The organism is Hydrocarboniphaga sp., assembly GCF_028291725.1.
Classification (GTDB): Bacteria; Pseudomonadota; Gammaproteobacteria; order Nevskiales; family Nevskiaceae; genus Hydrocarboniphaga.
On the sequence record NZ_JAQGNT010000049.1, the window covers coordinates 1 to 49,722 of the forward strand.

A 49,722-nucleotide genomic window follows, 5' to 3' on the forward strand; every position below is an offset into this window, starting at 1 on the left:
GCGGTCCTTGACCGCTATTGCGGCTGCATTGGCACATTCGCGGACAAGGACCGCTCCTACAGGTACGGAATCATCCCCGGCGATATCGTCAGACCAGTGCTTCGAGCAGTGCTTGCGAGTTGGACACCGCACCGAACACGCCGCCCTGCATCTTGATCATGTGAAGTGCGGCGAGATGGTTGTTGTGATCCGTCGCGCCGCAGCAGTCTTCCAGCAGCACGCATTCGAAGCCGCGGTCGTTGGCTTCGCGCATCGTGGTATGCACGCAGACGTCGGTGGTGATGCCCGACAGCAGGATGTTGTCGATGCCGCGCACGCGCAGGATCAGCTCCAGATCGGTGGCGCAGAACGAGCCCTTGCCGGGCTTGTCGATGATCGGCTCGCCCGGCAGCGGATACAGCTCTTCGATGATGTCCCAGCCCGGCTCGCCGCGTACCAGGATGCGGCCGCAGGGGCCGGGGTCGCCGATGCCGGCGCCCATCTGCCGCGAGCGCCAGCGCTTGTTCGCCGGCAGATCCGACAGATCCGGTCTATGGCCTTCGCGCGTGTGGATGATGTGGAAGCCGAGTTCGCGGAATCGCGTCAGCACGCGCTTGATCGGCGCGATCGGCGCGCGCGTCAGCGACAGCTCGTAGCCCATGGTGTCGACGTAGCCGCCGATGCCGCAGAAGTCGGTCTGCATGTCGATGATGATCAGCGCCGTGTTCTGCGGCCGCAGATCGCCGTTGTAGGGCCAGCGGTAGGGTTCGGCCTGGACGTAGAGTTCGGTCATCAGCTGCTCCTGATTAGTGGAAAGTCGTCATTCCCGCGAAGGCGGGAATCCAGGGCCGCAGTGACCGCTGCCTGGATTCCCGCCTTCGCGGGAATGACGAAGTACCGGGCTGTGGTTGAGCGTATTACAGCGCCGCTTCGGCGCCGGGCAGCGCGTCCTGCGGTCGCGCTTTCACCGGCTCTTCGGCCGACACGCTGTAGCGCGCGCAGCCGAACAGCAGCGCGGCGACACCCAGATAGCTCAGCGCGACCAGCGGCGTCTTGGCGATGCCGATCGCCTCGCTGTGCATGAAGCCGAAGAAAGTCAGCACCGCTCCGGCAGCCGCAAAGCCCGCGGCCTTGGCGAACGTACGATCAATGATGCAGGCCGCGATCGCGGCGAGTATCAGGCTGCCGAGAATCGCGCCGCTGCCGAGCAGTTCCAGCCCGTGGTACAGCACGCCGGCGCCGGCGAGCTTGTCCAGGCCTACGGTTGCCGCATTGGTGCCGGCCGCGCCGAGCGCGTTGTCGATCATCAGCTTGCCCCAACCGGCGACCTGCGGAATCAGCGCCAGGATCACCGCTGGCGCGTGATTCTTCGGTGTCTCCTGGAACGCCTGCGCGCCGATCAGCATGCCGATGTAGAGCAGGATCGGCGAGATCGCGACCACCGGAATCAGCGCCATCATCACGGCCAGAATGCCGAACCACGACAGGATCAGCACCATCACGCCGGTCGCGGCGGAATAGCCGATGCGGCCGCCGATCGCCTTCCAGCCCGGATGGCCGATGTACACCGCATTGATGAAGGGATTGCCGAGGCAGCAGCCGATCAGGCTGACCACGCCGTCGGCGGTCAGTACGCGCGTCGTCGGGTAGTGGTCGCCGCCGGCCTCCGCGCTCTCGACGTTGTCCATCGCCTCGACCAGGTCGTAGATGCCGAACGGGATCGCGGTGACCAGGATCACGCCCAGGTACTGGAAGCCGCCGAACACGTGGCCGAACTCCGGCACCGGGAAGCTGAAGCCGAAGCTGGCGAAGGAACTGCCGAGTTTCTCGACACTCATGCCGCCGAAGTGAAAGCCGAACGCGAGCCCGCCCCAGGCGATCAGCGAGCCCACCGCGATTGCGACCAGGCCCGCGGGAATGCCCTTGAAATAGCGCACGCCACCGAACCAGCTCGACAGCAGGATCGCGAAGCAGACGATGCCGATCACCGGGTCCATGTACATGTCCAGCGCAGGGCGCAGCGAGATGAACGCGATCGACACGCCGGCGAGCGCGCCGAGCAGCGCGGCGCGCGGCGTGATCTTCTTGATGAAGGGCGCGACGAAGCCGCCGACCATCAGCACGAAGCTCTGCACGAACACCCAGGTCAGGCCCGCTTCCCAGCCCTTGATCGGATCGCCGGTCGCGCCGGCGATCGGCATCATGATCACGAACACGACGACGAACATATGCGGCACGCTGATGCCCGAAGGCAGTGCGCAGACATCGCTGCGGCCGCTCTTCACCGCGAGCTTATAGGCCAGGTAGGCGTAATAGATCGTCGACAGGAACAGCATCAGGCCGGTCGCGGGCAGGATGCGCCCGAAGATCAGATCGTCGGGCAGCTTCAGCACGTAGCGCATCAGCGCCGTCAGCGTCAGCAGGTTGACCAGGATGTTGGTGCCAAAGCCGAAGAAGGCATTCCAGTCGCCTGGAACCCAGATTTTGGGTTTGCTGCTTATTGCGGTGCTCATGCGTATTCCCCCTTGTGTCCCACGTTCCCCGAAACTGATGGACCCTCTCCCGCAACCGCCCTGCTCCTTCCCCCGCTTGCGGGGGAAGGTTGGGATGGGGGCGCGACGACAGCGCCGCGACTTCCGCCCCCACCCCGGCCCTCCCCCGCAAGCGGGGGAGGGAGAGATTCGACCCGATTTATCCCAGCGCCGCGATTACGCGCGCCGAATCTGAAACCCAGCCGAAAATGCCGCCCTGCGCGACGATCATGCGCAGCGCCATTTGGTGAAATTCGGGGAAGTACGAGGCCGCGCAATCCGCCGGCACGACGCATTCGAAACCGCGGTCGTTGGCCTCGCGCACGGTGGTATGCACGCAGACCTCGGTGGTCACGCCGCAGACGATCAGCGTACGAATGCCGCGGTTTTTCAGTATCAATTCCAGATCGGTCTGACAGAACGAGCCTTTGCCGGGCTTGTCGATCACCGGCTCGCCGGGCAGCGGATAAAGCTCGGGGATGATGTCGTGGCCGGCTTCGCCGCGAATCAGGATGCGGCCCATCGGGCCGAGGTCGCCGATACGCGTCTTGCCGTGGCCGCGTTCGAGTTTGGCCGGCGGAGCGTCGCTGAGATCGGCGCGATGACCTTCGCGCGTATGCAGGATGAAAAGCCCGGTCTTGCGTGCGGCGGCGAGCAGTGCCTGCAAAGGCTCGATCGCGACGCGCAGCAGCGACACGTCGTTGCCGAGCATCGCGCCGAAGCCGCCGGGCTCCATGAAATCGCGCTGCATGTCGATGATCAGCAAGGCCGTACTCGCAGGCGAAACCGCGAGCGCATACGGCTCTGCGGCGATCGTGCAAAAGCTTGCCGCGGTGCTTGTCATGCGAGTCCCCTAATCCCTGATCTGTTCAAGCAGCATCCATGCCCGGATGCGACGTTGCATGCAAGAAAAGCAGTGTCCATTTGACGTAGGTCGGCAATCCCTTGCCGACGTGAAGCCCGCGTTGCGCATCGGGTTTTCATGTCGGCAAGGGATTGCCGACCTGCGTCGAGGCCCGATACGCACGCCAACCACCGAACTCAGTGATATCGGCAGCGCCGACCACGCCGGATTCCTCGCAAATGAAGCCGGTTTCAAAGCGTCCGTCGGCGAGCTCGATCTTGCCCAGGCCCAGCGGCGCGGCGATGCCGGCCAGAAACGAGCCGACTTCGCTGCTCGGCAGTTCCCAGACCTCGACTTCGATCGCATGGCCGCTGGCGCTGCGCGCCATCGCTGGCCGCGCCGGTGGCCCGCCTGGCAGCGCGTAGAGCCGATATCGCGCGGCGCTGCGCGTGGCTTCGATCAGGCGCGCGCCACGCGTCAGCAACTGGTGATTCAAGGCAAGACCTTGCAGATGCGCACCGCAGACGACGAGGCGCATGCGATCACCCGGACGCAGCGTGTCGCTGCTCGGCAATTGCAGTTGCATGGCCCGCGCAATGCTCAGCAAATATTGGTCGGTATACGCGCGGCCGAACAGCGTGATGCCCCAGGGCAGGCCGTTGCGCAGGCTGCCGGCCGGCACCGCGACGGCCGCGTAATCCAGCAGGTTCATGAAGTTGGTATAGGTGCCGAGTTCGCTGTTGCGCAGCACCGGTTCGGCGCGGATCTGCTCGCGGGTGTAGGCGCGCGGGATCGTCGGCGTCAGCACCAGATCGAGCGCGTCCAGGCTCTGATCGCAGATCCGCTTCAGCTCCTGCAGGCGTTCGGCTGCGAGGATTCGATCCACTGCAGTGGCATGCGCGCCGGGCGTCACCACGTCGCGAATCACCGGCAGTACCGCGTCGGGCTGGCGCGCTATCAGTTCGCCGAAAGCGGCATAGCGTTCCGCCGCGCCGGGCGCTGCGTACAGCAAGCTTGCGGCCTCCATGAACGGACGGAGATCGATCTCGACCGCTACGCCGCCGATCCCTTCCAATGTCGCGCGTGCGCAATCGAACAGCGCCGGTCCTTCGTCGCAGCCGAACCAGAGCAGATCGTGCGCGCGCGGCACGCCGAAGCGGAACGACGCCGGCGCCGCTGCGAGTGCCGCCGCATTCCAGGCCGGATTGCGCCGGCTGTACGGCTGTTGTCGGTCGAACTGCGCGAGCAACGCCAGCACTTGGGCGACATCGCCGCTGCTGCGGCTGAACAGGCTGATGCAATCCAGCGAACGGCAGCAGGGCACGACGCCGGAAGTCGACACGATGCCGCGCGTTGGCTTGACGCCGACCAGGCCGTTGAGTGCCGCCGGCACGCGGCCCGAACCGGCGGTGTCGGTGCCGAGCGAAAAGCTCGCCAGGTTCAGTGCAACCGCCAGCGACGAGCCCGAGCTGGAGCCGCCGCTGGGATATTCCGGCAGCACCGAGTTGCGGCATTCACCGTAAGGCGAGCGCAGGCCGTTGAGGCCGGTGGCGAACTGGTCCAGATTGGTTTTGCCGGTGGGCACTGCACCGAGATCGATCAAGCGCTGCACTGCAGTTGCCGAAGCTTGCGGCGTGTAGGCATAGGCCGGGCAGGCTGCGGTGGTGGGCACGCCGGCGAGATCGATGTTGTCCTTGATCGCGAACGGGATGCCGAACAGCGGCAGCGACGCCGGGTCGCGCTCGTCGAGCGCCGCCAGGTAGGGCTCAAGCTGCGCCTCGTCGAGCAGCGTGATGTACAGATGAAACTCGGGATTGGCCGCGAGCGCGCGCTGGCGCAAATGCGCGAGCAGGTCGCGCGGCCGGCAATCGCCCGCCTGATAAGCGGCGCGCAAGGATGCGAGCGACAGATCGTCCGGTACTCTCACGACGGCTTCCCGTTGGCTGGCGCCAGACATCTGGCGCGCAATGTTGTATGCAACAAGCAGGCCCATGCTTGCATACAATGGCGCCTCTCCCTGGACCCGATGAATGAACAGCAGCGTGATTCTCAAAGGCGGCTCCGCCCACGAGGTCTATTCCCAGCTCAAGGCACTGATCCTCGGCTTCGAGATCTACCCGGGCTCGCGGGTCACCGAAAGCGAGCTGGCCGAGCGCTTCGGCGTCAGCCGCACGCCGGTGCGTGAGGCGCTGCAGCGGCTGCAGCTCGAGGGCTATCTGACGGTGCGGCCCAAGCAGGGCTGCTTCATCCGCGAGATCGACATCGAGGAGATCGACGAGCACTACCAGGTGCGCATCGCACTGGAAATGTGCGCGCTGGAAGTGGCCTGCACGCACATGCCGGACAAGGCAATCAGGGAACTCGCGCGCAAGTGGGACCCGGCACGCCAGCCGAAAACCCGGGTCGACGTCGAGGCGATGGCCGAACTCGACGAGAGTTTTCATATCGCACTGGCCGAAGGCGGCGGCAACCTGGTGCTGGCCGACTACCTGGCGCGGATCAATCATGCGATCCACATCATCCGCCGGCTCGATTTCACCGATAACCAGCGCGTCGATCTGACTTACAAGGAGCACTACGCGATCTGCCAACATTTGCTGAAGCGCGACATCGTCAGCGCGCAGCAGGCGCTGACCCAGCACATCCGCCGCAGCCAGCTGGCGGCGAAGACGATCACGCTGGAGCAGCTGTCGCGGGCACGGTCGAAGTCGCGACGTGTGGCGCGGAGCGTTTAGTCTGTCATTCCCGCGAAAGCGGGAATCCAGGCTCTGCAAGTGAGCGCCGCGCCGTCTCTGGATTCCCGCCTACGCGGGAATGACAGTTGGGATGGTGCGTTTAAACCGTCAGATGATGCTTGACCATCTCGTCGCTCAACTCGCCGATCACGCCGCCGGCAACTGCGCGGCCCTTGTCCAGAATCCGGAAGTCGCTGGCGACGCGGCGTGCGAACGGCAGCTTCTGCTCGACGATCAGCACCGTCAGCCCGGTCTCGGCATTCAAGCGCAGGATCAGGTCGCCGATCTCGTGGACGATGTTCGGCTGGATGCCTTCGCAGGGCTCGTCGAGAATCAGCAGCTTGGGCTGCAGCAATAGAGCGCGGCCGATCGCGAGCTGCTGCTGCTGGCCGCCGGACAGATCGCCGCCACGCCGACGCAGCATCTGCTTCAGCACCGGGAACTGCGTGTAGACACGCTCCAGCGCATCGGCCGGCCGCTCGCGCTTGGCGATCAGGCCCATGCGCAGGTTTTCTTCGACCGACAGCTGGCTGAAGATTTCGCGGCCCTGCGGCACGAAGCCGATGCCGAGGCTGGCGCGCACGTCGGCCGAAACCTTGCGCAAATCTTTGGCGTCGTCGGAGTCACCATCAAATAGGATCTCGCCGGAGCTGGCGGGAACCAGGCCCATCACGCAGCGCAGCAAGGTGGTCTTGCCCATGCCGTTGCGGCCCATCAGGCAGGTGCGCGAGCCGCTCGGGATCTCCATGTCGATATCCCACAGCGTGTGGCTGCCGCCGTAGAACTGGTTGAGGCCCTTGATCGAGAGCATCAGCAGCGCTCCGCAGAGAAACGTAGGTTGGGGTGAGCACAGCGAACCCCAACCTTCCTCGGAGCGATGTTGGGGTTCGCAGGCTCACCCCAACCTACAAAACCGACGAAAGACTTGGTTGAGAGCATCGCCTAATCGCCCAGATAAACTTCGATGACTTTCGGATCGTTCTGCACCTGGTCCATCGTACCTTCCGCGAGCACCGAGCCCTGATGCAGCACCGTTACGGTGCGCGCGATCGAGCGCACGAACTCCATGTCGTGCTCGACGACGACCACCGAATGCTCGCCGGACAGCGACACCAGCAGCTCCGCGGTGCGCTCGGTTTCCTGCGGCGTCATGCCGGCCACCGGCTCATCCACCAGCAGCAGCTCCGGCGACTGCATCAGCAGCATGCCGATCTCCAGCCACTGCTTCTGGCCGTGGCTCAGGCCGCCGGCCAGCGTGTCGCGTTTCTCCGTCAGTCCGATCGTTTTCAGCACGCTGTCGATCTTGTCGATCTGCGCGCTGTTGAGCTTGGCGAACAATACCTTCCACACCGATTTGTCGCCGGCCATTGCCAGCTCCAGGTTCTCGAACGCAGTGTGATTCGGGAATACCGTGGGCTTCTGGAACTTGCGGCCGATGCCGGCGATCGCGATCTCCGGCTCACTCATCGACAACAGGTCGACGGTCTGGCCGAACCATGCGCTGCCGGTGTCGGGACGGGTCTTGCCGGTGATCACGTCCATCATCGTGGTCTTGCCGGCACCGTTGGGGCCGATGATGCAGCGCAGTTCGCCGGCCTCGATGTACAGATTCAGATCGTTCAGCGCCTTGAAGCCGTCGAAGCTGACGCTGATGCCTTCCAGGTACAGAATGATGTTGTGCGACAGGTCGAGCTTGGGCGCGGCCGAGCGGCGGCGCTGGCCGAGCAGGCGGGCGCCGATCATGCGGGGCCCCCGCAAAGTAGCGGTTTACTTTGTGGGGTGTTCATGAGGCTTTCCTCTTGCTGCCCAATTTCGACAGCAGGCCGACGATGCCCTGCGGCAGGAACAAGGTCACGCCGACGAACAGCGCGCCGAGTGCGTACAGCCAGACTTCCGGCAGCGCGGCAGTGAAATAGGTCTTGGCATAGTTGACGATGAACGCACCGAGCGCCGCGCCGTACAAGGTGCCGCGCCCGCCAACCGCGACCCAGACCACGACCTCGATCGAATTGATCGGCGCGAATTCGCCCGGATTGATGATGCCGACCTGCGGCACGTACAGCGCGCCGGCAATGCCCGACAGGATCGCCGAGAACGTCCACAGCCACAGCTTCACGTTCTCGACCTTGTAGCCGATAAATCGCGTGCGGCTCTCGGCGTCCCTCACCGCCTCGATCACGCGGCCCAGTCTGGACGCGATGATGAAACGGCATAGCGCGTAGCTGATCGCCAGGATCAGCGCGGTGACCAGGAACAGGCCGATGCGGGTTTTCTGCGACTGCAGATCGAAGCCGAGCAGCTCCTTGAAATCGGTCAGGCCGTTGTTGCCGCCGAAGCCCATCTCGTTGCGGAAGAAGGCCAGCAGCAGTGCATAAGTCAGCGCCTGCGTGATGATCGACAGATACACGCCGGTGACGCGAGAACGGAAGGCGAACCAGCCGAACAGATAGGCGAGCAGGCCGGGCGCAAGCACCACCATCAGCATCGCCACGCCGAAGTGATCCATGCCGTGCCAGAACCAGGGCAGCTCCTTCCAGTTCAAAAACACCATGAAGTCCGGCAGGATCGGATCGGCGTACACGCCGCGCGTGCCGATCTGGCGCATCAGGTACATGCCCATCGCGTAGCCGCCGAGCGCGAAGAACGCGGTATGGCCCAGGCTCAGGATGCCGCAGTAGCCCCAGATCAGGTCCACCGCGATCGCCATCAGCGCGTAGGTCATGTACTTGCCGATCAGCGTGACGGTGTAGCCGGGAACGTGCAGTGCGGAGGTCTCCGCGGTGCCCAGATTCAGCAGCGGAACGAAGATCGCGAGCAGCAGCAGTGCGCCGAAGAACAGCTGCGAGCCGCGGTCGCTCAGCAATAAGCGCCGGATCATGAGGGAATCCGTAGGGCGGGTCGTGACCCGCCGCTTTGGTTGTTGACCGGGCAGAAGCGGCGGGTCATGACCCGCCCTACGGGGAGGTTCTGGCTCATCGCTAGCCCTCCGCCGCTCGGCCTTTCTGCGGGAACAGCCCGCGCGGCCGCTTCTGGATGAACATGATCAGGAACACCAGTACCAGAATCTTCGCCATCACCGCGCCGGCATAGGGTTCGAGCAGTTTGTTGACGACACCTAGCGACATGCCGCTGATCAAGGTGCCCCACAGGCTGCCAACGCCACCGAACACCACGACCATGAACGAATCGATGATGTAGGCTTGGCCGAGATTCGGGCCGACATTGGTCAGCTGCGACAGCGCGACGCCGGCGACACCGGCGATGCCGGAGCCAAGGCCGAAAGTTGCGGCGTCGACCCATTCGGTGCGCACGCCCATCGCCCGCGCCATCGCGCGGTTCTGCGACACCGCGCGCACTTTCAGGCCCAGCGAGGTGCGCTTCAACAGTGTCAACAAAGCCGCAAATACGATGAACATGAAGATCACGATGTACAGGCGGTTGTAAGTCAGCGACAGCGCGTCGTTGATCGTCAGCGAGCCGCTCATGAATTCCGGCGTCGCCACGGATCGGTTCAACGGCGAGAAGATGCTGCGCACCAGCTGCTGCAGGATCAGCGACAGGCCGAAAGTCGCGAGCAAAGTCTCCAGCGGGCGGCCGTACAGGAAGCGCACGATGCCGCGCTCGATCGCCACGCCCATCAGTCCGGAGACGCAGAACGCGGCCGGGATCGACAGCATCGTCGCCAAGGCAATGTGCTGCGGCATCAGCTGCTGCATCACGTAGGCGGTGTACGCGCCGAGCATGATCAGCTCGCCGTGCGCCATGTTGATCACGCCCATCACGCCGAAGGTGATCGCCAGGCCGATCGCAGCGAGCACCAGCACCGAGCCCAGCGACAGGCCGAAGAACAAGGTCTCGATACCGCCATAGATCTGGCGCTTGCCTTCGATGTTGCGCACCGCCATCTGCGCTGCCGAGCGCACGCGCGCGTCGGGCTCGACGTCGCTGCCGTCGTCGTTCTTCGAAGTCAGCGGCAGCAGTGCGTTGTAGGCATCGGCGGAGATGTCGCCGGACAGATGTTTGACGGCCGCCAGGCGCGTGTCGGCGTCGCTGCTGGCCAGGTCCGCAAGTGCCAGGCCGATGTCGATCGCGCTGCGTACCCTGGCGTCGGTCTCGGTTTCGCGGTGCGCACGCAGCGCGGCGGTCGACTCGTCGTCGACGCTGCGCATCATTTCGCGCACCGCGGCCAGCCGCACGGCGGCGTCCTTGTCGCTCAGGCTGAGCTGCGCGATCGCCGCTTTGAGCGTCTTGCGCAGCGAGTTGTTGGTGCCGACTTTCTTCACGTCGTCGGCGGACAGGTTTGAGGCTTCACCGCTGACCGCATCGGCCAGAGCCTGGGGCTCGCCTTCGGTCTTCGATATCAGCACGTGGCCATCGGTGCTGGAAAACAAGCGGTTTTCTAGCAGCGCGCGCAACAAGGGTGCAGCCGCGGGATCACCGCTGGCCGCGATCTGCTGCACCAGGTCGGCTTTCTCGGAATAGCTTGCCTCGGGTAGCGCGGCGACCCAGGCGGCAAAGCCCTGAGCTGCAGCCGGCGCTGTTTGAGCCGTCTCGGCGGTCGGTGCAGCGGTAGCCGCGTCTTCCGCATGCAGCGGAGCGACGATGCCGAGCAGCAGCACCAGCGCGAGAGATTGGAGTGGCCAGGTTGAGCGAGAGAGTTTCACGAGTTGGTCAATGCAACTTGGGCGCCAAAAATCGCCCCGGACCGCTTTTGCAGTCCGGGGCAGGGGTCTTACCACGGGAGAGGTTCCAGACCGTTGATGTGGCGGACCGGAGAGAACCCCGTTCCTCCCGAGTAACCCACGTAGTGGGTGTATCGAGGGACGCATCGTCGCTCAAGTCCCTCGATATGCGCCTTTGGCGCTACTCGGGACGAACGGAGTGACGTTGTGTCGGGGTGTCCAGTCCGCAACATCGATCCGCTTACTTCGCCACTTCTTCGGCGGAGCAGGTCTTGGTCGCAGTGTTGTAGTGCCCGCACTTCAGCGTCACCCAGTCGGCTTCCATGTCCTTGCTGCCCGGCAGGTAGTCGGACCAGGCGTCACCCGGAACGGTGCCCTTGGTCTTCCATACCACGTCGAACTGCGCGTCATCGCGGACTTCACCGATGTACACCGGCTTGGTGATGTAGTGGTTCGGCAGAACCTTGGCGGTGCCGCCGGTCAGGTTCGGCGTTTCCAGGCCCGGCAGCGTTTCGATGACCTTGGTGACATCAACCGTCTTGGCTTTCTCGACCGCTTTCACCCACAGATTGAAGCCGATCACGGTGGCTTCCATCGGATCGTTGAAGGTGCGCTTGTCGTTCTTGATGAACTTGTGCCAGGTCTCGATCGCCTTCTTGTTCTCGGGCGTGTCGACGCTCATGAAGTAGTTCCAGGCGGCAAGATGGCCGACCAGCGGCTTGGTGTCGAGGCCGGCGAGCTCTTCTTCACCGACCGAGAACGCGACCACCGGGATGTCTTCGGCCGAGATCTTCTGGTTGCCGAGTTCCTTGTAGAACGGAACATTGGCGTCGCCGTTGATCGTCGACACGACGGCGGTCTTCTTGCCGGCGCTGCCGAACTTCTTGATGTCCGACACGATCGACTGCCAGTCGCTATGACCGAACGGCGTGTAGTTGATCATGATGTCTTCGGACTTGACGCCCTTGGCCTTCAGATAGGCCTCGAGAATCTTGTTGGTGGTGCGCGGATAGACGTAGTCGGTACCGGCCAACACCCAGCGCTTCACCTTCAGATCCTTCATCAGGTAGTCCACGGCCGGGATCGCCTGCGTGTTCGGCGCGGCACCGGTGTAGAAGACGTTTTTGCTCGACTCTTCACCCTCGAACTGCACCGGGTAGAACAGCAGGCCGTTGTCCTTCTCGAACACCGGCAGCACGCTCTTGCGCGACACCGAGGTCCAGCAGCCGAAGGTCACCGAGACCTTGTCTTTCTCCAGCAGCTCGGCGGCTTTTTCCGCGAACAGCGGCCAGTTCGAGGCCGGGTCGACGACCACCGCTTCGAGCTTCTTGCCGAGCAGGCCGCCCTTCTTGTTCTGCTCGTCGATCATCATCAGGACAGTGTCCTTCAGCGTGGTCTCGGAGATCGCCATCGTGCCGGACAGCGAGTGCAGCACGCCGACCTTGATGGTGTCGGCGGCGTGGGCGCTGAAGCTGGCCGCGGCGATCGCCGCGGCCATCAGGATTTTCTTCATTTGCATCGGATCACCTTCAAAATTGATAAATGCAGGATCAGATCTGGACTTGCAGACCGACGCCGGCGTAGGTCGCGTCGACGGCGGCCGGGGAGTTGTCCCAGCTCTGGTCGATGTAGAACAGATAGCCGCGGACCTTGAACTCCTTGACGATGTAGCCGATGTCGCCTTCGAAGGTCTTCAGCTTGGGATCGGAGCCGGACACGTCGGTGACCGACTCGGCGTACTTGCCGAGCAGCTGGATCTTGCCGATGCCGACCGGCTGCGGGAACAGATAGCTGACCAGGCCGTAGGCCCCGGTGGTTTTTTCGGCAAACACTGAGGTCAGGCCCTCGTACTTCGCGTACTCGCTTTCGATCGTGAACACACCGGCGCCGCCGAGATTCTTTTCCAGCAGGAAGTCGACCGTGAACGAGGTATCGCCGCCCGCGGTCTGGCCGGCGACGCCGATCGCCAGCAGGTCCTTGGCGCCGTAGTAGGTGCTGTTGAGCCAGTAGCCGGACTCCTTGTCCCAGAAGTCGTACTGCAGGCGGCCGGCGGCGATGACCTTGTTGGCGTCGGCATTGGTGTTAGGGCTTGCGGTGGATGAAGTACCGGGCACGTCGAACAGGCCGGCAGAAACTTTCAGGCCGCCGAAATCACCCCAGTAGGCGACACCGTTGTCGCGGCCGACCGCGGTATTGGCGTAGCCGTCGAGCACGTTTTCTCTGTATACGCCCCAATGGTTCGCGTAGTAAGGCCCATACAGGTTGGCGCGGTCGGACGGCGGCAGGAAGCGGCCGGCCCAGATGTTGAACTGCGGCGAATATTCGAAGCGTGCGATCGCGTCCATCACGATCACCGAATCGCTGCTGCTGTTGTATTCGGTATTGAACGTGAACTTGACCGTGTCGGTCGCCGCGCCGCTCAGGTACAGGCGGACACTGTCCACCGTGAAGTCGTCGCTGTCCTTGACCGACGAGCCCGAATAGCTGCTGTCGGTGAAGCTGGTGCGCACACCGGCGCCGATCGAAACCGGCGGCAGCGTCAGTTCCGCGGCCATCGCCGGCGCCGTCGTCAGCAGCAATGCCGCTGCGAGCCCTTTACGTTTCCATGCAGCCATGTGTGTCTTGTTTTTGCGAGCCATGTGTTTCCCCGTTCCGATAAGACCTCTCACGAAGCCGCGGCGTGGCCCGAGCATTTCGGTGCCATCGCTTGAGTGCGGCTTCGCCCCGTGTTGCCGCCCTGCGTGCAAGGCACGCGGATAGAGACGGCATCCGCAGGCTACGAAGGGCCGGGCCCGGCCGGTATGGGGCGTTTGACGTAGACGGGCGGCGCCACGAGGATGCGATCATGCGATTCACGCGTCGTAACGCCGTTCTTGCTTCGTCATTCCCGCGAAGGCGGGAATCCAGGAGCGGTAAGCGCCGCACTGGGTCCCCGCCTTCGCGGGGACGACGTTTCCTAATGCGTTTTTGTTGTGTCGGAGACTTCACTCCCGATGTCAGCGCGATGTTCCAGCCTTCAGGCCTGAGCCTTCAGCGGCCCGCGCATCAGCGCGTGGACGGTGCTGCGCGCATCGCCTACCGGCGTGACGCGCAGGGCGCGACACGGCTCGCCGACCTGTATCAGCGCGCGCCCTGCCGCGTGCTGTTTCCGGACGTGGAGGCGGGCGAGCCGGCGCAGGCGGTGATGCTGACCACCAGTGGCGGGCTCACCGGTGGCGACCGGCTGGCGCTGCAGATCGAAGCGGGCGAGGGCACGCGGCTGACGGTGACCACGCAGGCCGCGGAGAAGCTGTATCGCGCGCTGCCCGGCGACGAGGCGACGCGCATCGACATCCGCGTCAGTGTCGGCGACGGCGCATGGGCCGAGTGGCTGGCGCAGGAGACGATCCTGTTCGATCGCTCCAAGCTGCGGCGCTGTTTTGTCGCCGATGTCGCGCCGACCGGGCGGCTGCTGGCCGTCGAGAGCCTGGTGTTCGGCCGCACCGCGATGGGCGAGGCTGTTGCGAGCGGCTCGCTGCATGACGCCTGGCGCATCCGCCGCGGCGGCCGGCTGGTCTGGGCCGACGCGCTGCAGCTGCAGGGCGAGGTCGGTGAGCAGCGCGCGCGGCCGTTCGGCTTCGGCACGGCGCGTGCCTGCGCAAGCCTGGTGTATGTCGGAGAAGATGCGGCCGCGCTGCTGCCACCGCTGCGCGAGCGCCTGCAGGGCTGTGCGGATCGGGTCGCGGCTACGGCTTTCGATGGCCTGCTGATTGTGCGCGTGCTGGCCGAGGATGCGGCCGACATGCGGATGGCGGTGCGTATTGCGGCCGGTGCACTGCGAGCGCTGGCGGCGGGGCTGCCGGAGCGGTTGCCGAATGATTGGGATTGCTGATGGGCGAACAAAAGCGGCGGGTCACGACCCGCCCTACACAAAGCGGAGTAGGGCGGGTCGTGACCCGCCGTCTTGAAGACCGCAGGAGGCTGGTTGAGTGAACCTGACACCGCGAGAAAAAGACAAGCTGCTGATCGCGATGGCCGCGATCGTGGCGCGCCGACGCCTCGAGCGCGGCGTCAAGCTGAATTATCCGGAGGCGATTGCACTGATCACCGACACCGTCGTTGAAGGCGCGCGCGATGGCCGCAGCGTCGCCGACCTGATGCAGGCCGGCGCACTGGTGCTGACGCGCGACCAGGTGATGGAGGGCATCGCCGAAATGATCCACGACATCCAGGTCGAAGCGACCTTCCCCGACGGCACCAAGCTGGTGACCGTCCACCAGCCGATACGCTGAAGGAGATCGCGCCATGATCCCAGGCGAAATCATCACGCAGGACGGCGATATCACGCTCAACGCCGACCGCGCGACGCTGAGCTTGACCGTCGCCAACACCGGCGACCGGCCGGTGCAGGTCGGCAGCCACTATCACTTTGCCGAAGTGAACCCGGGGCTGGCGTTCGATCGCGCGGCAGCGCGCGGCTTCCGCCTCGACATCCCGGCCGGCACCGCGATCCGCTTCGAGCCCGGCCAGAGTCGCGAGGTGCGGCTGGTGGCCTATGCCGGGGCGCGCGCCGTCATCGGCTTCCGCGGTGACGTGATGGGGGCGCTGTGATGAAGCACTGCGCCGCCCCCCGTTCCTCCCGAGTAGCGGCGCAGCCGCGTATCGAGGGACGCATCGATGGGTCCCTCGATTCGCCCGCGGTGCGGGCTACTCGGGAGGAACGGAATTTTGTTCCGCCATCACTGCCGGGCATTCGACATGGCTAACACCCTCACCCGCCGCGCCTACGCCGGCATGTACGGCCCCACCACCGGCGACCGCGTGCGTCTGGCCGATACCGAACTCTTCATCCGTGTCGAACACGATTACACGATCTACGGCGAGGAAGTGAAGTTCGGCGGCGGCAAAGTGATCCGCGACGGCATGGGCCAGGGCCAGGCGACGCGTGCGCAGGGCAGCGTCGACACCGTGATCACCAACGTGCTGATTCTCGATCACTGGGGCATCGTCAAGGCCGACGTCGGCCTGCGCGACGGCCGCATCCACGCGATCGGCAAGGCCGGCAATCCGGACGTGCAGCCGGGCGTCACGATCGTCGTCGGCCCCGGCACCGAGGTGATCGCCGGCGAAGGCAAGATTCTGACCGCGGGCGCGATCGACAGTCACATCCATTTCATCTGTCCGCAGCAGGTCGACGAGGCGCTGTACGCCGGCGTGACGACGATGCTCGGCGGCGGCACCGGCCCCGCGCACGGCACGCTCGCGACCACCTGCACGCCCGGCCCCTGGCATATCGCGCGCATGCTGCAGGCCTGCGAGAGCCTGCCGATGAACATCGGCCTGTTCGGCAAGGGCAACGCCAGCCAGCCCGGCGCGCTGGAAGAAATGGTGCTCGCTGGCGCGTGTGGACTGAAGCTGCACGAAGACTGGGGCACGACGCCGGCCGCGATCGATTGCTGTCTTTCGGTCTGCGATGAACTCGATGTGCAGGCGACGCTGCATACCGATACTTTGAATGAAAGCGGCTTCGTCGAAAGCACCATCGACGCTTTCAAGGGCCGCACGATTCACGCCTTTCACACCGAAGGCGCCGGCGGTGGCCATGCGCCGGACATCATCCGCGTCGCCGGCCTGCCGAACGTGCTGCCGTCGAGTACCAACCCGACGCGGCCGTATACGCGCAACACGCTCGACGAGCATCTGGACATGCTGATGGTTTGCCATCACCTGGACCCGCGCATCGCCGAGGACGTGGCCTTTGCCGAGAGCCGCATCCGCAAGGAGACCATCGCCGCGGAAGACATCCTGCACGACCTCGGCGCGTTCTCGATGATGAGCAGCGACAGCCAGGCGATGGGCCGCATTGGCGAGACCGTCATTCGCTGCTGGCAGACCGCCAACAAGATGAAGCTGCAGCGTGGTGCGCTCGGCTCCGATGATTCCTTGGCCGACAATTTTCGTGCGCGGCGGTATATCGCCAAGTACACGATCAATCCGGCGATTGCGCATGGCATTTCGGATTTTGTCGGCTCGATCGAGGTTGGGAAGTTGGCCGATCTGGTGTTGTGGTCGCCGGCGTTTTTCGGCGTCAAGCCCGATCTGGTGCTGAAAAGCGGCATGATCGCGGCGGCGCCGATGGGTGATCCGAATGCGAGCATTCCGACGCCGCAGCCGGTGCATTACCGGCCGATGTTCGGTGCTTTGGGACGTGCGGGGATCGAGAGTTCAATGCTGTTCGTTTCTCAGGCTTTTAAAGATTCCGATGGCGCGAAACGTTTGGGCCTGACGCGGCCTTTGGCGGCGGTGCGCAATACGCGCGGTGGTATTGGCAAACGCTCGATGGTGCTGAATGATGCGATGCCTTTGATCGAGGTGGACTCCGAGACTTACGAAGTGCGTGCGGATGGTGAGCTTTTGACTTGCGAGCCGGCGCTGGTGTTGCCGATGGCTCAGCGGTATTTTTTGTTTTGAACGTGCATGTGCTCTGCAAGTGTGACGCCGATCGCCGCGCCGACGCACGGATAGCGATCGGAGGAATCACCGCCCCTGTAGGAGCGGGTCGTACCCGCGACTGGAACCCCACCGGCACAGTCGCGGGTACGACCCGCTCCTACAGGGGCGGTTACTGCGCCTCAGGCGCTGCGCGAGCAGCCGCAACAGGAGCCCCCCATGCAAGCCGCGAATGAAGTCCTGCCCGCCGGCACCTGGCCAGAAGCGAGCGCCACCGACCACATCACCCTCGACTACAACGAGCGCCACCGCCGCCGCTACCGCTACGTAGCGCAAAAAGGCACCGAATTCCTGCTCGACCTCGCACGCGCCACCGTCCTCAACCACGGCGACGGACTAAAGCTCGAAGACGGAACAATCGTCAAGGTCGAAGCCGCCGAAGAAGCCCTCACCGAAATCAGGGCCAGCAGCACCAGGGAACTGATAAGGCTCGCCTGGCACATCGGCAACCGCCACCTGCCGGCGCAGCTCGACGCCGACCGCATCCTGATCCGCGAAGACCACGTCATCACCGACATGCTGCGCCGCCTGGGCGCCGAAGTGCGGCAGATCAGCGCGCCGTTCACGCCGGAATCCGGCGCCTACGCCAACGCGCATGCACACGAGCAGCACGGCTTCGTCTTCCTGAGTGCCGGCAGTCATGAACGCTGAGCACGCCGACCTGTATCGCCTGCTGGTCTGGACCTCGCCGAGTTATCCGATCGGCGCTTTCAGCTACAGCCACGGCCTGGAATGGGCGGTCGAGGAAGGCAGCGTCCGCGATGTCGCGACCCTGGTCGACTACATCGGCGCGGTGCTCGAACGCGGCGGCGCCTGGGTCGATGCGGTGCTGTTCGCGCACGCACATCGCCATGCCGGCGACGACGATAAGCTCGACGAAATCTCCGAACTCGCCAGCGCCTTCCGCGCCAGCGCCGAGACTGCTTTGGAAGCGCGCCAGCAGGGCGCCGCGTTCCTGCTGGTCACGCGCCGCGCCTGGCCGCATCCACAGCTCGATGCATTCGCCGAGTGCCACGCGGATCAAGCGGCCACGCAATGTGTGACGATGGCGCTGGCCTGCGCCGCGCATGGCCTGCCGCTGGCCGCGTCGCTGGGCGCGTTTCTGCATTCGGTCGCCGCCAACCTGGTGTCGGCCGGTGTACGCCTGGTGCCGCTGGGCCAGACCGATGGGCAGATCGCGCTGGCCAGGCTCGCCGCCGTCGTCAGCCGCGTGACGGCCGCAGCACCGACAACCGATATCGACGATCTGGGCACGGCGTCGCCGGGCCTGGAGTTCTGTTCGATGCGCCACGAAACCCAATACACGAGGCTGTTCCGATCATGAATCTACCGCTCTCGCAAAACCCAGGGACCAAGGCGCCGGTCAACGGCCCGCTGCGTGTCGGCATCGGCGGCCCGGTCGGCTCCGGCAAGACCGCGCTGACCGAGCGCCTGTGCAAGCTGCTGCGCCAGGTCTACGACGTCGCGGCGATCACCAACGACATCTATACGAAAGAGGACGCGGAGTTCCTGACCCGCGCCGGCGCGCTGACGCCGGACCGCATCATGGGCGTGGAAACCGGCGGCTGCCCGCATACCGCGATCCGCGAGGATGCGAGCATCAATCTGGCCGCGGTCGCCGACATGTCGCGGCGCTTTCCGAACCTGGAGCTGATCTTCGTCGAAAGCGGCGGCGATAACCTTGCTGCGACGTTTTCGCCTGAGTTGGCCGACATCACGATCTATGTGATCGACGTATCCGCCGGCGACAAGATTCCGCGCAAGGGCGGGCCCGGTATCACGCGCTCCGATCTGCTGGTGATCAACAAGATCGACCTGGCGCCGCTGGTCGGTGCCTCGCTGGAGGTGATGGATCGCGATGCCAGAAAGATGCGCGGCGAGCGGCCTTTCATTTTCACCAATCTGAAGATCAACCAGGGCGTGCACGACATCGCACGCTTCATCGTCCAGGCCGGCGGGTTGCCGGCGCGTGAACTGCCGGAGACTTTCTGATGCGCATCTTGAGCAAATGCCTGTTGCCGCTGTCGCTGCTGTTATTGGCCGCACCGGCTTTCGCGCATCCGGGCCATGAGTTGCACGGCGCCGGATTCGTCGACGGCCTGTTGCATCCGCTGCTCGGCGTCGATCACCTGCTGGTGATGCTGCTGGTCGGTGTCTGGGCGGCGCAGCTCGGCGGCAAGGCGCGCTGGCTGGTGCCGGCGAGTTTCGTCGCCGTGATGGCGCTGGGCGCGAGCCTCGCCATCGGCGGCGTCGTATTGCCGCAGGTCGAGGCCGGCATTGCCGCGTCGCTGCTGATCGCTGTGCTGCTGGCAAGCTCCGCACTGCGGTTGTCGCTGGCGCCGGCGATGCTGGTTGTCGGCATGTTCGCGCTGTTTCACGGCACGGCGCATGGCCTGGAATTGCCGGCGTTGGCGCAGCCTGCAATGTTCGCCCTCGGCTTCCTGCTGTCGACCGCCGCGCTGCATGTTGCCGGCGTGATGCTGCAGCCACTATTGGCACGTCGCTCGGACCGCGTCGCGATCCCTGCGTGATGACAACCTCCGTAGGGCGGGTCATGACCCGCCGCTTTTGCTTCGGCTTGCTAAAAAAAGCGGCGGGTTACAACCCGCCCTACGGTGTGCGCGGTCGATGAAACCATTGACTCCCGACGCGCCGCTGCACCGCCACCAGCGCATCGTTCGCGAGCGCCGGCAGTACAACAAATGGGCGGCGAGCCAGACGCTCGAGGACTACGCGCTGCGCTATACCGCGGCCAGCGCGCGCAAGCGATCCTCGTTCCGCATCGCCAACACCGCGCTGGGGGCGATCTCGTTTTTGGCCTGCGAGGCGATCGGCGGCAGCCTGACGCTGCAATTCGGCTTTTCCAACGCGTTGCTGGCGATCCTGCTGGTGTGCGCGCTGATGTTCGTGATCGGCCTGCCGATCGCGACGTACTCGGCGCGCTACGGCCTGGACATCGACCTGCTGACGCGCGGCGCCGGCTTCGGCTACATGGGCTCGACGATCACCTCGCTGATCTACGCCTCGTTCACCTTCCTGCTGTTCTCGATCGAGGCCAGCATCATGTCGCAGGCGCTGCACATGGTCACCGGCCTGCCGCTGTGGATCGCGCATCTGATCAGTGCGCTGATCGTGATCCCGATCGCGATCTACGGCATCAGCCTGATCAGCCGCATGCAGATCTGGACGCAGCCGGTGTGGCTGGTGCTGCAGATCGCGCCGCTGATTTATCTGGCGGTGGCCAAGCCCGATGCGATCGAGAGCTTCCGCCATTTCTCCGGCGTGCACGGCAGCAAGGACGGCTCGATCGACATTCTGCTGTTCGCGGTTGCGGCTTCTACGCTGCTTTCATTGCTGCCGCAGATCGGCGAGCAGGCCGATTACCTGCGCTTCCTGCCCGACCGCGAGCGCAGCAGCCGCTGGGGCTGGTGGACGGCGCTGATCACGACCGGGCCGGGCTGGGTCTTCATGGGCGGTCTGAAGCTCGCCGCCGGCGGCCTGCTCGCGTACTACGTGACACGCAGCGGCGTCAGCGCCAGCGAGGCCACGCAGCCGACGCAGATGTTCTTCGCGGTGTTCCGCGACATGCTCGGCTCGCCCAGTGTCGCGCTGGCATTGACCGGCATCTTCATCGTCACCTGCCAGATCAAGATCAACGTCACCAACGCCTACGCCGGCTCGATCGCCTGGTCGAACTTCTTCTCGCGGCTGACGCATGCGCATCCGGGCCGCGTGGTCTGGCTGGTGTTCAACGTGGTGCTGGCGCTGCTGCTGATGGAGATCGGCATCTTCAGCGTGATCGAGAGCATCCTGGTGCTGTACGCGAACTTCGCGGTCGGCTGGATCGGTGCGCTGACCGCGGACCTGGTGATCAATAAGCCCTTGAAGCTGTCGCCTTCGTTCATCGAGTTCAAGCGCGCGCATCTGTACGACATCAATCCGGTCGGTGTCGGCAGCATGCTGGCGTCGATCGTGGTGTCGACGGCGGCGTTCTTCGGTGTCTTCGGCCCGCTGCCGCAGGCGCTGGCGCCGTTCATTGGTTTCGGTGTGGCCTTTGCGCTGGCGCCGGTGATCGCATTCGCGACACGCGGCAAGTACTACCTCGCGCGCCAGCCGGTGGGCCTGCCGGCCGGTCAGAAGGAGATCCGCTGCACGATCTGCGAGAACGTGTTCGAGCGCGCCGACATGGCGCTGTGCCCGGCCTACAACGGCCCGATCTGCTCGCTGTGCTGCACCTTGGAAGCGCGCTGCCACGACGTGTGCAAGGAAGACAGCCGCTTCGGCCAGCAGATCGCGGCGGTGCTCAACCGTCTGATCCCGCGCTCGCTGGCCAGCTCGGTGCGCGCGCAGGCGATCGGCCAGTTTCTCGGCATCCTGTTTTTATTCACGCTGGCGATCTCGGTGCTGCTGTCCTTCATCTACCTGCAGTACGGCTCGATGATGCCGGCCTCGCGCGGCGTGATCGGCGCGACCCTTTGGATCGTGTTCCTGAGCCTGCTGATCCTGCTCGGCGTGGCGGCCTGGCTGATGGTGCTGGCGCATGAATCCCGCAACGCGGCGATCATCGAATCCACGCGCCAGACCGCGATGCTGATGGACGAAATCGAGGCGCACGAGCGCACCGACGCGGCGCTGCAGAAAGCAAAAGAAGTCGCTGAAGCCGCCAACGAGGCCAAGAGCCGATATGTAGTGGGTATCAGCCACGAGATCCGCTCGCCGCTGAACTCGATCTTCGGCTACGCGCAGCTGCTGGAGCGCGAGCCGCACAATCCGCCGCAGAACGCGGTGCGCGTGATCCGCCGCAGCGCCGAGCATCTGTCGAACCTGGTCGATGGCCTGCTCGATATTTCCAAGATCGAGAGCGGCATGCTCAAACTCAGCCGCGACCGCGTGCGGCTGAACGATTTCCTCGACCAGATCGTCGACATGTTCCGCGTCCAGGCTGCCGCCAAGGGCATCGCGTTCAAGCACGAGCGGCCCTCGTACCTGCCGGCTTTCGTGTACACCGACCAGAAGCGGCTGCGCCAGATCCTGATCAACCTGCTGTCGAACGCGATCAAGTTCACCGACAGTGGACACGCGGCACTGATGGTGCGCTATCGCACACACGTCGCCGAGTTCGAGATCGCCGATACCGGCATCGGCATCCGGCCGCAGGACATGGAAGAAATCTTCAAGCCCTTCGAGCGCGGCAGCATGCCCGGCGCGCGCGCGGCGCCGGGTGCGGGTCTGGGCCTGACCATCACGAAAGTTCTGGTGCAGATCATGGGCGGCGAGATTTCGGTGCGCAGCACGCCGGGCGAGGGCAGCAGCTTCATCGTGCGCATGCTGCTGTCCGAGGCCAGCGCCGGCGACACGTCCACCGCGCTGGTGCGCCGCCGCATCGTCGGCTACGAGGGCCCGCGCCGCCGCGTGCTGCTGGTCGACGACGATCCCTCGCATGTCGATCTGATGCGCCAGCTGCTGCAGCCGCTGGGCTTCGATCTGTTCGTGGCGGAGGAAGGCGAGAGCGCCTTGCAGCTCGCGGCCGAAGTCCGGCCGGAGCTGATCACGCTCGACGTGGCGATGCCTGGCTTGAGCGGCTGGCAGGTCGCACAGCGATTGCGCGCGCTGCAGCTGCCGGCGCTGCGCATCATGATGATCTCGGCGAACGCGCACGACCTGCTGCCGGGCGGCGACGCCGGTGTCGCGCACGATTTCTTTCTGACCAAGCCGATCGACGTCGAGTTTTTTCTGGAGCGCGTCGGCGTGCTGCTCGATCTGCAATGGCAGTACGCGCCCGAAACTGTGCCGGCCGCGGTGCCGGCCGCGCCGCGCGCGAGCTCGGGCTTCGTCGTGCCGCTGGCCTGCCTGCGCCATCTCGACGCGCTGCAGCAGCTCGGCCGCATCGGCCACGTGCGCGGTATCCAGGCCAAGCTGCGCGAGATCGAGGCCGAAGATCCTGCGCACCAGGCCTTCGTTGCGCGCCTGGCCGAGCTGGTCGCGAGCTTCGATCTGAAAACCTATCTGGCGCTGCTCGACGGCCCGCGTCCCACCGAGCAGGACGAGCATCTTCAGGAAGAACAGCCGCATGAATGAGCCTGCCGCAGGCCGACGCGACATCGTGCTGGTGGTCGACGACACGCCCGAGAGCCTGAGCTTTTTGACCGATACGCTCGAGAGCGAGGGCATCACCGTGCTGGTCGCGACCGGCGGCGAGAGCTGCCTGGCGCTGGTCGACGAAATCACTCCCGACCTGATTCTGATGGACGCGCTGATGCCGGGCCTGGACGGCTTCGAAACCTGCCGGCGCCTGAAGCAGGAGAAGCTGCTGTCGCATGTGCCGGTGATTTTCATGACCGGGCTGACCGAGACCGAGCACGTGGTGCGCGGCCTGCAGGCCGGCGGTGTCGACTACGTGGCCAAGCCGATCGTCATCAGCGAGCTGCTGGCACGGATTCGCGTGCACCTGGCCAACGCGCGGCTGGCACAGGCCTCGCGCACCGCGCTGGACGCGACCGGCCGCTTCCTGCTGTCGACCGACCGCGGCGGCAAGCTGCTGTGGTGCACGCCGCGTGCCGAGCGCCTGCTGGTGGAGCTGCTGCCGACCTCGACCGACGGGCTGCGCTTCCCCGCCGATATCGCCGAGCGCCTGACATTGCTGCGCGGCGACAACGCCGGCACGACGCAGCCGGTGGTGCAGATCGGCACGCGCCGGCTGGAGTTCTCGTACGTGAGCTCCACCGGCGCGGACGAGTTCCTGTACCGCCTGCGCGAAGTCGGCGACCCGGAGCTGTTGCAGCAGGAGCAGATGCAGCTGCTGCAACAGGCACTGCACCTGACGGCGCGTGAGGCGGATGTGCTGTTATGGATCAGCCGCGGCAAGTCCAACCGCGACATCAGCGAGATCCTCGGCATCAGCCCGCGCACCGTGAACAAGCACCTGGAGCAGATCTTCGAGAAGCTCGGCGTGGAGAATCGGGCGTCGGCAGCGGCGAGGGCGGTGCGGGTGCTGGCGCAGTAAAAATCGCGGGTATGACCCGCTCCTACAGGTGAGGAAGAACCCTGTAGGAGCGGGTCATACCCGCGACTGAGGCCCATCGGTCGCATTGACATGTATGAGCGCCCGGAACTAGCTTCCCGCCACCATGGAAAATCAAACCCAAGCCATCCTCGTCGCCGACATCGGCGGCACCAATGCGCGCTTTGCGCTCGCCCGCCCAGGCACGACCGCGCGCCCCGAACTCGCCGGCATCGAGCAGCTCGCGACAGCCGATTACGCGAGCCTGAAAGACGCGGCCGAGGCGTATCTGCAGCAGCAGAAATCCGGTACCCGCCCGCAACGCGCGGTATTCGCGGTCGCATCCGCCGTCACCGGCGACGCGATCAAGATCACCAACAATCCCTGGTCGTTTTCGATTGCACGGCTCGGCGCCGATCTCGGCCTGCAGCTCGAGATCATCAACGACTTCACCGCGATGGCCTGCGTGCTGCCGGTGCTGGTCCCGGGCGATCTGCAGGCGATCGGCGACGTCGCGCCGCGGGCCGCGGCCGGCGGGCGGCGCTGTTATGCAGTGGTCGGTCCGGGTACCGGGCTCGGAGTCGGCGGCGTGATCGTCGAAGGCGGGCGCAGCGTCGTGATCCAGTCCGAGGGCGGGCATGTCGGCTTTGCGCCGGGCACGCCTTACGAGATCGAGCTGCTGCGCGTTCTACTGCCGCGTTTCGGCCGCGTGTCGGCGGAGCGCCTGGTGTCCGGCATCGGCATGGTGAACCTGCATGACGCGGTGCGCGCGGTCGAAGGCCTGACCGCGCAGACGCTGACGCCGGCGCAGATCGGCGACAACGCGGCCGCCGATCCGGGCGGCGCCGGTGCCAAGACCCTGCAAGTGTTCGCCGAGTTGCTCGGTGCGTTCGCCGGCGACGTCGCGCTGGCCTTCGGCGCCTGGGACGGCGTATTCCTGCCCGGCGGTGTGACGCAGAAGCTGCTGCCGTGGATTGCGGCCGGCGGCTTCCGCCGACGCTTCGAGGACAAGGGCCGGCACGCTGCGATCCTGCGCGCGATCCCGACGCAGGTGATCACGCATCCGCAGGCGGGCTTGCTCGGTGCAGCGGTGCAGGCCTGCGCGTGATGGATGTTGGGGTTCGCTGCGCTCACCCCAACCTACGAGTTGCGGTGGTAGGTTGGGGTGAGCGCAGCGAACCCCACGCATCAGGCCTTGATTCCAGGGCCGAGCATCACACCCGCCGGCACTGCCGTCGTCACGCTGGTCAGCGGTTTCGCATATGACCTCTGGATCTTCCAGCGGCCATCTTCGGTTACGTAGCGGTCTTCGTATTCCATCGACGCCTGCGTCAACAGGCCCGGCGTCACATGCAGGGTCACGAAGCCCAGCGTCCAGCGCGCGGTTGCGGTGTTCTCATCGATGACCTCGACGCTGGGATGATGGCCATGATGAATGTCGTGCACCAGCCAGCTGCCGTCGCCGCCGCGCGAGCGCGCCACCGCCTCGAAGATCTGCACCAGCGGCTCGCGGTCGCTGAACTGGCCCAGCACTCCGTAATCCAGGTCGGCGCCCTCACGGACGAAACAGTCCCGGAATGCCGCCGCGTCCTTGGCGTCGCAGGCGCGCAGGTAGCGGTACTTGAGCTGCTCGATCTCGCGAACGATTTCGAGAGCGCGCACGCGGCGCATCAGGTCGGCGAGCTGGGCGGATTCGGTGGTCATGATCATCCCCGATGGCGGAAGCGGGAACATTGGCGGTGCCGGCCTCCGGCCGCCTCGTCCGTTCCGCCGAGTGTTCATCGCGGCCCCACTCCAAAGCGTTACCATCGGCTCATTCTTCATGGAGAACGCTCATGTGGTCAGGGAAGCAGCTGCGGGCAGGCATGACGGTGTCCGGCCTGCCGGGCTACGTGTGGGCCGTGGCGCCGGTTCTGCTGCTGGCTGCGGCCTGCGGCAGCCGCGGGCCGATCGTCGACACCCAGAACATCGACCAGGCGCGCTACAAGCAGGATCTGAACGAATGCCAGGCCTACGCCGGCCAGGTCAATGCCGGCGCCCAGGCGGGTAAGGGCGCGGTGGGCGGCGAACAGAGCAAGGACCAGGTCGTGAAGAACTGCCTGCGCGGCCGCGGATACAGCGTTCTGAACTAGCGCCGGCCCGATCAGTAGTAGGTCGGCAATCCTTTGCCGACGTGCACGCCCGATGCGCAATCGCTGCCGCACGTCGGCAAGGGATTGCCGACCTACTACGCGCCGGCCCGATCAGGGCGGCGTCAGTTCCAGGCCGAGGTAGTACGAGAATTCATTGGTCTCCGGCGCACGCGTGATGCCGCGTCCGGCCGAGGCGACCACATGCCAGCGCTCGTTGAACGCATACACTGCGGCCAGGTTGCAGCCGCTGGCCGCAGACCCGCCTTTGCCATCCGGGGTTTCGCGAAACACTTCGGCGCCCAGTTCCAGACTCCCGGTCACCGGCCGCAATGCACCGATACCGCTGAACCAGGTGTCGCGGTGACCGCTGCCGGGATTGAGACGTACACCGCCACCGCCGAACACTTCCCAGTCGCCGATGCTCTTCTGCAGCCACAGCGGAAGAAACGTCGAGGCGACTTCGGCGCCATTGGCGAACTCGACCGAAGGATAGAACGCAATCTGCGGACGCCAGCCGGCTTCGTCCTCGTGCACGAAGCGATATTTCAAACCGGCTTCAGCACCGCCGTAGTGCCAGTTCCTGGTCTCGTCATGCGGCGCCTGGTACGCCTGTTCGACTGCGGCGGCGAGCTGCAGATCGGGGCCGACGCCATAGTTGAGTTCGAAGCCCGGCAAGGCGGCGTCCCAGCCCTCGGCCGTATGAGTGCCGGTGGAGAACAGATAGATTTCGTAATGTCCTTCCGGCGCCGGTTCGGGATCATCGGTCGCAAATGGAGGGCCGGCGCAAGCGACTCCACAGATAAGCAGAACCGGCATCGCCAGGCTGTGGCTGAACGGGTGCATCGATTCCTCAGTCGTTGTGTTCAGATCGGGTAGCGTAGCCCGGCCGACTTCAATGCTGTTGTTTTGCCGCTTTTTGCCCAAACAAAAGAATGCAGCCGAGCATGAACGCGAACAGCGCTGCCGAGGCCGAGTAGCGGCTCAACTCGAGCCCGCCATGATCGATCGGCTTGTCCAGGAAATCGCCGACGACGGCGCCCAGCGGCCGCGTCAGAATGAAGGCCGCCCAGAACAGCGCCGTGCGCGAGATCCGGCTCCAGCAGTAAGCCGCGGCGATCGCCGCCAGCAGGCCACCGAAAATGATCGCCGCGCCCAGATAGCCGAACTTCGCCGTATCCGAGGTCCAGTCTCCGAGCGCGGTGCCCAGCGTCTGCGAAAACATGATGGTCGTCCAGTAGAACATCTGGGCTTTCCGGGATCTGATCGTGGAAATCGAAACCGATCCCATCGAGCGATGCCAAACCAACAGCGAGCCCAGCAGCAGGGCCAGCAACAGAGTCGATCCGCCGCTATAGCCGATTCGCAGACTCCGCGTGGCAAAATCGGCCAGGGTTGTACCGACCGTCGTTGTCGCGACGATCGTGGCCCAGTACAGCAGAGGATGAAACCGCCTGGCGCAGATTTGACAGGTAACGGCAGCAGCAAAAAGCGCCGCGAAAATGAAGCTGCCGACCAGATAGCCCAGATTCATCGACATGGAAACGGCGTCTCCGGCGGTCTCGCCCAAGGTAGTGGCCGCAATTTTGATGATCCAGAAGATCAGCGTGATCTCAGGGACCTTGATCAATGCTTCTTTGGTATCGGTGCTCAATGTCGCTGGCCTCTTTTGGGTGTTGCATGCAGCCGCTCAGTGCCCAGCGCTCGAATGCTCATCCGAAAGACCGGCGTCCGTGCTGGAGAACACAGGTTAGCAAGCACTGCCTTAGCGATTCGTTAGGGTGCCGCGCTCGCAAATGCGCAGCAAGGGCAGCGGCTCTGCTGGCGGATTGGCAGGTCGGCAATCCCTTGACGACGATCAGGCTGCGCTTCAGCCGTCGACCGGTTGCAGGGGTGTCGGCAAAGTCAGCTGGTAGAAGCCCAGATCGAGCCAGCGGCCGAACTTGAAACCGGCCTGGGTGATAGTGCCGGCGTGCACGAAGCCGAGTTTCTGATGCAGCGCGACGCTGGCCGCATTGCTGATGTCGATGCCACCGATCATCACGTGCACCTGGCGCTGGACGGCAAGCTCGATCAGCCGCCGCATCAGCGCGATACCCAAGCCCTTGCCGCGCTGGTCCCTGTGTACATAGACCGAGTGCTCGACCGAATACTTGTAGGCGGGCCAGGCGCGGAACGTGCCGTAGCTGGCGAAGCCCATCAACTCGCCGGCGCCGTTCTCCATGCCCACTACCGGGAAGCTGCCGGCCTGTTTGGCATTGAACCAGGCAAGCATGCTGGCGGGTGCGCGCGCCTGATAGTCGTAGAGCGCGGTCGAGTTCAGAATCGCGTCGTTGAAGATGTCGAGTATCGCGTCGGCATGATGCGCATGCGTGCAATCGACGAAGTGCATGGAGGCTCCCGCTGAAGTGGCCCGCTGCAGATTACCAGCGAGTCGTGGAAGACGGGTGGCCCGCGCTCGGGCACAGCCTGCCTACTTCGGTGGCTCGGCCTTCGGTTTCCAGGTGCAGCCCTGCATCGGGTATGCGGTGAACATCGCGTTCATGATCACCAGCTCGGCGGGTTTGGTCAGTTCCAGCGGATTGTCGTGCAGGTACTTGATGACCACCTGGTTGATCTGGGCCTGGCTCAGGCCGTCCTGCGGGCAGTAACCGTTGAACATGATGAACATTTCAGGGCTCTGCAGCGTGGAGTTCGCGATTTGCTCGGCTTCTTCGGCCGATTTTCCGGCGTTGCGGGCGATCGACGACATCAGCCTGAAGCCCGTCATGCGCGACGCCAGCAGGTAGCTGTTGATGGTGCCGTTGATCAGGCCGGTGCACAGGCCTTTTTCCTGTGCGCCCTTGGCATTGCAATAGGCATCGAGTTCGGTGCCGGTAAATGCCGATGCCGGGTTAGCGGCAGCGGCCAGTAACAGCGCGGCACTGATTTTTTGTCTTATGCTGAATTTCAATGGAATCTCCTGGGCGACAGGCGCGATCCTATAGGAGGGCGGCCTGTCGGCCTGGTAGGTTGGGGTGAGCGCAGCGAACCCCAACATCAGCGCGGACGAATGTTGGGGTTCGCGATGCTCACCCCAACCTACAAGCTAGACACCGTAGAAGCGATACCCGAAAGTGATGCCGAAGACTTGCGGCATGCCGGTGTAGCGCACCGTGGTGTCGTAGACCTTGGTGGCCTGCGTCCAGTAGTACTCGTCCGTAACATTCTTGCCGAATGCGGCGACCGACCAGGTGTTGTCCGCTGCGGCCAGACCGAGACGCAGGTCGAGTACGCCGTAAGCATCCATTTTCAGCAACTGCTTGCCTTCGTCGCCGGCGACGAAGGCACCTTCCGACTTCGTCTGGTAATGGTAGTCCGCACCGAGCGAGGCGATCTGGCCGCCGGACAGCTCCCACTCGTAGCGGCCGCCGGTGCTGGCCGACCACTTCGGTATCGTCGGGAACGAGTAGCCCTTGAAGTTGCTAGGCTCGCCGCTGCCGTAAGGGTCGTAGGTCAGGAAGTCGCCGGTGACTTCGGAGTCGAGGTAGGTGACGCCGGCGTTCAGGGTCAGCCCGTGCAGCGGCTTCCAGATCACGGTGGCTTCGGCGCCTTTCTCGTTGGACTTGGGCACGTTGACCAGCGCGTCGATCACGCCGAACAGGCCGGAGGGATCGTCGATGCGGCCGCGCAGCTGCTTGTCGTGATAGTCGTAGTAGAACACTGCGCCGGTGATCGACACGCTGCGCTCGAACAGGTCGGTCTTGATGCCGGCCTCGTACGACAGCACCGACTCCTGGGTCGCGGGCTGCAACTGCGCGACGCCAGTGGCCGGCAGGGTCGGGAACGACCCGGACTTGTAGCCCTTGCTGATGGTCGCGTACAGCAGCGTGTTCTCGATCGCCTTCCAGTCGGCGCCGACTCTCCAGGACACGTTGTCCTCGTTCAAGGACAGATGCTGCTCGCCGGGCACGAAGTTGTTGACGGTGATGCAGTCGCCAGCTTGCAGATCGGGATTGAACGGCCGGAATAGCGCGGTGAAGTTCTCGTCGCCGGCCAGGCAGCCGGTGTATCGGCTGTCGGTCTTGGTGTAGCGCGCGCCGCCGTGCACGCTCAGCGTGTCGAGCAGCTTGTACTCGAGGTTGCCGAAAACCGCCTTGTTTTCAACGGTGGGCTGGGCGTGGATATAGATGTCGGAGAAGTTGTTCTCCGGCAGATGCGCCGGTGACGAATCCGGCAGGATGCCGGTGTTGTTTTCCTCGGTCCGGTCCTTGGAGTACGCGGCGCCGACCACCCAGTTGGCGCGATCGTCCGCAAACAGTCCGCCCAGGCGCAGTTCCTGGGCAAAGGACTTGACGTTGCCCTGCATGCGCTCGGCGTTGCTGTCCAGCGCCAGGCCGTCGTTCTCGATCAGGTTGTCCTGGCTGTACTTCGAGAACGAGCTGACCGAGGTCAGCGTGGTTTTCTCGTTGATCGTGTATTCGCCGCGCAGTGCGGTCTGGAAGAAGGCCTCGTCGCGATTCGGCGGGCTGTCCGGATTCCAGTCGGCCGCACGGGCATTTCGCGGTGCCAGCGGATAGTTGACGATCGGCTGCACCTCGTCGGCGACCTCCGGGTTCTGCAGGTTGATGTTGATCGCCTGCGGCGCGACGGCGTCGGAGCGATCGGTCCAGCCGTTAACGTTGAGGCGGAAGCGCAGCGCGTCGGAGGCCTGCCAGTCGAGCAGCAGCCGGGCGCGCTTGGTGTCGCTGTCGCCGAGCTCGCCGCCGTGGGTGTAGCTCTTCTGCCAGGCGCCACCGTCGGCCATGTCGAAGGCGACGCGGTACTTCAGCGTGTCGGACAGCGGGCCGCTGAAGAAGCCGTTGAGGTTGGTTGCGTCGAAGCTGGCGTAGGTGAACTCAACGCCGGATTCGAACGTGTCGGTGGGTTTGGCGGCGATGTAATTGATTGCGCCGCCGGTCGCGTTCTGGCCGAACAGCGTGCCCTGCGGGCCTTTCAGTACTTCAACGCGCTCGATGTCCAGCGACGCGGCCTTCGTCAGCTCCGGGTAGGCGTAGGGCACTTCGTCGACGTAGACGCTGACCGTCGGGCTGGCCGCGAGCGATTGCTCGTTGTAGCCGACGCCGCGGATCGAATACACCGGCGTGCCGTAGGCGGCGCGCGACACGGTGAAGCTGGGCTCGACCTTGGACAGGTCGCCGACGTCGCGTACGCCAAGGTCGGCAAGTGCATCCGCGCTGAGCGCGGTGATCGCCATGCCGACGTCCTTGATCGACTGCTGGCGCTTCTGCGCGGTGACGATGATCTCTTCGATCTCGTCGGACGTTGCGGCCGGCTCGGGTGCGGCGGCCTGCGCGGCGGGCACCTCCGCAGCCGGTTCGGCGGCGGGCTCGGCGACGAGTTGCGCCGCCGCCTCCGGCGTCGGCGCGGTTTGCGCCAGCGCAGGCGCCATCATCAGCGCCGACAGCACGCCGCCGGCGGTCGCGGCCGTGGAGGCGCGGCGAATCGCCAGCAGATGGCGGTTCAAGCGGGGGTTCAAGCGGATCGATCTGTTTTTTGACACGACAAACTCCTCAATGCGTTATTTCTTCTGTTCTATGGGTAGTGCTGCTGCAGCGTCCGGGTATGGCTCCGCTAGCCATGAACCGCGGCGATACCGGCGCTATCGATTGCGCCTTGCTTGCTATGCATTCGTGACCTTGAAACGGCGAGCTTCCCGCTGCCGATCCGTCCGACGTCCCGTGTCGGCCTGCGTCCGTCCTTGAGGCCGTCTCCTTCGGCCCGCTGCCTGGTTTTGTATCCCTCCGTTCAGCCGTTCGTTCAGCCTTCCGTTCCTTGGCGGCTGAGTGCTACATGTCGATACGAGTGGAGCTGATAGTAGTGAACCATACCAAAAAACGAAGCTCGGGGGCGCAGGCGGTGCTGTTCCGGCGACAAATGGACGAACTTGGAGAAAACATCACCAGAAAATCGCCGTGTATGGCCTCGGAAATGCGAATTCGGCGAAATATGGTGATATATGCTGCACTGCGGAGGGGCGGGATCAGACGGCGAGCGCCCTGGCGTGGCATCGAAGCGCGGCGGCGGATGCCGTCTGCGAGCCGATTGCGTATCGGATAATCGTATGACACCATCCTAAAAATGCCGGCCACCGTCAGGCCGCGCGCGACAGAGGCGTTTTTGCCCTGCGTGAACAGTGCCAGGAGAGGCGAACAGCATGAGCAATCTGAGCAATCCGCTACACGCGGCCCGCGCGGCCGTCGTGCGTCAGGCCGGCGGCCCCTTTGTGATCGAAGACATCCAGGTCGAGAGCCCGCGCGACGACGAGGTGCTGGTTCGCCTGGTCGCCTCCGGCATCTGCCATACCGATATCGTGTTCCGCGACGGCGCGATGCCGATCCCGATGCCGATCGTGCTCGGCCACGAAGGTTCCGGTGTGATCGAGGCGGTCGGTTCCAAGGTCACCCACGTCAAGCCCGGCGATCACGTCGTGCTGTCGATGAATTCCTGCGGCACCTGCCCGAACTGCGCCAAGCACCAGCCGGCGTACTGCTTCAGCATGCCGCAGCACAACCTGATCGGCACGCGCCTCGACGGCAGCAGCGCGCTGAGCCAGGGCGGTAACAAGATCTTCGGCGCGGTGTTCTTCCAGTCCTCGTTCTCGACGCTGGCGATCGCGCATATCAACAACACGGTCAAGGTCGACAAGGACCTGCCGCTGGAAATCCTCGGCCCGCTGGGCTGCGGTATCCAGACCGGGGCCGGTACCGCGATCAACTCGCTGAAGCTGGGGCCTGGCGATTCGCTGGCGATCTTCGGCGGCGGCGCGGTCGGCCTGTCGGCAATGCTCGGCGCACTCGCGGTCGGCGCCGGCCCGGTGATCGTGATCGAGCCGAACGTCGAGCGTGCCGCTCTGGCGCGCGAACTCGGCGCCGCGCATACGATCAACCCGAAACAGATCCAGGATGTGCTCGCCACGCTGCGCGAACTCAGCGGCGGTGGCGTGACCCATGCGATCGACACTACCGGCATTCCGGCGGTGATGGCGGTCGCGGTGGAAGCGGTATTGCCCAATGGCATGCTGGCACTGCTCGGCGTGCCGCCGGCGGATGCGAGCGTGCCGGCCAACATGATGAGCATGCTGATCCGCGGCGTCGGCGTGAAGTACTACGTTGAGGGCGACAGCGACCCCAAGGCGTTCATACCGCGGATGATCTCGCTGTACCGGGACGGCAAGTTCCCGTTCGACCGCCTGATCAAGCAGTACCCGTTCGAGCAGATCAACGAGGCGGCGCATGCCTCGGAGACCGGCAAGACGATCAAGCCGGTGATCGTGTTCTAAAGGGATCGTCTGGAGCCACCCCATGAATACCGCGCCTTACGATCATCCCTTGAACCTGACCACGCAGGCCATCATGACCTACGGCAGCTGGGGTCTGACGCTCGTGCTGCTCGCGGCGGCGCTGCGCCTGTGCTTGCGTGAGCGCACGCCGTTCTACGTGCTGATCGTGCTGGCCGCGATGTTCGGCGCCTTGTTCGAGCCGCTCTACGATGTCGGCTTCATGCTGCTGTTCTACACGCCGGGGCTATGGACGCATTTCACCGCGTTCGACGTTCCGCAACCGCTGTGGACGCACAGCGGTTACGCGGTGCTGTACGCCGCGCCGGCGATCGCGATCTGCAAGCGCATCGGCGAAGGCAGGCTGACGCGTAGTGGACTATACAAATGGGCCGGCATCGAGCTGGCGATGTCCTGCAGCTTCGAGATGATCGGCATCAACGGCGGCGCCTATGCATACTGGGGCCCGCATGTGTTGCGTATTTTCGACTACCCGCTGGTGATCGGCGTGCTCGAGACCGCGCAGGTGATCTGCTTCAGTGTCGCCGCCGCGGAACTGCGCAAGCGCAGCAGCGGAACCGTGCCGCTGCTGGGCCTGTTCGTGCTGTTTCCGTGCATGTTCTATTTCGCGAACTTCGGTGCCGGCGCGCCGACCATCGTCGCGCTGCACATGGAGACTACGTCGACCGCGCTGATCATGGCGGCGACGCTGCTCAGCATCGGCTTCGCCGCGATACTGATCCGGACCGCGGCTTCGTTGTTGCCGGCAGCGTCCGCCGCGCCACTGCGTCGCGCCCTCCGAGTACCGGCAGCGGGTTGATCGAAAGCAGTGCTGTTTACCAGGCCGGGATTGTCGGGCTGAAGCCCGACCCGCAATCCTCCATGAACCGGGAGCCCGACCCACCCGTAGGCTGGGTTGCAGCGCAGCGGAAACCCAGCGCCGGATTCGGGCCGCAGTGCTGAGTTTCCGCTTCGCTGCAACCCAGCCTACGCAGGGGTTCAGGGTCCGTGAGCAGGTCCGCAAGGAACATGGGGCTTTCCATGAACCGGATGCCCGCGTCTGTCGGGCTTCAGCCCGACAGAAGCCGCGACGAAACGCTGTCGGCCTGAAGGCCGACCTACAGCAGGTCCGCTCTCCCTGGACGGTTCGGGGCTCACGCCGGCATGCGCAAGCCTGCGGCGGTTTCTCCGATGGCGTTCAGTGATCGGCGCCGCGCCGGAACTGGCTCGGCGTCTGGCCGGTGCAGGCGTGAAACACCTGGGTGAAATGCGACTGGTTGCTGAAGCCGACGTCGAGCGCGATCTGCGCCAGGCACAGCGAGGTTTCGCGCAGCATCTGCTTGGCCCTCTCCACGCGGCGCTGGGTCACGTAGCGATGCGGCGACATGCCGGTGACGGTGCGGAAGCGGCGGGCGAAATGCGCGCGGCTGACGCCGACCCGGTCGGCAAGATCGTTCAGCGACAGCGGCTCGGTCAGGCGTGAATCGATGAAGTCCAGCATCGCGTCGAGCTTCAGGCCGGAGTCGCTGTGCGGGATCGCTTCGGCGGTTTCGGCCGCGGCCGGCTTGGCGAAGCTGCGCATCAGGTGCAGCACCAGTGCGCGCGTCACCGCATGCACGTAGGGGAAGTTGAACGAGCTGCCGTTGCGCGCTTCGCTCAGCAGGATCTGCATGCAGGAGCTGGCGAACCCGTCCTCGAACGCGAAGCGGAAATCCGGTACCGCCGAGGAGGTCGATTCCGACAGGCCGCGCAGCAGCTTGCCCGGCACGTGGATCGAAGTGAAGCCGACCTGGCCGTCAATTCGGTATTCCACCTTACGACCCGGCGGAATCACGCTGATCAGGCCCGGGACCGAGGTGGTGGCGCTCCACGGGCCATTGCAGGCCGCGCGCACCTCGCGCGAGCCATCACTATGGTATGCAACGATAAAATCGTCGTTCTCGTCGAGATTGAAGCCGTCCAGCCAGGGCAACTGCCACTCGCAGACCGATAGCCCGCCCCAGGCCTGCTGGTCGTTGACCAGTACCGGGGGCATGCGCAGGCCCTTGCTGAAAGCATCGACGGCCCGTATTCCACACAGTTCGCCCATCTGGTTCTCCTCCTGTATCTCCTCGCACCACAGCAACGAAAGGCGGCTTCGTTGTCATTCGCCCTTCTGAGTACTTTTTGAAAGCACTTTCTGAGAGCACATTTTGATTAGGCGCGCGAGCCGATTTCGAAAGAACCCGCGTCGTACTGCCGCCTAAGCTTAACCCAGTCGAGAGCGGTTTCCACGGCGTGTCGCCTGGATGTCGAACCGCCCCGCGTGTGCCTGGAGGCCAGCGTTGATTACCGCAAAGGATGTCGAGTTTCACACCCCGGGCGATGCCGATCACCGGCACGCCGAAACCAACTGGTTCTGCTTCTACGTTCCAGCAGAGAAGTTGATGGGCATCATCTATACCGTCGCCCGCCGCGGTGTCGGTGTGCAGTCCTGCGACGTGTCGCTGTACGGGGCGCTGGTCGACAACCGCGCCGAGACACTTTATCTCGATACGCAGATGGCCTTGCCCTGCCCGGCAAAGCTGTCGGATTACACCACCGCGAACGGCCTGTCGGTGAAGGCGCTGAATGCGCCGCGCGACTACCGCGTCGATTACAAGGGCTACGACGGCGTCGAGATCCATTTCGATTTCAAGGGCCTGATGGAGCCTTTCGACATCCATGACCCGAAGCACAGCCCGATGGCGAAGTCGTCCACCGAGGAGCAGCACGCCGGCGCCGGCATGGGTTCCGGCTATGGCGGGCATTTCGATCTGACCGGGCATTTCAGCGGCCAGCTGATCTACGGCGGCCGGGAGTACGAGATCGACTGTGTCGAGACCATGGATCACAGCTGGGGCAATCGCGCCGAGATCTTCGTGCCGACGATGGGCTGGTCACATGCGCATTTCGGCAAGGACCTGGCGATCAAGTGGATCAATCACTGGGACCCGAGCAAGCCGGTGGATCAGCAGCAGAGCCTCGCGCACGGCTACGTGATGGAGGACGGCCAGGTTTATGGCCTCACCGATCTGAAGCTCTACACGCATCGTATCGGCAGCGTGATTCATTCGGTCGAGTTTCTCGCCACCGACAAGCGCGGCAGGAAATTCCACGCCTACGGCATGGCCGAAGTTGGCGGCCCGTGGATCTGTTATGCCGGCTCGCTGGTGTATGCCGCGCAGTGCCGCTGGACGCTGGACAACGGCCGCGTCGGCTATGGGCTCGCGTCCGAGATCACCTCGCTGCAGGCGCTGACGCGCCAGCACGGCCGCCGCTGGACGCAGTCGTCCGGCCACATCACCTCATAGAAACGCCGCGACGAATCATCGGAATCAACGGAGAGAGAGATGCAAATAATCGACAAAGACAGGCCATCGCCGGAGTTGATCGCCTCGATGCGCAAGCGCTTCGAGGTCGAACGCGAAGTCGACCGCGCGCTGACCTACAAGATGGAAAAGCGCTCGGGGCCGGCCTACACCAAGCTGCCGCTGGAAACACTGGTCGCCGGCCTGAAATCGCTGATCGCCTCGCAGCTGAAAGAGCCCTTCGAAATCAGCAATGCGCACTGGCTCGCCGGCGGCGCGTCCAAGCTGCAGGTCGGTTTTGATCTCGCCTGGAACCGCCCGGGTGTCGGTCGCGAAACCACCCGGATGGTGCTGCGCAACGACCTCGCCGAGGCATTGCATGCGACCAGCCGGCTGCGCGAATTCCAGATCGTCAAGGCGCTGACCGGCACCATCCCGATGCCGCCGGTGTTCTGGGTAGACAACACCGGCGAGCATCTGCCGTATCCGGCGATCGTCTACGGCTTCGTCAACGGCGTCACCAAGCCGTCGAACGCCAAGAGCGGCGTCACCGGCCTGGGCACCTACCTGCCTGAAGATGTGCGCAACAAGCTGTCGCCGCAGTTCGTCGCGCACATGGCGAAGATGCATACCTTCGATTTCAGCAAGGCTGAGCTGTCCGCATTCGACGTACCCCAACTCGGCAAGCAGAACGCCGAGTGGGTGGTCAACTGGTGGGATCGGGTATGGGCCGAGGACGCGCAGGAAGAAGTGCCGCTGATGGCGCTGGCCTCGAGCTGGCTGCACAAGAACGCACCGGCCGTTGAACACCTGTCGATCGTGCATGGCGACTTCCGCACCGGCAACTACCTGTTCAACGAGGCCGATACCCGGATCACCACCTGGCTGGACTGGGAGCTGTCGCGCATCGGCGACCGTCACCAGGATCTGGCCTGGAGCACCAGCCACGCGTTCTCGGTACTCGGTGAGGACGGCAAGACCCTGCTGGTTTCGGGACTGATGCCGGAGACCCAGTTCCTCGAAGAGTACGAAAAGGCCTCGGGCCTCAAGGTCGATAAAAAAGCGCTGCATTACTACCAGGTGTTCAACGCCTACTCGATGATCGGCATGACGCTGGGCACCAGCTATCGCGTCGCGCGCAACGGCAAATCACACCAGGACATTCTGCTGGCCTGGCTGCTCGGCGTCGGCTACATGCTGCTCGATGAAATGCGCGGCCTGATCGAGAAGGGAGTCTAAATCTCATGGAAATGCGTCCTCAGTTCCAGATTCAAACCATCATCAAGGCGATGACCGAAGACGTGATCCCGGCACTGGATCAGACCAACCAGCTGGCGATGCAGTCGGCGCAGCTGACCATCGGCACGCTGATGCTGATCTCGCAGCATCTGCCGCTGGAATACCGCTACGACTGCGATGAGCTGACGCGTCTGGTGGCGACCGCGGAGGTGCTGAAAAGCCAGGCAAAAGCGGGTGAAACCACCAGCGCGGCGGTCGCCTGCCTGAAGGAAACCGCACGCAGCGGCGCCGACGTGCTGAGCCGCGCTCGTGCTGAACCGGCCGAGATCCTCGATGCGATCCACAAGCTGCGCGCCAGCACTTCCGATATCGTCCGCGCGGTCTATGCGGAAGGCTCGGAAGCGGCGCAGAGCGCGGTGCAGGCCACCGTGCTGGCGATGTCGAAAGACCAACTGCTGCGTGATCGCTCCTGGCTGCTGATGCAGGGCTGGGAGCCGGATCCCAAGGCGGTGCCGGCGATCGACACGCTGCTCGCGCCGATCGCGAAGGGCTGAGCACGCATGGGTCTGCAAGCCGCCACCGCCGACCATCTGCAGCAGGTGCGTTGCCTGCCGCTGAGCGGCGCGGTGAACTTCCGCGACCTCGGCGGCTATGTTGCCGCCGACGGCCGCCGCGTGCGCTGGAACCAGCTGTTCCGCTCGGATTCCCTGGCCGAACTCAGCGACGCCGATCTGCAGGTGCTGGCGAGGGTCGGGCTGCGCACGATCTGCGATCTGCGCGGCGAACCCGAGCGCGTGCACAAGCCGAACCGTGTGCTGCTGACGCCGCCGGCGATGCACGCGATCGGCTTCATGCCGCATCGCGGCGACGAGCTGCTGACAGAGACGCGGACCGGAGCGATCGGCGTCGGCGAAATCGAAAGCCGGGTACGTGAAATCTACCGGCGCTTCGTCACCGAGCAGTCGCAGGCGTACTCGAAGCTGCTGTCCCTGATCGAGCCCGCTGCGCTGCCGCTGCTGTTCCATTGCACCAGCGGCCGCGATCGCACCGGCTTCGGCAGTGCCGTCGTGCTGATGGCGCTTGGCGTGCCGCGGTCGACGATCGAGGAGGACTACGCACTGAGCAACCGCTACCGCCGCGATCTGACGTTCCAGATTGGCGGCGAAGTGTCGGCGGAGGTGATGGCGACGCTGACGCAAGCGCATCCGGATTATCTGGCGGCAGCCTTTGCGGCGATCGACGAGCACTACGGCACGGACACGACATATCTGCGTGTAGGGCTGGGCATCTCCGCCGCGCGCCAACGCGAGCTGCAAGCCCTGCTGCTGGAACCATAGGAACCGTAGGGCGGGTCGAGACCCGCCGCTTTCGGGTAGAAATCGCAACAGCAACATCACAAACGGCGGGTCACGACCCGCCCTACGAAAACTGGAGAGAGACATGAGTACCGCACTGGATCGTTTTTCCCTGAAAGGCCGCGTCGCGCTGGTCACCGGAGCCGGCAGCGGCATGGGCCGGCACTTCGCGCAGACGCTGTCGGACGCGGGTGCGAAAGTCGTCTGCGCCGCCCGCCGCACCGAGTTGATCGAATCGGTCTCCGCCGAAATCCGCGCCAAGGGCGGCCAGGCCGCGGCCGTCGCGATCGACATCGGCAATACCGACAGCGTCACCAGTGGATTTGACGCCGCCGAGCGCGCCTTCGGCACGATCGACCTGCTGATCAACAACGCCGGCCAGATCGTGTTCGCGCCGTTCCCGGACATCAGCGACGAGCAGTGGAACAACCTGATCAACGTGAACCTCTCGGGCTGTATGCGCATGTCGCGCGAGTTCTCGAAGCGGCTGATCGCCAAGGGCAAGCCCGGCAGCATCGTCAACATCACCTCGATCACCGGCCAGCAGGCCAAGCCCTACCTGTCGATCTACGGCACCGCCAAGGCCGCGCTGATCCACTTCACCAAGCAGCTTGCGATGGATCTGCTGCCGCACAACATCCGCGCCAACTCGATCGCGCCGGGCTACTTCCGCACCGAGATGGTGGACTGGTATTTCGACAGCGACGCCGGCAAATCCGAAGTCGAGAACCTGCCGGCCAAGCGGGTCGGCCTGCTGGAGGAACTCGACGGTCCGCTGCTGCTGCTGGCCAGCGATGCGGGCAGCTACATGAACGGTGCGATCGTGCCGGTGGATTACGGGCACGTGGTGCGGATTTCGTTCACCTGATTGGATGTCGGCGACCGCCTGGTAGGTCGGCAATCCCTTGCCGATGTGTGAATTGGAGTGAACTGGAGACAGAAGATGGGCAGCAATCAGCAAGCCAATACGTTCAAGTTCCCGCTGGATCTCGGTGCCCCGGACGGCACGCTCGAGGGCAAGGCGCCGCCGGTCGACAACGGTCTTGCAGTGCCGGACCCGTCGCGCTACTACTCTGCGGAATTCATGGCGAAAGAAGGCAAGGACCTGTGGCCGCGCGTATGGCTGCTGGCTGCCTGCAGCGCCGACATCCGCGAGGCCGGCGACTACACCGTCTACCAGCACGGCAAGGAAGAGTTCATCGTCGTGCGCCAGGACGATCTGTCGATCAAGACTTTCTACAACGCCTGCCCGCATCGCGGCAATCGTATCTGCCAGGTCGATCGCGGCACCGCGAGCAGCTTCACCTGCCCGTTCCACAGCTGGAAGTTCGAGTGCGACGGCAGGCTCAAAGAGATCGTCGATGAAGAGACGTTCAACCCGAAGCTGATTCAGCACCGGCCGGGCCTGAGCGAAGTCCGCACCGATACGCTCGGCGGCCTGGTGTTCATCAACATGGATGGCAAGGCGCCGCCGTTGAACGAGTGGATGGGCCTGCCGGAAGGCTATCTCGAAGCCTACGACATGGACTCGATGAACCTGGTGCGCCACACGCGCAGCGAGTGGAAGAGCAACTGGAAGACCGGCGTCGATACGTTCTACGAGTCCTATCACCTGCCGCATATCCATCCGCAGACCCAGGGCTCGATCGAAGAATTCAGCCAGATCGATCTGTACAGGAACGGCTTCAGCCGGATGATCATGTGGTTCGGCATCAAGTCGCATCGCTTCGAGGCCGAGCACGAGCGCGCACTTGATGAGGGCGTGAAGATTTTTCTGCGCGACGCCGGTATCGACCCCGAGAGCTACACCGGCACCAACGCCGACACGCGTGTCGATATCCAGGCGGCCAAGCGCGAACGCGCCAGGACACTGGATCCGCTGCGCCCCTGGGACAAGCTCACCGACGGGCAGCTCAGCGACGGCTGGATCACCGGCATGTTCCCGAACGTGCAGATGGGCATGCATGCCGAGGGCGTGTTCATCATGCGCTTCGTGCCGCACGAGACCGACCCGGAGAGGTTCTACTACGACAACATGCTGCTGTACCGCCATGTCGACGTGCCGAACTACGACGTGCCGACCTGGATGGCGATGCCCGAAGAACTCGACGTGACCGGCGCCACGCGCCCGGACATCGAGCGCTGGCCGGTCGATCAGGTACCGGGCATCGGCCCGGTGCTGCTGCAGGACTGGGAGCTGGTCGAGCACGTGCAGCGTGGCCTGAAGTCGAGCGGCTTCAAGGGGCCGCTGTGGGGCGAGCAGGAACAGCGCATCCGCCACTACCAGCGCGAGATCGATCGTTACCTCGATGGCGAAAAGTAGACACCGGCTGATCAGGCTGGCCGAGTTGCCGGTGGATACGAACCAGGGTTTCAGGATCGACGGCAAGCCGGTACTGCTGTGCAGAACAGCGGCCGGCGTGTTCGCGATCGAGAACCGTTGCACGCATCAGCTGGCGCCGCTGGAAGGCGGCCGCATGCGCGGCACCAACCTGTTCTGTCCCAGGCATGGCCAGCGCTTCGATATGCGCACCGGCGCGACGGTGGGGCAGCTGACCAAGATCCCGATCCAGGCTTACGAGGTCTGCATCGACGAGGACGACACCATCGAAGTGCTGCTGCCGGACTGACCGCAGTTGCGCCTCAAAAAATGCGAGGAAGAAAAAATGAGTCTGGAACAGAGTCTGGAGCACAGTTTGGAACGGAGTTTGGAGCAGGACAACAAGCAGGTCGTCACCGAATTCCTGGAGCGCTTCTCGTCGGGCGACGTGGCGAAAACCATGTCGATGTTCGCCGAGGACGCGACCTGGTGGGTCGCCGGCACGATGCCGATCTCCGGCACCTACGACAAGGCGCAGTTTACCCAGCTGCTGTCGGGCGTGCTCGAGGTCTGCACCGGGCCGATCCAGATCAAGCCGCTGGCGTTCACCGCCGAAGGCGAGCGCGTTGCGCTCGAGGCCGAGTCCTACACGCAGACGCGCAACGGCCGCACCTACAACAACCTCTATCACTTTCTGTTCAAGGTGCGCGATGGCAAGATCGCGGGCGTGAAAGAGTTTCTCGATACCATGCATACCAACGCGGTGCTGTGCACGCCGTGATCGACATAGGGGAAGACAATGTCGGCAAGCGATAAAGAGGCCGTTTCTCTGGCCTACGAATTTACGTTCAACGCCCAAGTGATGCCGCCGGTGGATGTTGGCGCGGCGCCGATGGGCGCGCGCATGTGTTTCCAGATGGGCAGCGGCAATGTCGGAGGCGAGCGCCTGAAAGGCCGCTTTCTGGGCGGTGGCGACTGGCTGCAGATCGGGCCAGACGGCTATGGTCGCGTTGATGTGCGCGGGCAGATCGAGACCCACGACGGCGCTTTCATCTACGTCTATTACCAGGGCTTTCTGGAGATGAACGCGGCGCTGACGAACGCGCTCGGCACCGGCGCGGAGACGCAGTTCGCCGACGCCTACCTGCGCACGACGCCGCGCATGGAATGCGGCGATGCGCGCTACGCCTGGGTCAATCACACGGTATTCGTCGCGGCGGGCCGCCTGCTCGCCGGCGGCCAGGTCGAATACCGCGTCTACCGGGTGCTGTGATGAGCCAGAATCCGGAGGCGGTGGTGCGGGCTTTCTTTGCCGAACTCGGCAAGGGCGGGGCGCTGATCTCCGCGGTGCAGCGCTACATGGCCGATGACTGCCGCTGGGACAATAGCGGCCTGCCCAGTGCCGACTGCAAGCAGGCGATCCTGGCGATGATGCAGGGCTTCATCGACAGCTATCAGCTGCATGCGCTGGTCGTCGACGTGCTGGCGCTGGGCGTCGGCGGCGATGTCGTGCTGACCGAGCGTGTCGATCACATGGACACCGCCGACGGCACCCGCCTGCTGTCGTTTCCGCTGGCCGGGACGCTGACGGTACGCGACGGGCTGATCGTGCGCTGGTCGGACTACTTCGACCCGCGGCCGCTGCTGCCGGCGGGCTGAAAGACGCGGCAGGTGCGGTAGGTCGGCAATCCCTTGCCGACGTGCAAGCCTGATACGCAAACGAGGCCTCACGTCGGCAAAGGATTGCCGACCTACCGTACCTGCTCCACCGGATAGAACTGCGCGCCATTCTTTGCCCGCGCGATCAGCCATTCCGAGGGCCTGAAGCGCGGCCCGTACTCAGCCGCCAGGCGCTGGCAGTCCGCCACGAAGCTTGCCGCGCCCAGCGTGTCGATGTAGGACAGCGTGCCGCCGGTCCAGGCCGGATAGCCGATGCCGAGGATCGAACCGATGTCGGCGTCGATCGCGCTGTCGATCACGCCGTCCTCGAAGCAGCGCGCGGTCTCCAGCGCCATGATCGTCAGGAAGCGCTTGCGCAGTTCCCCGGCGTCGGGCTGCTGCGCGGCCGCTGGAAATGCCTGTGCAAGGCCTGGCCACAGCTGCTTGGCGCCGCTCGCCGGATAGTCGTAGAAGCCGCCGCCGAAACGCCGGCCCGGACGCTTCAGCTCATCGACCATCTTGTCGATCACCGCGCGGCCGGCTCCGACACGGTAGCGCTCGTCGAGCTTGTCGGCGTCGTGCTGCCTGAAGATCGCCTGCTGCAGCGACAGCGTCACCTCGTCCGATACCGCGAGCGGGCCGACCGGAAAGCCGGCGTGCCGGGCGGCGTTCTCGATCAGCGCCGGCGCGACGCCGTCCTGCAGCATGCGCGCACCCTCCTGTACGAAAGTGCTGAACACGCGGCTGGTGTAGAAGCCGGGGAAGTCGTGCACCAGGATCGGCGTCTTTTTCAGCTGGCCGATGTAGTCGAGCGCGTAGGCGATGGTCTGGCGCGAAGTGCGCTCGCCGACGATCACTTCGACCAGCGGCATCTTCTCGACCGGCGAGAAAAAATGCAGGCCGATGAACTGCGCCGGCCGCACACTCGCCTGGGCCAGCCCGCTGATCGGCAGCGTCGAGGTATTGGTGCCGAAGGTCGCGGTCGCGGCCATCACCGCTTCGGCTTTGCGTGTGACATCGGCCTTGATCTGGCGCTGCTCGAACACCGCCTCGACGACCAACTCGCAGCCGGCAAGATCGGCGTAGTCGCTGGTGGTCTTGATGCGCGCCAGCAGTGCGTCGATCTTCGGCTGCGTGCTGCGGCCCTTGGCCAGATCCCTGGCCTGCAGCGCGGCGATGCCGGCCTTGCCGTTGTCGGCCTGCTGCTGCGTCGCATCCAGCAGCACCACCTCGATGCCGGCCTGTGCGCTGACATGCGCGATGCCCGCCCCCATCAGGCCGGCACCGAGCACGCCGACTTTCGTCACCCTGGAGCGCGGCACATCCTGCGGCCGCGAGGCGAGCTTGTCGGCGGCGGTCTTGTTGATGAACAGCGTGCGCGTCATGTTGCGCGCGACCGGGCCGGCGAGGAGCTTGCCGAAGTACTTGCTCTCGATGCGCAGGCCGGTATCGATCGGCAGCTGGGTGCCTTCAAACACGCAGGACAGGATCGCTGGCGGCGCCGGGTAGTTGCCGTTGGTGGCGGCGCTGGTCAGCGCGTTGCCGGCGATGAAAGTCTGCGACGCATGCGCGGCCATCGGGCCGGCGCCGCCGGGAATGCGATAGTTCTTGCGGTCCCAGGGCTGCACCGCGGCGTTGTCGGCGTTCGACAGCAGCCACTCCCTGGCTTTCGCGACCAGCTCGCCCGGCGGTGCGAGCGCATGCACGACACCCAGCTTCAGCGCCTCGGCCGGCTTCATCGCTGTGCCCTGCAGCAGCAAGGGCAGGGCCGCCGGAATGCCGATCAGACGCGGCAGCCGCTGCGTGCCGCCGCCGCCCGGCAGCAGGCCGACCTTCACCTCGGGCAGACCGACCTGGGTTTTCGGATCGTCGCTGAGCACGCGGTAATGGCAGGCGAGTGCAAGCTCGAGGCCGCCGCCGAGCGCGACGCCGTTGATCGCAGCCGCGATCGGCTTGCCGCAGGTCTCCAGGCGCCGGAACAGCCCGCTGACTGCGCTGGACGCGAGCGAAGCCTGCAGCGGCGTGATGCCGGCGTCGTAGGCGGTAACCAGATCTTTCAGGTCGGCGCCGGCGATGAAGCCGCTGGCCTTGCCGCTGGTGATGATCGCGCCGCGGATCGTCGCATCGGAGGCGATGCGTTCGATCGCGGCAGCGAGTTCGGCGGTGAATTCCGGCGCGAGCACATTCATCGGCCGGCCCGGCAGATCGATCGTGATCAGCGCGATGCCGTCCGCGTCGACCTTGAAGCTGAGTGTGTGGGTCATGTGGTTCTCGAATGGGTTTCGGCGCGGCGTCCGCAGTAGGTGGGCGAAAAACTCACAGCCTCTCAGACGCGCTCGATGATCACGGCCGTACCCATGCCGGCGCCGACGCACAGCGTGCACAGCGCAGTGGACTTGCCGCTGCGCTCCAACTCGTCCAGCGCGGTGCCGACGATGATCGCGCCGGTGGCGCCCAGCGGATGGCCGAGCGCAATCGCGCCGCCGTTGACGTTGATCTTCTCGTGCGCCACGCCGGTGGCGCGCATGAAGCGCATCACCACCGAGGCGAAGGCCTCGTTGACTTCGAACAGATCGATGTCGGCGAGCGCCATGCCGGCCTGCTTCAGCAGCTTGGCGGTGACCAGCGCCGGGCCGGTCAGCATGATGCTCGGCTCCGAGCCGATCGACGTGAACGCGCGTATCCGCGCCCGCGGTTTCAATCCGCTGTGCGCAGCGTAAGCGGCATTGCCGACCAGGATCGCGCAGGCGCCGTCGACGATGCCGCTGGAATTGCCGCCGGTATGCACGTGGCGGATCGATTCGACCTGCGGGTAACGCTGGATCGCCACCGCGTCGAAGCCGCCCATGCGGCCCAGTTGTTCGAACGCCGGCTTGAGTTTGCCGAGATCGGCGAGCGTGGTGCCGGGCCGCAGATGCTCGTCGCGCGCCAGCACGATCTCGCCGATCACGTCGCGCACCGGCACGATCGAGCCCGAGAAGCGCTGCTGCTCCCAGGCCGCGGCGGCGCGCCGCTGGCTCTCGACCGCGTAAGCATCGACGTCCTCGCGCGTGTAGCCGTCGATGGTCGCGATCAGGTCCGCGCCGATGCCCTGCGGCGTGAAGTGGATGGTCGGCGCGAACGAGGGATCGGTGGGCCAGGCGCCGCCGTCGGAGCCGATCGGCACGCGCGACATCGACTCGACGCCGCCGCCGACCACGGCCAGCGACTGCCCGGACATGACTTTCGCCGCGGCCATGTTGAAAGCCTCCAGCCCCGAGGCGCAGAAGCGGTTCACCTGCACGCCCGGAATGCCATCGCCGTAGCCGGCGTTCAGCGCCGCCGAGCGCGGCAGCACCGCACCCTGTTCGCCGATCGGCGAGACGATGCCCATGATCACGTCGTCGATCAGCTGCGTGTCGAGCCGGCTGCGATCGCGCAGCGCCTGCAGCACCTGGGTGGCCAGCTGCAGCGGCGTGATCTCGTGCAGCGCGCCGTCGGCGCGGCCCTTGCCGCGCGGCGTGCGCACATGGTCGTAGATGAAAGCCTGGCTCATGTTCGGGTCTCGTCGGTGCGCCGCAAATGCGGCCTCTATGGTCGTCGCCGACCCTTGCCGGATAAATGATACTTTCGGACAATGGATTGATACTTTCGGACAGCGGCCAATGCCGCCGCTGCCCCACCAGGAGCGCCAATGTCCTTCGCCGATGTGCGCCGTACGACGGTCAGCGCCGCCTTGCTGACGCGGCTTGCGGGCGAGCGCGGCCTGGCGCGGGAACACTGCCTGCGCGGCACCGGCATCAATGCCGAACAGCTGGCCGATCCGCAGGCGATCATCGACGGCGACCAGGAGCTGCAGCTGATCCGCAATGTCCTCGGCGCGCTCGGCCCGACTCCCGGTCTTGGTCTGGATGCCGGCCTGCGCTATCAGCTGTCGAGCTACGGCCTCTGGGGATATGCGCTGCTGAGCAGCCGCAGCTTTCGCGATGCGACGCATCTGGCGGTGCGTTATCTCGATCTGAGCCACGCCTTCGGCCGCTTTCGCGCCGAAGCTCGCGGGCGCGATCTGCTGATCGTGCTCGACGACAGCGGCCTGCCCGAAGACCTGCGGCAATTCCTGATCGAACGCGATTTCGCCGCCTGGGCAAACGCGGCGCGCGAACTGCGCCCCGGCGGCTTTCCGGCGCGGCACGCACAGTTTCGATTCGCGCGGCCCGAATATGCGTCGCGCTTCGACCGGCTGTGCGGTGTGCGCCCCAGCTTCGGCGCCGCGCGCAACGAGCTGCTGCTCGACGCGGCGACGCTGGATACACCGCTGCCGATGGCCAATCCGGCGATGGCGCGGCTTTGCGAGGAGCAATGCCGCCAGTTGCTGGCGAAGCGCCGTGTGCGCGGCGGCATCGCCGGAGAGGTGCGCGACCTGTTGCTGCGCACGCCGGCGACGATGCCGTCGATGGAAGCGGTGGCCGAACAGCTGCACATGGCGAGCCGCAGCCTGCGACGCCGGCTGATCGACGAGGACTCCTCGTTCCGCGCGCTGGTTGACGAAGTGCGGCAGGCGATCGCCGAAGAACTGCTGACCTCGGGCCGGATGAAGCTCAACGAAGTCGCGGCGCGCCTGGGCTATGCCGAGCCGGCGCCCTTCATCACCGCGTTCCGCCGCTGGCGCGGCATGTCGCCGACGCAGTACCGGCAAATGCGCCGCGACGACGCGGCTATACTGATGCCGACGATGTCGCGTCGTCCCTACTAGAAAAAAGACGCGATCGTTCGCGAGGAGAAACTGATGGCGCTGCACACCGGGCTCTCGGCCTGGGTTCTGGCAATCGTCCATGCGCTGGAGAAAGCCGGCGTCGATCCGGTGCCGCTGCTCGAACGCCTGGGCATGGACGCCAGCCGCGTCGGCGACCTCAAGCATCGCTATCTGCAGCAGCAGGTGACCGATCTGTGGAAGGCCTCGGTCGCCGCCACCGGCGACGCCAGTTTCGGTTTGAAAGTGGCGAGGCACATCCGGCCCTCGACCTTCCATGTGATCGGCTACGCGATGGCCTGCAGTGCGACCTTGAGCCGCGCGGCCGAGCGCTTCGCGCATTCGGCGCGGCTGATCTCGGACTCGGCGAAGGTCGACTTCCTGCGGGTGCGCGAGGGTTATCTGTTGGTGGCCGATCTGAACACCGGCGGCGAACCGCCGATCTACCAGACCATCGACACCATGCTCGCCGGCTTTCTGCTGCTGTGCGAATGGATACTCGACAAGCCGCTGGTGCCGGCCGAAGTCTGCTTCTGCCACGCACGGCCGGCCGACGAGAGCGAGTACCAAGCCGTGTTCCGCTGCCCTATCCGTTACGGCGAACGCCACAACAGCCTGCTGTTCAGGACCGCCGATCTGGACCAGATGATTCCGGCCGCGAACGAAGAGCTGGCGATGTTGCTCGACGAGATGGCGGCCAAGTATCTGGCCTTGCGTTTCGACCGGCGCTTCTCGCGGCAGGTGCGCGATTCGCTGGTGACTCAATTGCCGCACGGGCAGCCTAGCAAGACGGCGACTGCGCGGGCGCTGAACATGACCGAGCGGACGCTGCTGCGGCGCTTGCACGAGGAGAACACGACGTTCAAGGAGTTGCTCGACAAACAGCGCGAGGAGCTGGCCTACGACTATCTGCGGCGCGAGGATCTGCCTCTGGAGAAGATCGCGGACCTGCTGGGGTTTTCGAGCAGCAGCACGTTTTCGCGGGCGTTCGTGCAGTGGACCGGGAAGCGGCCCAGTGACTGGAGGAAGGGGTATCGGGATTTTGGGTGGAGCTGAGAGGCTGTGAGGTGTCTGGGGTAGTTCGTCGGGGGCGGTGGTTGCGAGGCTGAAAGCTCACCAAGAGCGACGAGATGTTGACGATCGCGCCGCCGCCTGGCATCCGCGCCGCGACTTCCTTTGACAGCCCTGTGCCGAACGCGACAAATTCGCCTGCGCGCGGCCGCAAGCTAGTGCGATGACTCATAAGTTTGGAAACAAAGATTGGGCTCCCTCCCCCGCGTGCGGGGGAGGGCGGTTGGCCTAGCCGGGAGTGACATTGAGTCACTCCCGGCCCAAGCCAACCGCGGGAGGGGGCGTGATGGCAGAACCGAGCTTTCTTCCGCGC

The 49,722-nt window shown here is 64.9% G+C and carries 46 protein-coding genes; 27 read left to right on the forward strand and 19 right to left on the reverse strand.

What is annotated here, in order from left to right:
- Positions 1 to 88 precede the first annotated feature (88 nt).
- The 4 genes from JWQ90_RS13830 to atzF all read right to left on the reverse strand — a co-directional run bounded on the left by JWQ90_RS13830 (position 89) and on the right by atzF (position 5,281).
- The gene (locus tag JWQ90_RS13830) at positions 89 to 772 is read right to left on the reverse strand and encodes an isochorismatase family cysteine hydrolase (protein WP_299695132.1); all 684 of its coding nucleotides are present in this window, start codon (positions 770 to 772) and stop codon (positions 89 to 91) included.
- A 124-nt stretch (positions 773 to 896) separates the two neighbouring features.
- Positions 897 to 2,492 (reverse strand): regulator, encoded by a 1,596-nt coding sequence (locus tag JWQ90_RS13835; RefSeq protein ID WP_299695135.1) that lies wholly within the window; start codon positions 2,490 to 2,492, stop codon positions 897 to 899.
- Positions 2,493 to 2,670: 178 nt separating this feature from the next.
- Positions 2,671 to 3,354 (reverse strand): isochorismatase family cysteine hydrolase, encoded by a 684-nt coding sequence (locus JWQ90_RS13840; RefSeq protein WP_299695138.1) that lies wholly within the window; start codon positions 3,352 to 3,354, stop codon positions 2,671 to 2,673.
- Between the two features lie 136 nt (positions 3,355 to 3,490).
- Positions 3,491 to 5,281, reverse strand: coding sequence for an allophanate hydrolase (gene atzF / locus JWQ90_RS13845; RefSeq protein ID WP_299695141.1), 1,791 nt, complete (start codon positions 5,279 to 5,281; stop codon positions 3,491 to 3,493).
- A gap of 103 nt (positions 5,282 to 5,384) precedes the next feature.
- Between atzF and JWQ90_RS13850 the strand changes: the two genes are divergently transcribed.
- Positions 5,385 to 6,089: a GntR family transcriptional regulator gene (locus tag JWQ90_RS13850; RefSeq protein WP_299695144.1), complete on the forward strand. Its 705-nt coding sequence runs from the start codon at positions 5,385 to 5,387 to the stop codon at positions 6,087 to 6,089.
- Between the two features lie 100 nt (positions 6,090 to 6,189).
- On the opposite strand, the gene urtE is transcribed toward JWQ90_RS13850, so the two are convergent.
- The 6 genes from urtE to JWQ90_RS13880 form a co-directional block, all read right to left on the reverse strand.
- Positions 6,190 to 6,900 carry an urea ABC transporter ATP-binding subunit UrtE gene (gene urtE / locus JWQ90_RS13855; RefSeq protein WP_299695146.1) on the reverse strand — a complete coding sequence of 237 codons (711 nt, stop codon included), beginning with the start codon at positions 6,898 to 6,900 and terminating at the stop codon, positions 6,190 to 6,192.
- Between the two features lie 131 nt (positions 6,901 to 7,031).
- Positions 7,032 to 7,832 carry an urea ABC transporter ATP-binding protein UrtD gene (gene urtD, locus JWQ90_RS13860; protein WP_299695149.1) on the reverse strand — a complete coding sequence of 267 codons (801 nt, stop codon included), beginning with the start codon at positions 7,830 to 7,832 and terminating at the stop codon, positions 7,032 to 7,034.
- Positions 7,833 to 7,872: 40 nt separating this feature from the next.
- On the reverse strand, positions 7,873 to 8,967 hold the full coding sequence (gene urtC, locus JWQ90_RS13865; RefSeq protein WP_299695151.1) for an urea ABC transporter permease subunit UrtC: 1,095 nt from the start codon (positions 8,965 to 8,967) through the stop codon (positions 7,873 to 7,875).
- A 100-nt stretch (positions 8,968 to 9,067) separates the two neighbouring features.
- Positions 9,068 to 10,753, reverse strand: a complete 1,686-nt coding sequence (gene urtB / locus JWQ90_RS13870; protein WP_299695153.1) for an urea ABC transporter permease subunit UrtB — start codon at positions 10,751 to 10,753, stop codon at positions 9,068 to 9,070.
- Between the two features lie 259 nt (positions 10,754 to 11,012).
- Positions 11,013 to 12,284 (reverse strand): urea ABC transporter substrate-binding protein, encoded by a 1,272-nt coding sequence (gene urtA / locus JWQ90_RS13875; RefSeq protein WP_366919509.1) that lies wholly within the window; start codon positions 12,282 to 12,284, stop codon positions 11,013 to 11,015.
- Between the two features lie 37 nt (positions 12,285 to 12,321).
- Positions 12,322 to 13,386 (reverse strand): hypothetical protein, encoded by a 1,065-nt coding sequence (locus JWQ90_RS13880; RefSeq protein WP_299695157.1) that lies wholly within the window; start codon positions 13,384 to 13,386, stop codon positions 12,322 to 12,324.
- Positions 13,387 to 13,775: 389 nt separating this feature from the next.
- Between JWQ90_RS13880 and JWQ90_RS13885 the strand changes: the two genes are divergently transcribed.
- The 11 genes from JWQ90_RS13885 to glk all read left to right on the forward strand — a co-directional run bounded on the left by JWQ90_RS13885 (position 13,776) and on the right by glk (position 25,368).
- On the forward strand, positions 13,776 to 14,642 hold the full coding sequence (locus JWQ90_RS13885; protein ID WP_299695159.1) for an urease accessory protein UreD: 867 nt from the start codon (positions 13,776 to 13,778) through the stop codon (positions 14,640 to 14,642).
- A 97-nt stretch (positions 14,643 to 14,739) separates the two neighbouring features.
- Entirely contained in the window at positions 14,740 to 15,042 is a 303-nt protein-coding gene (locus tag JWQ90_RS13890; RefSeq protein ID WP_299695161.1) for an urease subunit gamma, read from the forward strand.
- A gap of 13 nt (positions 15,043 to 15,055) precedes the next feature.
- Entirely contained in the window at positions 15,056 to 15,361 is a 306-nt protein-coding gene (locus tag JWQ90_RS13895; RefSeq protein WP_299695163.1) for an urease subunit beta, read from the forward strand.
- Between the two features lie 147 nt (positions 15,362 to 15,508).
- Positions 15,509 to 17,221, forward strand: a complete 1,713-nt coding sequence (ureC, locus tag JWQ90_RS13900) for an urease subunit alpha (protein ID WP_299695165.1) — start codon at positions 15,509 to 15,511, stop codon at positions 17,219 to 17,221.
- Positions 17,222 to 17,419: 198 nt separating this feature from the next.
- Complete coding sequence (gene ureE, locus JWQ90_RS13905) at positions 17,420 to 17,911, forward strand: urease accessory protein UreE (protein ID WP_299695167.1); 492 nt, start codon at positions 17,420 to 17,422, stop codon at positions 17,909 to 17,911.
- Positions 17,901 to 18,584, forward strand: a complete 684-nt coding sequence (locus JWQ90_RS13910; RefSeq protein ID WP_299695169.1) for an urease accessory protein UreF — start codon at positions 17,901 to 17,903, stop codon at positions 18,582 to 18,584. The genes ureE and JWQ90_RS13910 overlap by 11 nt, the downstream gene beginning before the upstream one ends.
- Entirely contained in the window at positions 18,581 to 19,252 is a 672-nt protein-coding gene (gene ureG, locus JWQ90_RS13915) for an urease accessory protein UreG (protein WP_299695171.1), read from the forward strand. The genes JWQ90_RS13910 and ureG overlap by 4 nt, the downstream gene beginning before the upstream one ends.
- Positions 19,252 to 19,791 (forward strand): HupE/UreJ family protein, encoded by a 540-nt coding sequence (locus tag JWQ90_RS13920; RefSeq protein ID WP_299695172.1) that lies wholly within the window; start codon positions 19,252 to 19,254, stop codon positions 19,789 to 19,791. The genes ureG and JWQ90_RS13920 overlap by 1 nt, the downstream gene beginning before the upstream one ends.
- A 124-nt stretch (positions 19,792 to 19,915) precedes the next feature.
- Entirely contained in the window at positions 19,916 to 23,338 is a 3,423-nt protein-coding gene (locus tag JWQ90_RS13925) for an ATP-binding protein (protein ID WP_366919510.1), read from the forward strand.
- Positions 23,331 to 24,263 (forward strand): DNA-binding response regulator, encoded by a 933-nt coding sequence (locus JWQ90_RS13930; RefSeq protein ID WP_299695176.1) that lies wholly within the window; start codon positions 23,331 to 23,333, stop codon positions 24,261 to 24,263. The genes JWQ90_RS13925 and JWQ90_RS13930 overlap by 8 nt, the downstream gene beginning before the upstream one ends.
- A 124-nt stretch (positions 24,264 to 24,387) precedes the next feature.
- On the forward strand, positions 24,388 to 25,368 hold the full coding sequence (gene glk / locus JWQ90_RS13935; RefSeq protein ID WP_299695178.1) for a glucokinase: 981 nt from the start codon (positions 24,388 to 24,390) through the stop codon (positions 25,366 to 25,368).
- 80 nt (positions 25,369 to 25,448) lie between these two features.
- On the opposite strand, the gene JWQ90_RS13940 is transcribed toward glk, so the two are convergent.
- Positions 25,449 to 25,964 carry a nuclear transport factor 2 family protein gene (locus JWQ90_RS13940; RefSeq protein WP_299695180.1) on the reverse strand — a complete coding sequence of 172 codons (516 nt, stop codon included), beginning with the start codon at positions 25,962 to 25,964 and terminating at the stop codon, positions 25,449 to 25,451.
- Positions 25,965 to 26,095: 131 nt separating this feature from the next.
- On the opposite strand from JWQ90_RS13940, the gene JWQ90_RS13945 reads away from it, so the two are divergent.
- Positions 26,096 to 26,392: a hypothetical protein gene (locus tag JWQ90_RS13945; protein WP_299695182.1), complete on the forward strand. Its 297-nt coding sequence runs from the start codon at positions 26,096 to 26,098 to the stop codon at positions 26,390 to 26,392.
- Between the two features lie 111 nt (positions 26,393 to 26,503).
- Here JWQ90_RS13945 and JWQ90_RS13950 read toward each other — a convergent pair whose 3' ends face one another.
- The 5 genes from JWQ90_RS13950 to JWQ90_RS13970 all read right to left on the reverse strand — a co-directional run bounded on the left by JWQ90_RS13950 (position 26,504) and on the right by JWQ90_RS13970 (position 31,931).
- Positions 26,504 to 27,235 carry a hypothetical protein gene (locus JWQ90_RS13950; RefSeq protein ID WP_299695184.1) on the reverse strand — a complete coding sequence of 244 codons (732 nt, stop codon included), beginning with the start codon at positions 27,233 to 27,235 and terminating at the stop codon, positions 26,504 to 26,506.
- 49 nt (positions 27,236 to 27,284) lie between these two features.
- Positions 27,285 to 28,043 (reverse strand): hypothetical protein, encoded by a 759-nt coding sequence (locus JWQ90_RS13955; protein ID WP_299695186.1) that lies wholly within the window; start codon positions 28,041 to 28,043, stop codon positions 27,285 to 27,287.
- Between the two features lie 216 nt (positions 28,044 to 28,259).
- Positions 28,260 to 28,781 (reverse strand): GNAT family N-acetyltransferase, encoded by a 522-nt coding sequence (locus JWQ90_RS13960; RefSeq protein ID WP_299695188.1) that lies wholly within the window; start codon positions 28,779 to 28,781, stop codon positions 28,260 to 28,262.
- A gap of 81 nt (positions 28,782 to 28,862) precedes the next feature.
- Complete coding sequence (locus JWQ90_RS13965) at positions 28,863 to 29,342, reverse strand: Rap1a/Tai family immunity protein (protein ID WP_299695191.1); 480 nt, start codon at positions 29,340 to 29,342, stop codon at positions 28,863 to 28,865.
- 135 nt (positions 29,343 to 29,477) lie between these two features.
- A complete protein-coding gene (locus tag JWQ90_RS13970; protein ID WP_299695194.1) occupies positions 29,478 to 31,931 on the reverse strand; it encodes a TonB-dependent receptor in 2,454 nt (817 codons plus the stop codon).
- A 654-nt stretch (positions 31,932 to 32,585) separates the two neighbouring features.
- On the opposite strand from JWQ90_RS13970, the gene JWQ90_RS13975 reads away from it, so the two are divergent.
- Both JWQ90_RS13975 and JWQ90_RS13980 read left to right on the forward strand, forming a co-directional pair.
- Positions 32,586 to 33,710 (forward strand): NAD(P)-dependent alcohol dehydrogenase, encoded by a 1,125-nt coding sequence (locus tag JWQ90_RS13975; RefSeq protein WP_299695197.1) that lies wholly within the window; start codon positions 32,586 to 32,588, stop codon positions 33,708 to 33,710.
- A gap of 22 nt (positions 33,711 to 33,732) precedes the next feature.
- Positions 33,733 to 34,527 (forward strand): hypothetical protein, encoded by a 795-nt coding sequence (locus JWQ90_RS13980; protein ID WP_299695199.1) that lies wholly within the window; start codon positions 33,733 to 33,735, stop codon positions 34,525 to 34,527.
- 378 nt (positions 34,528 to 34,905) lie between these two features.
- Here the strand turns inward: JWQ90_RS13980 and JWQ90_RS13985 are convergent, their stop codons facing one another.
- On the reverse strand, positions 34,906 to 35,796 hold the full coding sequence (locus JWQ90_RS13985) for an AraC family transcriptional regulator (protein ID WP_299695201.1): 891 nt from the start codon (positions 35,794 to 35,796) through the stop codon (positions 34,906 to 34,908).
- A 235-nt stretch (positions 35,797 to 36,031) separates the two neighbouring features.
- Here JWQ90_RS13985 and JWQ90_RS13990 point away from each other — a divergent pair, with 235 nt between their 5' ends.
- From JWQ90_RS13990 to JWQ90_RS14035, 10 genes are all read left to right on the forward strand, one after another.
- Positions 36,032 to 37,039 (forward strand): hypothetical protein, encoded by a 1,008-nt coding sequence (locus JWQ90_RS13990; protein WP_299695203.1) that lies wholly within the window; start codon positions 36,032 to 36,034, stop codon positions 37,037 to 37,039.
- A 39-nt stretch (positions 37,040 to 37,078) separates the two neighbouring features.
- Positions 37,079 to 38,275: a phosphotransferase family protein gene (locus tag JWQ90_RS13995; protein WP_299695205.1), complete on the forward strand. Its 1,197-nt coding sequence runs from the start codon at positions 37,079 to 37,081 to the stop codon at positions 38,273 to 38,275.
- Positions 38,276 to 38,280: 5 nt separating this feature from the next.
- The gene (locus tag JWQ90_RS14000; protein WP_299695207.1) at positions 38,281 to 38,829 is read left to right on the forward strand and encodes a hypothetical protein; all 549 of its coding nucleotides are present in this window, start codon (positions 38,281 to 38,283) and stop codon (positions 38,827 to 38,829) included.
- Positions 38,830 to 38,835: 6 nt separating this feature from the next.
- Positions 38,836 to 39,612 (forward strand): tyrosine-protein phosphatase, encoded by a 777-nt coding sequence (locus JWQ90_RS14005; RefSeq protein WP_299695209.1) that lies wholly within the window; start codon positions 38,836 to 38,838, stop codon positions 39,610 to 39,612.
- A 103-nt stretch (positions 39,613 to 39,715) separates the two neighbouring features.
- Positions 39,716 to 40,498: an SDR family oxidoreductase gene (locus tag JWQ90_RS14010; RefSeq protein WP_299695211.1), complete on the forward strand. Its 783-nt coding sequence runs from the start codon at positions 39,716 to 39,718 to the stop codon at positions 40,496 to 40,498.
- A gap of 75 nt (positions 40,499 to 40,573) precedes the next feature.
- Positions 40,574 to 41,953, forward strand: a complete 1,380-nt coding sequence (locus JWQ90_RS14015; RefSeq protein ID WP_299695214.1) for an aromatic ring-hydroxylating dioxygenase subunit alpha — start codon at positions 40,574 to 40,576, stop codon at positions 41,951 to 41,953.
- Positions 41,940 to 42,260, forward strand: coding sequence for a Rieske (2Fe-2S) protein (locus JWQ90_RS14020; protein ID WP_299695217.1), 321 nt, complete (start codon positions 41,940 to 41,942; stop codon positions 42,258 to 42,260). The genes JWQ90_RS14015 and JWQ90_RS14020 overlap by 14 nt, the downstream gene beginning before the upstream one ends.
- A 36-nt stretch (positions 42,261 to 42,296) precedes the next feature.
- Complete coding sequence (locus tag JWQ90_RS14025; protein WP_299695220.1) at positions 42,297 to 42,731, forward strand: nuclear transport factor 2 family protein; 435 nt, start codon at positions 42,297 to 42,299, stop codon at positions 42,729 to 42,731.
- Between the two features lie 18 nt (positions 42,732 to 42,749).
- Positions 42,750 to 43,223 carry a DUF3237 domain-containing protein gene (locus tag JWQ90_RS14030; protein ID WP_299695223.1) on the forward strand — a complete coding sequence of 158 codons (474 nt, stop codon included), beginning with the start codon at positions 42,750 to 42,752 and terminating at the stop codon, positions 43,221 to 43,223.
- Complete coding sequence (locus JWQ90_RS14035; RefSeq protein ID WP_299695226.1) at positions 43,223 to 43,609, forward strand: limonene-1,2-epoxide hydrolase family protein; 387 nt, start codon at positions 43,223 to 43,225, stop codon at positions 43,607 to 43,609. The genes JWQ90_RS14030 and JWQ90_RS14035 overlap by 1 nt, the downstream gene beginning before the upstream one ends.
- Before the next feature lie 92 nt (positions 43,610 to 43,701).
- On the opposite strand, the gene JWQ90_RS14040 is transcribed toward JWQ90_RS14035, so the two are convergent.
- Entirely contained in the window at positions 43,702 to 45,873 is a 2,172-nt protein-coding gene (locus JWQ90_RS14040) for a 3-hydroxyacyl-CoA dehydrogenase NAD-binding domain-containing protein (protein WP_299695229.1), read from the reverse strand.
- 62 nt (positions 45,874 to 45,935) lie between these two features.
- The gene (locus tag JWQ90_RS14045; protein WP_299695233.1) at positions 45,936 to 47,144 is read right to left on the reverse strand and encodes an acetyl-CoA C-acetyltransferase; all 1,209 of its coding nucleotides are present in this window, start codon (positions 47,142 to 47,144) and stop codon (positions 45,936 to 45,938) included.
- Positions 47,145 to 47,282: 138 nt separating this feature from the next.
- Here JWQ90_RS14045 and JWQ90_RS14050 point away from each other — a divergent pair, with 138 nt between their 5' ends.
- Entirely contained in the window at positions 47,283 to 48,341 is a 1,059-nt protein-coding gene (locus JWQ90_RS14050; protein ID WP_299695236.1) for an AraC family transcriptional regulator, read from the forward strand.
- Between the two features lie 33 nt (positions 48,342 to 48,374).
- Positions 48,375 to 49,394 carry an AraC family transcriptional regulator gene (locus JWQ90_RS14055; protein ID WP_299695240.1) on the forward strand — a complete coding sequence of 340 codons (1,020 nt, stop codon included), beginning with the start codon at positions 48,375 to 48,377 and terminating at the stop codon, positions 49,392 to 49,394.
- Positions 49,395 to 49,722: the final 328 nt, after the last annotated feature.

Coding starts and splice junctions, on each gene's coding strand:
- JWQ90_RS13830 (WP_299695132.1), bottom strand. CDS start 772: ATGACCGAACTCTACGTCCAGGCCGAACCCTACCGCTGGCCCTACAAC.
- JWQ90_RS13985 (WP_299695201.1), bottom strand. CDS start 35,796: ATGGGCGAACTGTGTGGAATACGGGCCGTCGATGCTTTCAGCAAGGGC.
- JWQ90_RS14030 (WP_299695223.1), top strand. CDS start 42,750: ATGTCGGCAAGCGATAAAGAGGCCGTTTCTCTGGCCTACGAATTTACG.
- JWQ90_RS13940 (WP_299695180.1), bottom strand. CDS start 25,964: ATGACCACCGAATCCGCCCAGCTCGCCGACCTGATGCGCCGCGTGCGC.
- JWQ90_RS14055 (WP_299695240.1), top strand. CDS start 48,375: ATGGCGCTGCACACCGGGCTCTCGGCCTGGGTTCTGGCAATCGTCCAT.
- JWQ90_RS14045 (WP_299695233.1), bottom strand. CDS start 47,144: ATGAGCCAGGCTTTCATCTACGACCATGTGCGCACGCCGCGCGGCAAG.
- JWQ90_RS13995 (WP_299695205.1), top strand. CDS start 37,079: ATGCAAATAATCGACAAAGACAGGCCATCGCCGGAGTTGATCGCCTCG.
- JWQ90_RS14005 (WP_299695209.1), top strand. CDS start 38,836: ATGGGTCTGCAAGCCGCCACCGCCGACCATCTGCAGCAGGTGCGTTGC.
- JWQ90_RS14025 (WP_299695220.1), top strand. CDS start 42,297: ATGAGTCTGGAACAGAGTCTGGAGCACAGTTTGGAACGGAGTTTGGAG.
- JWQ90_RS14020 (WP_299695217.1), top strand. CDS start 41,940: ATGGCGAAAAGTAGACACCGGCTGATCAGGCTGGCCGAGTTGCCGGTG.
- urtE (WP_299695146.1), bottom strand. CDS start 6,900: ATGCTCTCGATCAAGGGCCTCAACCAGTTCTACGGCGGCAGCCACACG.
- JWQ90_RS13975 (WP_299695197.1), top strand. CDS start 32,586: ATGAGCAATCTGAGCAATCCGCTACACGCGGCCCGCGCGGCCGTCGTG.
- JWQ90_RS13895 (WP_299695163.1), top strand. CDS start 15,056: ATGATCCCAGGCGAAATCATCACGCAGGACGGCGATATCACGCTCAAC.
- JWQ90_RS14035 (WP_299695226.1), top strand. CDS start 43,223: ATGAGCCAGAATCCGGAGGCGGTGGTGCGGGCTTTCTTTGCCGAACTC.
- JWQ90_RS13885 (WP_299695159.1), top strand. CDS start 13,776: ATGTTCCAGCCTTCAGGCCTGAGCCTTCAGCGGCCCGCGCATCAGCGC.
- JWQ90_RS13835 (WP_299695135.1), bottom strand. CDS start 2,492: ATGAGCACCGCAATAAGCAGCAAACCCAAAATCTGGGTTCCAGGCGAC.
- JWQ90_RS14000 (WP_299695207.1), top strand. CDS start 38,281: ATGGAAATGCGTCCTCAGTTCCAGATTCAAACCATCATCAAGGCGATG.
- JWQ90_RS13880 (WP_299695157.1), bottom strand. CDS start 13,386: ATGGCTGCATGGAAACGTAAAGGGCTCGCAGCGGCATTGCTGCTGACG.
- JWQ90_RS13850 (WP_299695144.1), top strand. CDS start 5,385: ATGAACAGCAGCGTGATTCTCAAAGGCGGCTCCGCCCACGAGGTCTAT.
- JWQ90_RS14050 (WP_299695236.1), top strand. CDS start 47,283: ATGTCCTTCGCCGATGTGCGCCGTACGACGGTCAGCGCCGCCTTGCTG.
- urtD (WP_299695149.1), bottom strand. CDS start 7,832: ATGATCGGCGCCCGCCTGCTCGGCCAGCGCCGCCGCTCGGCCGCGCCC.
- JWQ90_RS14015 (WP_299695214.1), top strand. CDS start 40,574: ATGGGCAGCAATCAGCAAGCCAATACGTTCAAGTTCCCGCTGGATCTC.
- JWQ90_RS14040 (WP_299695229.1), bottom strand. CDS start 45,873: ATGACCCACACACTCAGCTTCAAGGTCGACGCGGACGGCATCGCGCTG.
- JWQ90_RS13980 (WP_299695199.1), top strand. CDS start 33,733: ATGAATACCGCGCCTTACGATCATCCCTTGAACCTGACCACGCAGGCC.
- urtA (WP_366919509.1), bottom strand. CDS start 12,284: ATGAAGAAAATCCTGATGGCCGCGGCGATCGCCGCGGCCAGCTTCAGC.
- urtC (WP_299695151.1), bottom strand. CDS start 8,967: ATGATCCGGCGCTTATTGCTGAGCGACCGCGGCTCGCAGCTGTTCTTC.
- JWQ90_RS13840 (WP_299695138.1), bottom strand. CDS start 3,354: ATGACAAGCACCGCGGCAAGCTTTTGCACGATCGCCGCAGAGCCGTAT.
- JWQ90_RS13920 (WP_299695172.1), top strand. CDS start 19,252: ATGCGCATCTTGAGCAAATGCCTGTTGCCGCTGTCGCTGCTGTTATTG.
- JWQ90_RS13945 (WP_299695182.1), top strand. CDS start 26,096: ATGTGGTCAGGGAAGCAGCTGCGGGCAGGCATGACGGTGTCCGGCCTG.
- JWQ90_RS14010 (WP_299695211.1), top strand. CDS start 39,716: ATGAGTACCGCACTGGATCGTTTTTCCCTGAAAGGCCGCGTCGCGCTG.
- JWQ90_RS13930 (WP_299695176.1), top strand. CDS start 23,331: ATGAATGAGCCTGCCGCAGGCCGACGCGACATCGTGCTGGTGGTCGAC.
- ureG (WP_299695171.1), top strand. CDS start 18,581: ATGAATCTACCGCTCTCGCAAAACCCAGGGACCAAGGCGCCGGTCAAC.
- ureE (WP_299695167.1), top strand. CDS start 17,420: ATGCAAGCCGCGAATGAAGTCCTGCCCGCCGGCACCTGGCCAGAAGCG.
- JWQ90_RS13910 (WP_299695169.1), top strand. CDS start 17,901: ATGAACGCTGAGCACGCCGACCTGTATCGCCTGCTGGTCTGGACCTCG.
- glk (WP_299695178.1), top strand. CDS start 24,388: ATGGAAAATCAAACCCAAGCCATCCTCGTCGCCGACATCGGCGGCACC.
- ureC (WP_299695165.1), top strand. CDS start 15,509: ATGGCTAACACCCTCACCCGCCGCGCCTACGCCGGCATGTACGGCCCC.
- JWQ90_RS13960 (WP_299695188.1), bottom strand. CDS start 28,781: ATGCACTTCGTCGATTGCACGCATGCGCATCATGCCGACGCGATACTC.
- JWQ90_RS13950 (WP_299695184.1), bottom strand. CDS start 27,235: ATGCACCCGTTCAGCCACAGCCTGGCGATGCCGGTTCTGCTTATCTGT.